General features: G+C 44.9%; 46 protein-coding genes and 1 pseudogene (2 of these 47 cut by a window edge). 32 read left to right on the top strand and 15 right to left on the bottom strand.

The features are described 5' to 3' along the window. On the bottom strand, positions 1 to 1843 hold the 5' portion of the coding sequence (gene pta, locus BCU34_RS08825) for a phosphate acetyltransferase (RefSeq protein ID WP_048659731.1). 323 nt of this gene lie to the left of the window's left edge; only the first 1843 of its 2166 coding nucleotides appear in the window; the start codon lies at positions 1841 to 1843; its stop codon lies off the left edge, out of view. A gap of 147 nt (positions 1844 to 1990) precedes the next feature. Continuing rightward, positions 1991 to 3187 carry an acetate kinase gene (locus BCU34_RS08820; RefSeq protein WP_017107306.1) on the bottom strand — a complete coding sequence of 399 codons (1197 nt, stop codon included), beginning with the start codon at positions 3185 to 3187 and terminating at the stop codon, positions 1991 to 1993. Positions 3188 to 3530: 343 nt separating this feature from the next. On the opposite strand from BCU34_RS08820, the gene yfbV reads away from it, so the two are divergent. The 3 genes and pseudogenes from yfbV to BCU34_RS08805 all read left to right on the top strand — a co-directional run bounded on the left by yfbV (position 3531) and on the right by BCU34_RS08805 (position 6985). After that, complete coding sequence (yfbV, locus tag BCU34_RS08815; RefSeq protein ID WP_017062168.1) at positions 3531 to 3983, top strand: terminus macrodomain insulation protein YfbV; 453 nt, start codon at positions 3531 to 3533, stop codon at positions 3981 to 3983. A gap of 317 nt (positions 3984 to 4300) precedes the next feature. Beyond that, positions 4301 to 5266 (top strand): ABC transporter substrate binding protein, encoded by a 966-nt coding sequence (locus BCU34_RS08810; RefSeq protein WP_102479578.1) that lies wholly within the window; start codon positions 4301 to 4303, stop codon positions 5264 to 5266. Between the two features lie 253 nt (positions 5267 to 5519). After that, positions 5520 to 6985: pseudogene (locus BCU34_RS08805) on the top strand (GGDEF domain-containing protein). Positions 6986 to 7015: 30 nt separating this feature from the next. Here the strand turns inward: BCU34_RS08805 and dusC are convergent. Beyond that, a complete protein-coding gene (gene dusC / locus BCU34_RS08800; RefSeq protein ID WP_048662073.1) occupies positions 7016 to 7972 on the bottom strand; it encodes a tRNA dihydrouridine(16) synthase DusC in 957 nt (318 codons plus the stop codon). A 178-nt stretch (positions 7973 to 8150) separates the two neighbouring features. Between dusC and BCU34_RS08795 the strand changes: the two genes are divergently transcribed. Further along, on the top strand, positions 8151 to 8771 hold the full coding sequence (locus BCU34_RS08795; RefSeq protein WP_048659727.1) for a YecA family protein: 621 nt from the start codon (positions 8151 to 8153) through the stop codon (positions 8769 to 8771). A gap of 107 nt (positions 8772 to 8878) precedes the next feature. On the opposite strand, the gene dsbB is transcribed toward BCU34_RS08795, so the two are convergent. Together dsbB and nhaB are read right to left on the bottom strand one after the other, a co-directional pair. Beyond that, positions 8879 to 9403, bottom strand: a complete 525-nt coding sequence (gene dsbB, locus BCU34_RS08790; RefSeq protein ID WP_230682264.1) for a disulfide bond formation protein DsbB — start codon at positions 9401 to 9403, stop codon at positions 8879 to 8881. Positions 9404 to 9535: 132 nt separating this feature from the next. Next, a complete protein-coding gene (gene nhaB, locus BCU34_RS08785; RefSeq protein ID WP_048659726.1) occupies positions 9536 to 11128 on the bottom strand; it encodes a Na(+)/H(+) antiporter NhaB in 1593 nt (530 codons plus the stop codon). Between the two features lie 640 nt (positions 11129 to 11768). Here nhaB and fadR point away from each other — a divergent pair. Then, positions 11769 to 12608 (top strand): fatty acid metabolism transcriptional regulator FadR, encoded by an 840-nt coding sequence (gene fadR, locus BCU34_RS08780; RefSeq protein WP_017062161.1) that lies wholly within the window; start codon positions 11769 to 11771, stop codon positions 12606 to 12608. Positions 12609 to 12795: 187 nt separating this feature from the next. Here fadR and BCU34_RS08775 read toward each other — a convergent pair whose 3' ends face one another. Both BCU34_RS08775 and metG read right to left on the bottom strand, forming a co-directional pair. Continuing rightward, the gene (locus BCU34_RS08775) at positions 12796 to 13275 is read right to left on the bottom strand and encodes a DUF1456 family protein (RefSeq protein WP_010437231.1); all 480 of its coding nucleotides are present in this window, start codon (positions 13273 to 13275) and stop codon (positions 12796 to 12798) included. Positions 13276 to 13495: 220 nt separating this feature from the next. Then, positions 13496 to 15556: a methionine--tRNA ligase gene (metG, locus tag BCU34_RS08770; protein ID WP_060982307.1), complete on the bottom strand. Its 2061-nt coding sequence runs from the start codon at positions 15554 to 15556 to the stop codon at positions 13496 to 13498. 158 nt (positions 15557 to 15714) lie between these two features. On the opposite strand from metG, the gene apbC reads away from it, so the two are divergent. From apbC to BCU34_RS08755, 3 genes are all read left to right on the top strand, one after another. Next, on the top strand, positions 15715 to 16791 hold the full coding sequence (apbC, locus tag BCU34_RS08765) for an iron-sulfur cluster carrier protein ApbC (RefSeq protein ID WP_048659724.1): 1077 nt from the start codon (positions 15715 to 15717) through the stop codon (positions 16789 to 16791). 257 nt (positions 16792 to 17048) lie between these two features. Beyond that, positions 17049 to 17690 carry a uridine kinase gene (gene udk / locus BCU34_RS08760; RefSeq protein WP_004734002.1) on the top strand — a complete coding sequence of 214 codons (642 nt, stop codon included), beginning with the start codon at positions 17049 to 17051 and terminating at the stop codon, positions 17688 to 17690. Positions 17691 to 17796: 106 nt separating this feature from the next. Next, positions 17797 to 19923 (top strand): AsmA family protein, encoded by a 2127-nt coding sequence (locus BCU34_RS08755; RefSeq protein WP_102479579.1) that lies wholly within the window; start codon positions 17797 to 17799, stop codon positions 19921 to 19923. 221 nt (positions 19924 to 20144) lie between these two features. Here the strand turns inward: BCU34_RS08755 and cobO are convergent, their stop codons facing one another. Then, positions 20145 to 20750 (bottom strand): cob(I)yrinic acid a,c-diamide adenosyltransferase, encoded by a 606-nt coding sequence (gene cobO / locus BCU34_RS08750; RefSeq protein WP_048659722.1) that lies wholly within the window; start codon positions 20748 to 20750, stop codon positions 20145 to 20147. A gap of 84 nt (positions 20751 to 20834) precedes the next feature. On the opposite strand from cobO, the gene BCU34_RS08745 reads away from it, so the two are divergent. Next, positions 20835 to 21284: a low molecular weight protein-tyrosine-phosphatase gene (locus tag BCU34_RS08745; protein WP_102432558.1), complete on the top strand. Its 450-nt coding sequence runs from the start codon at positions 20835 to 20837 to the stop codon at positions 21282 to 21284. A gap of 114 nt (positions 21285 to 21398) precedes the next feature. Here BCU34_RS08745 and BCU34_RS08740 read toward each other — a convergent pair whose 3' ends face one another. Both BCU34_RS08740 and rne read right to left on the bottom strand, forming a co-directional pair. Continuing rightward, the gene (locus tag BCU34_RS08740) at positions 21399 to 22946 is read right to left on the bottom strand and encodes a SulP family inorganic anion transporter (protein WP_060982310.1); all 1548 of its coding nucleotides are present in this window, start codon (positions 22944 to 22946) and stop codon (positions 21399 to 21401) included. A 258-nt stretch (positions 22947 to 23204) separates the two neighbouring features. After that, positions 23205 to 26321 (bottom strand): ribonuclease E, encoded by a 3117-nt coding sequence (rne, locus tag BCU34_RS08735; protein WP_102479580.1) that lies wholly within the window; start codon positions 26319 to 26321, stop codon positions 23205 to 23207. A gap of 618 nt (positions 26322 to 26939) precedes the next feature. Here rne and rluC point away from each other — a divergent pair. The 3 genes from rluC to ltrA (BCU34_RS08720) all read left to right on the top strand — a co-directional run bounded on the left by rluC (position 26940) and on the right by ltrA (BCU34_RS08720) (position 31738). Beyond that, positions 26940 to 27884: a 23S rRNA pseudouridine(955/2504/2580) synthase RluC gene (gene rluC, locus BCU34_RS08730; protein WP_102432556.1), complete on the top strand. Its 945-nt coding sequence runs from the start codon at positions 26940 to 26942 to the stop codon at positions 27882 to 27884. 671 nt (positions 27885 to 28555) lie between these two features. After that, positions 28556 to 29848, top strand: coding sequence for a group II intron reverse transcriptase/maturase (gene ltrA, locus BCU34_RS08725; protein ID WP_170962452.1), 1293 nt, complete (start codon positions 28556 to 28558; stop codon positions 29846 to 29848). 597 nt (positions 29849 to 30445) lie between these two features. After that, on the top strand, positions 30446 to 31738 hold the full coding sequence (gene ltrA, locus BCU34_RS08720; protein ID WP_170962452.1) for a group II intron reverse transcriptase/maturase: 1293 nt from the start codon (positions 30446 to 30448) through the stop codon (positions 31736 to 31738). 204 nt (positions 31739 to 31942) lie between these two features. On the opposite strand, the gene BCU34_RS08715 is transcribed toward ltrA (BCU34_RS08720), so the two are convergent. Next, on the bottom strand, positions 31943 to 32524 hold the full coding sequence (locus tag BCU34_RS08715) for a Maf family protein (RefSeq protein ID WP_102432555.1): 582 nt from the start codon (positions 32522 to 32524) through the stop codon (positions 31943 to 31945). Positions 32525 to 32673: 149 nt separating this feature from the next. Between BCU34_RS08715 and yceD the strand changes: the two genes are divergently transcribed. From yceD to BCU34_RS08635, 16 genes are all read left to right on the top strand, one after another. Then, positions 32674 to 33201: a 23S rRNA accumulation protein YceD gene (gene yceD / locus BCU34_RS08710; protein WP_046222705.1), complete on the top strand. Its 528-nt coding sequence runs from the start codon at positions 32674 to 32676 to the stop codon at positions 33199 to 33201. A gap of 35 nt (positions 33202 to 33236) precedes the next feature. Continuing rightward, complete coding sequence (rpmF, locus tag BCU34_RS08705; protein WP_004737376.1) at positions 33237 to 33407, top strand: 50S ribosomal protein L32; 171 nt, start codon at positions 33237 to 33239, stop codon at positions 33405 to 33407. Positions 33408 to 33416: 9 nt separating this feature from the next. Next, positions 33417 to 34442 carry a phosphate acyltransferase PlsX gene (gene plsX / locus BCU34_RS08700; RefSeq protein WP_017062152.1) on the top strand — a complete coding sequence of 342 codons (1026 nt, stop codon included), beginning with the start codon at positions 33417 to 33419 and terminating at the stop codon, positions 34440 to 34442. Positions 34443 to 34447: 5 nt separating this feature from the next. Beyond that, positions 34448 to 35398: a beta-ketoacyl-ACP synthase III gene (locus BCU34_RS08695; protein ID WP_010437276.1), complete on the top strand. Its 951-nt coding sequence runs from the start codon at positions 34448 to 34450 to the stop codon at positions 35396 to 35398. 80 nt (positions 35399 to 35478) lie between these two features. After that, the gene (gene fabD, locus BCU34_RS08690; protein WP_102478249.1) at positions 35479 to 36402 is read left to right on the top strand and encodes an ACP S-malonyltransferase; all 924 of its coding nucleotides are present in this window, start codon (positions 35479 to 35481) and stop codon (positions 36400 to 36402) included. A gap of 24 nt (positions 36403 to 36426) precedes the next feature. Then, complete coding sequence (gene fabG / locus BCU34_RS08685; RefSeq protein WP_029235138.1) at positions 36427 to 37161, top strand: 3-oxoacyl-ACP reductase FabG; 735 nt, start codon at positions 36427 to 36429, stop codon at positions 37159 to 37161. A 166-nt stretch (positions 37162 to 37327) separates the two neighbouring features. Next, positions 37328 to 37561 (top strand): acyl carrier protein, encoded by a 234-nt coding sequence (gene acpP / locus BCU34_RS08680; protein WP_004737381.1) that lies wholly within the window; start codon positions 37328 to 37330, stop codon positions 37559 to 37561. Positions 37562 to 37654: 93 nt separating this feature from the next. Then, positions 37655 to 38899 (top strand): beta-ketoacyl-ACP synthase II, encoded by a 1245-nt coding sequence (gene fabF, locus BCU34_RS08675; protein ID WP_019821243.1) that lies wholly within the window; start codon positions 37655 to 37657, stop codon positions 38897 to 38899. 104 nt (positions 38900 to 39003) lie between these two features. Next, complete coding sequence (gene pabC / locus BCU34_RS08670) at positions 39004 to 39882, top strand: aminodeoxychorismate lyase (protein ID WP_102478250.1); 879 nt, start codon at positions 39004 to 39006, stop codon at positions 39880 to 39882. Beyond that, positions 39879 to 40895 carry an endolytic transglycosylase MltG gene (gene mltG / locus BCU34_RS08665; RefSeq protein ID WP_102478251.1) on the top strand — a complete coding sequence of 339 codons (1017 nt, stop codon included), beginning with the start codon at positions 39879 to 39881 and terminating at the stop codon, positions 40893 to 40895. The genes pabC and mltG overlap by 4 nt, the downstream gene beginning before the upstream one ends. A gap of 10 nt (positions 40896 to 40905) precedes the next feature. Continuing rightward, positions 40906 to 41538 (top strand): dTMP kinase, encoded by a 633-nt coding sequence (gene tmk, locus BCU34_RS08660; protein ID WP_048659711.1) that lies wholly within the window; start codon positions 40906 to 40908, stop codon positions 41536 to 41538. 6 nt (positions 41539 to 41544) lie between these two features. Beyond that, positions 41545 to 42510, top strand: a complete 966-nt coding sequence (locus BCU34_RS08655; protein WP_048617894.1) for a DNA polymerase III subunit delta' — start codon at positions 41545 to 41547, stop codon at positions 42508 to 42510. After that, positions 42501 to 43268: a TatD family hydrolase gene (locus BCU34_RS08650; protein ID WP_102478252.1), complete on the top strand. Its 768-nt coding sequence runs from the start codon at positions 42501 to 42503 to the stop codon at positions 43266 to 43268. The genes BCU34_RS08655 and BCU34_RS08650 overlap by 10 nt, the downstream gene beginning before the upstream one ends. A 445-nt stretch (positions 43269 to 43713) precedes the next feature. Continuing rightward, positions 43714 to 45144: a PTS glucose transporter subunit IIBC gene (gene ptsG, locus BCU34_RS08645; RefSeq protein WP_048610590.1), complete on the top strand. Its 1431-nt coding sequence runs from the start codon at positions 43714 to 43716 to the stop codon at positions 45142 to 45144. Between the two features lie 611 nt (positions 45145 to 45755). Then, on the top strand, positions 45756 to 47048 hold the full coding sequence (ltrA, locus tag BCU34_RS08640; RefSeq protein ID WP_170962452.1) for a group II intron reverse transcriptase/maturase: 1293 nt from the start codon (positions 45756 to 45758) through the stop codon (positions 47046 to 47048). A 213-nt stretch (positions 47049 to 47261) separates the two neighbouring features. Then, complete coding sequence (locus tag BCU34_RS08635; protein ID WP_017070535.1) at positions 47262 to 47666, top strand: hypothetical protein; 405 nt, start codon at positions 47262 to 47264, stop codon at positions 47664 to 47666. 93 nt (positions 47667 to 47759) lie between these two features. Here BCU34_RS08635 and BCU34_RS08630 read toward each other — a convergent pair whose 3' ends face one another. Next, positions 47760 to 48353, bottom strand: a complete 594-nt coding sequence (locus BCU34_RS08630; RefSeq protein WP_029405328.1) for an outer membrane beta-barrel protein — start codon at positions 48351 to 48353, stop codon at positions 47760 to 47762. Between the two features lie 145 nt (positions 48354 to 48498). On the opposite strand from BCU34_RS08630, the gene BCU34_RS08625 reads away from it, so the two are divergent. Together BCU34_RS08625 and BCU34_RS08620 are read left to right on the top strand one after the other, a co-directional pair. Further along, positions 48499 to 48588: a YnhF family membrane protein gene (locus tag BCU34_RS08625; RefSeq protein WP_100214626.1), complete on the top strand. Its 90-nt coding sequence runs from the start codon at positions 48499 to 48501 to the stop codon at positions 48586 to 48588. Positions 48589 to 48629: 41 nt separating this feature from the next. Continuing rightward, a complete protein-coding gene (locus BCU34_RS08620; protein ID WP_102478315.1) occupies positions 48630 to 49844 on the top strand; it encodes a patatin family protein in 1215 nt (404 codons plus the stop codon). A 160-nt stretch (positions 49845 to 50004) separates the two neighbouring features. Here the strand turns inward: BCU34_RS08620 and pyk are convergent, their stop codons facing one another. After that, positions 50005 to 51450 carry a pyruvate kinase gene (gene pyk / locus BCU34_RS08615; protein ID WP_102478314.1) on the bottom strand — a complete coding sequence of 482 codons (1446 nt, stop codon included), beginning with the start codon at positions 51448 to 51450 and terminating at the stop codon, positions 50005 to 50007. 319 nt (positions 51451 to 51769) lie between these two features. Here pyk and BCU34_RS08610 point away from each other — a divergent pair, with 319 nt between their 5' ends. Together BCU34_RS08610 and BCU34_RS08605 are read left to right on the top strand one after the other, a co-directional pair. Then, a complete protein-coding gene (locus BCU34_RS08610) occupies positions 51770 to 52987 on the top strand; it encodes an ROK family protein (RefSeq protein ID WP_102478313.1) in 1218 nt (405 codons plus the stop codon). Between the two features lie 167 nt (positions 52988 to 53154). Continuing rightward, positions 53155 to 54096: a chemotaxis protein CheV gene (locus BCU34_RS08605; RefSeq protein WP_076656977.1), complete on the top strand. Its 942-nt coding sequence runs from the start codon at positions 53155 to 53157 to the stop codon at positions 54094 to 54096. Positions 54097 to 54406: 310 nt separating this feature from the next. Here BCU34_RS08605 and BCU34_RS08600 read toward each other — a convergent pair whose 3' ends face one another. Continuing rightward, positions 54407 to 57499, bottom strand: coding sequence for an error-prone DNA polymerase (locus BCU34_RS08600; protein ID WP_102478312.1), 3093 nt, complete (start codon positions 57497 to 57499; stop codon positions 54407 to 54409). A gap of 94 nt (positions 57500 to 57593) precedes the next feature. Further along, positions 57594 to 57671: the end of a Y-family DNA polymerase gene (locus BCU34_RS08595; RefSeq protein WP_102478311.1), read on the bottom strand. Its footprint extends 1392 nt past the window's final position; only the last 78 of its 1470 coding nucleotides appear in the window; the start codon falls outside the window, past its right edge; the stop codon is at positions 57594 to 57596.

Below are 57671 nucleotides of genomic sequence, written 5' to 3'. Positions count from 1 at the left end.
GTTTCTCTTGAGCAAGTTTGGTTGCTTCACGTACTTTATCTACGTCTGCACCCTTACCAGATTCACCAGTAGAGTAAGAGATCATAGCAACACGTGGGTCGATACCGAATGCCGCAGCAGAATCTGCAGATTGGATAGCGATTTCAGCAAGCTGTTCAGCTGTTGGATCTGGGTTGATCGCACAGTCACCGTATACAAGAACTTGATCAGGCAGAAGCATGAAGAAGATTGAAGATACGATAGAAGCATCAGGAGCAGTCTTGATGATCTGGAACGGAGGAACGATAGTGTTCGCCGTTGTGTGAACAGCACCAGAAACTAGGCCGTCAACCTCACCAGCTTCAAGCATCATAGTACCTAGGAATACTGAATCTTCTAGCTTCTCACGAGCTACAACTTCAGTCATACCTTTAGCGCCACGAAGTTCTACTAGACGAGCTACGTAGTTTTCGCGAACTGATGCAGAATCGATGATTTCAACGCCAGCGCCAAGCTCAACACCTTGCTGTGCAGCAACACGACGAATTTCTTCTGGGTTACCTAGAAGTACACAAGTCGCGATACCGCGCTCAGCACAGATAGCCGCAGCTTTAACTGTACGTGGCTCGTCACCTTCAGGAAGAACGATACGCTTAGCCGCTTTACGCGCAAATTCAGTTAGCTGGTAACGGAATGCTGGTGGACTTAGACGACGAATACCTTGAGTACCTTCAGATAGAGAATCAATCCAAGGGCCATCGATGTGGCTTGCAACGTGATCGTTAACGAACTCGATACGCTCTTTATCGTCTGCAGGAACTTCTAGGTTGAAGCTCTGTAGGTTTAGAGACGTCTGCCAAGTGTTACCTTGAGCTTTGAAGATTGGTAGACCTGAAGCGAATGCCGGTGCACAAAGGTTAGCAATGCTTTCTGGAATGTCGTAACCGCCAGTAAGTAGGATTGCGCCAATCTCAACACCGTTTTTCGCAGCAAGAGCCGCAGCAACGATAACGTCAGGACGGTCTGCAGAAGTTACTAGCAGTGAACCTGGCTTAAAGTGCTCAATCATGTGCGGTAGAGAACGTGCACAGAAAGTGATGCTCTTAATACGACGAGTCGCGATTTCACCTTCGTTGATGATTTCAGCGTTAAGGTGCTTAGCCATATCAACCGCACGAGTTGCGATTAGGTCGATGCTCCATGGCACGCAGCCAAGAACACGGATAGGGCTAGAGTTGAAGATTTGCATTACTTCAAGGTTCGCTTGCTGAGCGCTGTCTGCATCATCAAAGATTTCAGATAGGTCAGGGCGAGTACGGCCAGCTTCATCAACAGGAGCGTTAAGCTTGTTGATGATTACGCCTTTGATGTTCTTGTTCTTAGTACCGCCGAAGTTAGAACATGCTACTTCGATACGCTCTTTAAGTTGCGTAGGGTTGTCAGTACCAGGAGTCGCAACGAATACGATCTCCGCGCCAAGTGTTTTCGCGATTTCCGCGTTCACTTGGTTAGCAAATGGGTGCTTACGAGTAGGTACTAGACCTTCGATTAGCGTTACTTCTGCGTCTTTGTTGATCTTGTTGTATTGCTCAACAACAGACTCAAGAAGCTCGTCCATTTTTTCGCTACCGATCAAAGCTTCAGCTTTAGTCATTGCGATTGGCTCACCAATCTTAATGTCGCTGTTTGCGCTGATGATAGTAGACGTTAGATCTGGCTGGTTACCACCGCTGCGAGGCTGAGCGATTGGCTTGTAGAAAGAAACACTTACGCCCTTACGCTCCATAGCGCGAAGAACACCCATGCTAACACTAGTAAGACCAACACCAGCGCTTGTAGGGATAAGCATAATAGTACGTGACATTGACGAACACCTTTGACTATTGGAAATAAAAAAAGCTCAACTGCTATTCCCACCGATATTTAAATTGGGGTAGGAATAGAAGTTGAGCCCCATTTTCTTGATATGAAAAACTGACTAGCTTCGAGTGAAGCTAGTCAGGAAAATCAATTAAAGACCTGCTAGTTTCGCAGTGTCTTCAGCAATTACTAGCTCTTCGTTAGTAGAGATAACCATTGCAGGGATACGGCTGTTAGCTGTAGTGATAGTACCTTCGCCGCCGAAACGAGCTTTAAGGTTAGCTTCACCGTCAACTTCGATGCCGAAGATGCCTAGGCGGTTAAGAACCATTTCACGGATTGGGCCAGAGTTCTCGCCGATGCCGCCAGTGAAAGTGATTGCGTCTAGACGACCTTCTAGAGTTGCAGTGTAACCAGCAACGTACTTAGCTAGACGGTGACAGAACACGTCCATTGCACGAGTTGCTTCTTCTTTCTCACCGTAGTTGTCTTCAACGAAACGACAGTCAGAAGTCACTTCAGTTAGACCAGCAAGACCAGACTCTTTAGTTAGCATGTTGTTGATTTCTTCAACAGAGTAACCAAGAGCGTCGTGTAGGTGGAAGATGATCGCAGGATCTAGGTCACCACAACGAGTACCCATTACAAGACCTTCAAGAGGAGTAAGACCCATAGAAGTATCTACAGATTGACCGTTCTTGATAGCACATACAGAAGCGCCGTTACCTAGGTGACAGTTGATGATGTTAACTTCTTCAACTGGCTTGTTTAGTAGGCCTGCAACTTCACGAGTGATGAATAGGTGAGAAGTACCGTGCATGCCGTAACGACGGATGCCGTGCTCTTTGTACAGGTTGTACGGTAGAGCGTATAGGTAAGACTCAGAAGGCATTGTTTGGTGGAACGCAGTGTCAAATACAGCAACGTTTTGTAGACCAGGGAAGTTCTGTTGAGCCGCTTCGATACCGATAAGGTGAGCTGGGTTGTGAAGAGGTGCGAAAGTCGCAGCGTCTTGAATACCCTTAAGTACTTCATCAGTGATAAGTGCAGAAGAAGTGAACTGCTCGCCGCCGTGTACGATACGGTGACCGATAGCGCCAAGGTTAGCTTTAAGCTCAGGCTTAGAAGCAAGAATAGTTTCTACCATGAAAGATAGTGCTTCTACGTGAGCTGCGCCCGCGCCTAGTTGTGCTTCATGCTTGCCATCAAGTTTCCACTTCATACGAGCTTCTGGAAGACCCAGACACTCAGCAAGACCAGTTAGGTGCTCAGCACCTGTTTCTGCATCAACCACAGCGAATTTAAGAGAAGAACTACCACAGTTTAAAACTAAAACTAGCTTAGACATTAATGACTACCTGTTAATTTTTCTGATCGAAATCAGTTAAGGATGAAAATTAATCTCAAGAATAGACGAAGCACGGTAGCTTGCGTACTAACCTTGGTCAAAAAAACGTTAATTTCCGTATAAAGTGAAAGCGCACTTTTTCAAAAAAAGAGGCTTGTGCATTCCTTGCAGAAGTCTTCTCAAAGTTGCTTAAATTGTAAATAAGGGCAACAATGAGATTGAGGTCTGCAAATAATAGCGATATTGTGCAAATATAACAAAAAAATTTGAAAGAATATTATTTTTCGTCAAATTTTTGTGTTTTTAGTTGATGATTTCAACTTTTTTTTAATGGGAGACTCATATGAGCAATAGAGTTGGTTTAGCTAGCAGTTTAAAAGATGGCCAAAAGTACATGGATCTCTGGCCTGTTCGAAAAGAGTTAAACGCTATTTTCCCTGAGCAACGCATCATTAAAGCGACGCGCTTTGGTGTTAAGGTGATGCCCGCGATAGCTGCTATCAGCGTTCTTACGCAAATGGTCTTTAATAATTACCAAGCGATGCCACAAGCTGTGGTTATGGCTTTGTTTGCTATTAGTTTGCCGCTTCAAGGCATGTGGTGGTTAGGTAACCGCTCAAATACACAACTTCCGCCAGCGTTAGTATCCTGGTACCGCGAACTGCACGAGAAGATCACTGAAACGGGTTTTGCGTTAGAGCCAATGAAGCCACGCCCTCGTTATAAGGAATTGGCGATCATTCTGAATCGAGCATTCCGTCAGTTAGACAAATCTTCAATGGAACGCTGGTTCTAAGAAAATCTCACTTCTCCCTATCTTCTGAGAACAGCTGTACATTGTGATGGCATGTTCTCAGATTCGTTCCTCGTGACACTTTTTGTTCATTTTACCCTTTATTGAGCGTTTCATTGTCCTCTTGTTATTCACTTCGTTTCTTACCTACGGATTCAACCTCAACAGCCTTTTGACGCATAATTCGAGCTTTGTTGTGTTTTTGTTAAATATCACTTCAAGTTATTAAAGGTTACTGGTAATAATATCAATAGTGAATTTGATGTTGTGTTCTCTCTAGATCGAGCAATAACAACGAGCGCTTGATGAAGGGAGTATTGATGGGGTCTGTAAGAAAAGTATTAACGGCAGCGTTGAGCAGTTGCTTGTTGCTATGGGCTAGTGGTGTGGCAGCAAATATTGCCAAGGTATCGGTGTCACAAGTCGTAGATCATCCAGATTTGAATGCAACACGCTTAGGGCTTCTCGAAGGATTAAGAGCTAAAGGCTATGAACCCGGAAAGAACTTAGAGTTTTCCTATGAAATGGCGGATGGGAATCCAGCGCAAGCTGCCAAAATTGCCAGAGAGCTTGTCAGTGAAAATCCTCATGTATTGGTTGGTATTGCAACACCGACTTCACAAGCCCTAGTTTCGGCGACTCGCTCTATTCCTATCGTGTTTACTGCGGTTACCGATCCTATCGGCGCTAGGCTAGTCAAACAACTGGAAAAGCCGGGGCGCAATGTTACGGGACTTTCTGATTTATCTCCGATCACTCAACATGTGTCATTAATCAAAGAACTGCTTCCTGAAGCTAATTCAATTGGTGTGGTGTACAACCCTGCAGAGGCAAATGCAGTTGCCTTGGTTGGGCTGTTAAAGAAAGCGACGCGAGACTTTGGTTTTACTCTTTACACAGAAAGAGCACTCACCGTTGATGATGTGGAATCAAAAGCAGAATCAGTGGCAAAGAAATCGGATGTTATCTACGCCTTAACGGACAATACTGTTGCGAGCGGCATGGAGGGTCTTATCAACGCGGCTAACCAAGCGGATACACCCGTCGTCGCAGGTGCCACATCTTATGTCGGAAAGGGCGCGATTGCAGGTTTAGGCTTAGATTACTATGACGTTGGTGTACAAACCGCAGACTATGTGGCTGCCATTCTGAACGGACAGAAGCCCGGGAAGCTAAGTGTCAAAACTGCGCAGAGTTCTCAGTTGGTGGTGAATTTAGAAGCTGCTCGTGAGCTTGGCGTGACAGTGCCTCAGTCTGTGATTGATCGTGCAATCGTTAGCCGGTGAATTGAGTTTGGTGTTAGGTGAACTAATAGGTCATAAGTCATATTATTAACAGCATAGGAATGGGCTCAGATAAACAGGACTAACCTGCTCTATATGTTCGCGCTTCTCTATTTTATTCATTTGTAAGCGGTTATTTGACCGTTAGGTGTGTCGTTAATATCAATTTACATTATTTTACGTCGAGCGAATTGCCGATTAATGTAATAATATTAATGGGACAAATGAAAATAGCTGAACGCTAAGAGCACACTATATGAAAGTAAATAGGCACTTTAGCCTTACCTTTGTCTTCGGGTTTCCCGCAGTGATCGCCGCGATGTTACTTGGCCTAATAGGAAAGAATCATTTTGACGCGGTAGAAAAAGATATCAGTAGTGAGTTTCATCGTATTGAAGATGTGTTCAAAAGAACCACAAAAGTGGTGACTGCCCTAGACTACAGCTTCTCCAACTACTACAAATCTGGAAACCCTCTCTTTCTCGATCACAACAAACAAGTTGTGGATGGGCTTTGCCAAATCTGGCCTATTGATGTGTTACTCCTCGCAGATGGTAAAACTTCAGACATTCCTTCTGTCGATATCGACTATATGCTAATCGGTCAAGAGTCTCTTTGTTCTGAAAGCAGTGATAGTTATAAGAGCGCGTCAGAAAAATAGCGTTAGCTCCTATTCTTTCATTTTTATCCCAGCTTGATGAATACCATGACGGCGTGCACTTTATTGATACGAGCGGCTATGTGATCTCTTCACCAGAAGATTTTGCCAAAGGGCTGAGCAAAGAGCTGCTCTCGACTATAAAGAGTCGTCCTTACTGGCAGAAAACAGCCAACAACCCTGACCAACTCACCCTTTCAGGCCCTGGTTATCGTTTTGATTCCCTTGACCGTATAATTAGTATGACGATCCCTGTATTCCATAAAGGCGTTCACCAAGGGATGCTGTCGGTGGATATTAATGTTGGCAGGCTGCTTGCTAATTCGAACCAACATCTAGCAGGTCGGATCGATATTATTGACACCACTTTAGCTACCCCGATAGATTCTGCAGCTTTTTACCATGAGATCAAACTAGATGGTGTCGCGTCTCACCATGCGATGTATTACGAGTTAGACATCGAGAAAGAGGTTGAGCACTTTTTCGTTTATGAGAAAGACAGTCTTATTGTTGCCATCATTGTCTATCTGTTCTCTGTAACTATCTTTTTCTACGTCAATTCCAATATTGAACGTGGTTACTTCAAAGATCTCGCGGCCAAAGACCCAATGACAGGTTTATTGAATCGTCGCGGCTTAGAAGCATTCTGGCGCAGCGTAGAGCACGATCAATTGTTTGCCTTAACTGTATTTGATATCGATGATTTTAAGTCAATTAACGACACCTACGGCCACGACAAGGGTGATGATGTGATTCGTTATATGTCACGTCAGATAGGTAACAGTGTACGAAGCAGTGACGTAGCAGCACGATTTGGCGGTGAAGAGTTTGTCGTTTATATGAGAGGCGAAGATCGTGAAACTTTGATGAGAACTTTAGAGCGGGTGAAGAATGCGATTTGTTCCACTTCAGCCGACATTATTCCAAATGGATTTACGGTATCTGGCGGTGTCTGCATTGTTGAAACTGAGCAAAGTAAGCTTAACTTCGATGAGATATTTAAGTACGCCGATGAAAAGCTGTACGTGGCTAAGACGACGGGTAAAGATCGTCTCGAATTTTAGCCACGTTGTTAAATCATTAAGTGCTTCGTCTTAAACAGGTTGACGGCGTTCTTCTTGATAACGTTGAAGACGTTCTACAATCGGCGGCGCCTTCTTGAAAGTGCGAATTTCTTTAAATAGTTCGTTCGCTTCAGGGTAGCCTTTACTTAAATAAACAAACCACTGCTTCACTCTATTGGGGTAGTACATACCTTTGTCCCCTTTAATTTGAAACTCTGAATAGCGCAGCAAAAGTTCAATGACTTTATCCCACGGCATTTTCTGGTGGTTGTGCTTAACGACGTTACCAAGGTTTGGAATATTGAAAGCACCACGGCAGACCATCAATGAATCGACGCCTGTTGCTTCTATGCAATCTTGACCATCTTGATAGTTCCAGATTTCCCCGTTAGCAATCAATGGCAGAGATGTTTTCTCTCTTATTTTATTGATGTAATCCCATTTAATTTCGCTGGCTTTATAACCGCCAACTTTGGTTCTTGCGTGCACGGTGAGTTCGTCAGCTTTAGCTTGTTCGATGGCGTCGACAATTTCAAAGCACTCTTCCGGATGCTCCCAACCTAATCGGATCTTTGCGGATACAGGAATGTGTGCAGGTACCGCTTCTCGACAAGATTTCACCACTTGATAGATGAGTTCTGGTTCTTTTAGCAATGAAGCGCCACCATTACTTTTGTTTACCGCCTTTGCTGGGCAACCAAAATTAAGATCGATGCCTTTAGCGCCTAAGCTAGCAGCTTGAAAAGCATTCTCGGCCATCCAATTTGGGTGTTGGCCTAGAAGTTGAAGATGGATTGGCACACCAGCCATGGTCTGAGAACCTTGGTGCAGCTCTGGGCAAATACGGTGGAACACATGCGGAGGAAGAAGTTGATCCACGACGCGCACAAACTCTGTCACACAGAGATCGTAATCATTTATCTCTGTGAGAATTTCACGCATTAGGTGGTCTAGAACGCCCTCCATAGGGCCAAGTATTACGCGCATGTTGCTTTACCTAAACTGAGTGAACCGAAAAAATCGAGGCGTGATTGTACGGTTTGCTTACAGGATTGTCACTATGAGTGTGGTGTGTCTACCTTAATGATGGTTTCGTCTCTTAATAGCGACATCTTGGAGAGTATGGCGTTATAATATCGAAAATGCCCAAATATCCAGAGCTTTCATGACATACCAATTATTAAGCCTACCAGAATCTATTTCAGACATTACGCCGCAGTTTATTGAAGGTGCAATCCTTGCGTCTAACTTAGCGACCAAGCCACTCGATCCTGAAGAATGGATTGCTATCGTAGCACCTGAAGCAGGCAAAGAGCTTGTAACATTAGTGACGGAACAGATTAACCGCCAGCACAATCTGATTCAGCGTAGTGAATACTTACTGACTGATGTGTTTGCAGAAGGCGACTTCAATGAGCAGTTCGCAGATTTTGCGGAAGGTTTTATGATGGTTTGGCCGACAGTGGAAGAGCAGTGGCAAAGCATTACGGTTGCGGACGGCACTCTGCGCATGCTGCAAGCTCTGCTGACTACATTAATGCTCGCGATTGATGAAGAGCAAACTCAACAACAAATGGTTGCGGCTGGGCTTCAAAACCCACCATCGCTTGCTGATTTAGTGGGCCAGGTCGATCTGATGATCTCAGAAGTGGCAATGGCAGCGGATGAAGCTATGTTGGGCAATAAGTCCCAGAGCGTGAACCCGTTTAAAGATATTGGTCGAAACGACCTTTGTCCTTGTGAAAGCGGCAAGAAGTTTAAACAATGCTGTGGTAAAAACAGCTAATCACGGCTTGTTGAGTAACAGACTTTCTTTAAGTGATAAAAAGTTTAAGTAATAAAAAGTCGACCTTTGGGTCGACTTTTTTGTTTCTGAAGATGATGAGCTAATTGTTAGTCATTTTTTGATTTAACGAATTGAGAAAGCGCTACAAAACCGAAAGCAACTAAGTTACCCGCAAAGATAATCACAAGCCATTGTGGCATCGAAAGTTCTAAGAACTGCCACACAACCTTGCTACAGTCGCCGTAAGCTTCAAACATCCACGGAGCCCATTGGTTTAAAGGTGCCCAACTTGGGAAGGTCACGAACAGGTCACAAGTAGCAAAAGGAGACGGATTAAACTGGTAGTCAACGTGCTCTAAAGCCAGCGTCAAACCTTTGTATGCGCCAAATCCCCAGCCAGCAAGGCCTAACCAACGTGATATTGGGTTATTCGGGGAAATAGCACCAATCATGGCTGCAACACCGATAGCAAGCATCGCAACGCGCTCATAGATGCACATTACGCAAGGGCCAAGCATCATCACGTGTTGAAAGAAGAGAGCACATGCCTCAAAAAAGACAATAAAAGCCAGCAGTAAAAGCCAAGATAAACGTCCCTTAGAGAAGTCTTTGATCATTGCTAAAAAGTTCACGAATTTAATCCCGTCTATAAAATAAAAAAGCCCTGATTACTCAGAGCTTTTTATCTTGGATAAGTTTCCTAATCAACTAATATTTTTGATTAGTTAGTTATAGTTATTTTGGTTTGCGACACAGTGTTTAGCTTAGTGACCACCAGAGATAACTGGAGCAACGACTTCACCAGTGCGTTGAATGATCCAACCTGCGTCGTAGAACCATGCTGTCATTGGCTCTACGAAGAACACGATACCTGCAAGGCCAACCAGTGCTAATACGATGGTGTATGGCAGTGCCATGATAACCATGCGGCCGTAAGACAGTCGAATTAACGGAGCAAGTGCTGATGTTAATAGGAATAGGAATGCAGCCTGGCCGTTTGGCGTAGCAACAGAAGGTAGGTTAGTACCTGTGTTGATAGCAACAGCAAGTAGGTCGAACTGGTCACGAGTGATGATGCCTTCTACTAATGCAGTTTTCACTTCGTTGATGTAAACCGTACCGACGAATACGTTATCTGAAACCATCGATAGAATACCGTTGGCAACATAGAAGAGAGCGAGTTGTGCACCTTTATCTTCAACGTGAAGTACTGCATCGATTACTGGCTTAAATAAAGCTTGGTCGATGATTACAGCAACAACCGCGAAGAAAACGGCAAGAAGTGCAGTAAATGGCAGAGCTTCTTCAAAGGCTTTACCCATAGAGTGCTCTTCTATAACACCAGTAAATGCAGTTGCTAAGATGATTACAGAAAGACCAATTAAACCTACTTCAGCAACGTGAAGTGCAAGGCCAACAATCAGCCAAACTGCGATTGCACTTTGAACCCATAGCTTTGCTACGTCTTGCTTTGTACGGTTTGCACGTTCTTTGTTGTCAAATTCAACCAAGATTTGGCGAACATTCGTTGGTAGCTCTGCGCCGTAACCAAACACTTTGAATTTCTCTACAAGTGCACAAGTTAGAATGCCGCAGAAGAAAACAGGCAGTGTTACTGGCAGCATACGGATGATAAATTCACCGAACTCCCAACCCGCTTGCTTAGCAATTACCAAGTTTTGTGGTTCACCTACCATGGTCATTACACCACCCAGTGCAGTACCAACACCGGCATGCATAAGCAGTGAACGTAGGAAAGCACGGTAGTTTTCTAGGTCATCACGAGTTAGCTCAGAGATCTCTTCATCATGAGTATGATCGTGTGCAGACGTCGTGCCCTTGCCCGATGCAACCTTGTGGTAGATAGAGTAGAAGCCTACCGCAACGCTAATAACTACAGCGATTACTGTCAGCGCATCTAGGAAGGCAGACAAAAACGCTGCAGCGACACAGAAAGCGACAGAGAGTAAGATTTTTGATTGGATGCCGAGCAGGATCTTCGTGAAAATGAACAGAAGTAGTTCTTTCATGAAGTAGATACCAGCAACCATGAATACAAGTAAGAGTAATACTGGAAGGTTTGCTTGTAGCTCGTGATAAACCATTTCTGGTTTGGTCATGCCAATGGCGACGGCTTGAATTGCCAATAAGCCACCCGGTTGAAGAGGGTAGCACTTTAGAGCCATAGCTAGAGTGAAAATAAACTCAACCACCAACAGCCAGCCCGCAACAAATGGGTCAACTAGGAAGAAAACAAACGGGTTGATGATTAAAAAGGAAATGATGGCAAGTTTATACCAATCAGGAGCTTTACCAAGGAAGTTCTTGATAAAAGCGTTTCCGAGAGACATCGGCATGTTAATACTCTTTTATGTTGATTATGAATAGACAAGCAATACAACATTTTGAGAATCGAGCTATAGAAATTGTTAAAAACTATAACTAACAGTGACTTAGAAAAACTACATTCCATGTAATGTTCTGTGGTCTTGCCAAGTCACTCCCTTAGAAACTCAAGCACTGCTTATTTTTGAGCGCAACTCTACTCTTCGATAACATTTAGTCAACAGGAAAAGCCCTGTAGCACTAAAAATACCTCTTTTTTGTTGAGAAACGCGATCAAAGTAGCGCAAGCATACCACTTAAAATGTGATAAAAACCGACTAGAATCAATATTTCAGCGAAATGATTGAAATTTACAGAATAACGACGGTTTATATATGATTATTACAACTTAATATTGCAAATTAATAACTTTGAAAATATGACTAATCTCATTGATTTAAAAGAACATTTATTGTGTTAATGGTTTGTTGAAATGGTGATTTATAGTCGCTTGCTTTCCAAACCTAGGGTGCAAACGTGTGCTGAACTTTAGAGTTTTAACTCTACTGCTATTTTGAGTGAGTAAAATTTTTGCGGGTGTTTCCGCTAGGTGTGAACTAGTGGTATGATGAGTAAATTAGAACAGAATAATTAAATTGGATTGAAGTGTAGATGGTCATTAAGGCGAAGAGCCCGGCAGGATTTGCAGAAAAGTATATCATTGAAAGTATTTGGAATGGCCGTTTCCCTCCAGGTTCTATCTTGCCCGCAGAGCGTGAGCTTTCTGAGCTGATTGGTGTTACACGTACTACGCTTCGTGAAGTACTACAACGTCTTGCTCGTGATGGTTGGTTGACAATCCAGCACGGCAAACCCACTAAAGTTAACCAGTTTATGGAAACCTCAGGTCTTCATATCCTTGATACGCTAATGACGTTGGACGTTGATAACGCAAGCAAAATGGTAGAAGACCTACTTGCTGCCCGTACTAATATCAGCCCGATCTTTATGCGTTATGCATTTAAAGCAAACAAAGAAGCTTCAGAGCGTACTATCAGCAACGTGATTGAATCTTGTGAAGCGCTACTTGCGGCACCGACTTGGGATGAGTTCTTAGAATCGTCGCCATACGCTGACAAGATCAAGCAAGCGGTAAAAGAAGATTCAGAAAAAGATGAAGCGAAACGTCAGACGATCTTAATCGCGAAGACTTTCAACTTCTATGATTATATGCTTTTCCAACGTTTGGCATTCCACTCAGGCAACCAGATTTACGGCCTAATCTTTAACGGTGTGCGTAAACTGTATGACCGTATCGGTAGCTACTACTTCTCTAACCCAGAAGCACGACGTTTAGCGATGGACTTTTATAAAGAGTTGTTCATTATCTGTGAAAGTGGTGAGCGCGAAACTTTGCCATTAGTGATTCGTAACTACGGTATTGCAAGTGCACAAGTTTGGAATGAAATGAAAACGACATTGCCAACGAACTTCACTGAAGACGACAGCTAAGCTATAGGTTTACTATTGTTGCTCCTGTTTAGTCAGTGACGTAAAGAAAACGAAAAAGCGGCGAGATAATTCAATTATCTCGCCGCTTTTTATTTATCTGTCGTTGCTAGAAAATTACCCGTGGGGCATTAATTTACCTACGAGTAGTTACTTACCTATGACGAGTAATTTATCTATGAGTAGCGACTTAACCCGCAAACTCTTCTGAGTCTGGACGGTTGGTAAATTGCACACCGTTTAGAAAATCGCAAAGTAGTTGGTCTTCGCACACTTTGTAGTTTTTGTTTTCTGGCTTGCGGAAGTAAGCGCCGATTTCGTACTTGCTCAAGCTAATGCCAACCACTTCTAGTACATCCAAAACATCTTCTGCTTTCATGTTTAATGCGATACGAAGCTTCATGAAGATCATGTTGTTCGTCAGTGCAACTTCAGGTTTAGGTTGCTCGCCCTCTTTTTTGCCACGCTTAAGGTTGATGAAACCATTTAGGAATACCGCTAACTCTTTGTCTTTCATCTTAGAGCATGACTTGTCGTTGTCGTCTTTTAGCCAGTTAATCACTTGGTCATGAGCAACGGTCACATCAGCTTGTTCGATAGCTTTGATGATTTGTGCATTTTTAAGGTTTAGTGCGTGTTGAATACGACGCAAGATTTCGTTGTTAGTCACTGGGGATTCCTAAAAAGGGTTTTAGAGTAAAGAGGTGTTGGTTAGTCCATTATCGTCGACAAACCAATTTCTACTCTACATAGCATAGTTGACGGCGACTCTAACAGAGAACGTAAATTTTCGGTAGATATAAAAAATCCCCAATACTTATTAACTCTTTCAAGTTATAAGTGCATTAGGGATTTAGCGATGAGTGCTTGTTATCTGACTGAAATCAGAATTACATTACACGCATACCAGGTTGTGCACCTTCGTGTGGCTCAAGGATCCATAGGTCGCTGCCGCCAGGGCCCGCGGCTAGGATCATGCCTTCAGACATACCAAACTTCATCTTACGAGGTTTTAGGTTTGCTACCATTACAGTTAGCTTACCTTCTAGCTCTTCAGGTTTGTATGCTGATTTGATACCAGAGAATACTTGGCGAGTCTCACCACCGATGTCCAGTTGGAACTTCAGTAGTTTGTTCGCTTTTGGTACTTCTTCACAAGAGATGATACGAGCAATACGCATGTCTACTGCAGCAAAGGCATCGAACTCAATCTCGTCTGCGATTGGCTCTTTGTCTAACTCAGTTTGGCTTGCTTGCTCTTTTTCAGCTTCTGCTTTTTCTTTCGCTGCTGCTTCAGCGGCTGCATCTTCTTTAGAAGACTCAACCATTGCTTCCACTTTCTTAGGATCAATACGGCTGAATAGCGCTTTGAACTTAGTGATCTCGTGATCAGTTAGCGGAGTAGCAATCGCTTCCCACGTTAGCTCTTCGTTTAGGAAAGCTTCAGTGCGAGCCGCAAGCTCAGGCATCACAGGTTTCAGGTAAGCCATTAGTACGCGGAATAGGTTGATACCAACAGAAGAAACTTCTTGAAGCTCTTTCTCTTTACCTTCTTCTTTTGCAAGAACCCAAGGTGCTTTCTCATCGATGTACTGGTTAGCTTTGTCTGCTAGTGCAGTAATTTCACGGATAGCGCGGCTGAACTCTCGAGTTTCGTATAGCTCACCGATACGCTCAGCAGCAGCAACGAATTCGTTGTAAAGTTCTGGTTCGGCAAATTCAGCAGAAAGCTTGCCTTCAAAACGCTTAGTGATGAAGCCAGCGTTACGCGAAGCTAGGTTAACAATCTTGTTTACTACGTCAGCGTTTACACGTTGAGTGAAGTCTTCAAGGTTAAGGTCTAAATCATCGATACGGCTGTTTAGCTTAGCTGCGTAGTAGTAACGTAGACACTCTGGGTCTAGGTGGTTTAGGTACGTGCTTGCTTTGATGAATGTACCTTTTGACTTAGACATTTTCGCGCCGTTTACAGTCACGTAACCGTGCACGAATACGTTGTTTGGCTTGCGGAAACCTGCGCCGTCTAGCATTGCTGGCCAGAATAGGCTGTGGAAGTAAACGATGTCTTTACCGATGAAGTGGTAAAGCTCAGTTGTGCTGTCTTTCTTCCAGTATTCGTCGAAGTTTAGATCGTCACGCTTGTCACATAGGTTCTTGAAAGAAGCCATGTAGCCAACAGGTGCGTCTAGCCATACGTAGAAGAACTTGTCTTTTTCGCCTGGGATTTCAAAGCCAAAGTAAGGTGCATCACGTGAGATATCCCACTGTTGCAGGCCAGACTCAAACCATTCCTGCATTTTGTTTGCAGTTTCATTCTGTAGAGAGCCAGAACGAGTCCACTCTTTCAGCATGCTTTCGAACTGAGGTAGGTCGAAGAAGAAGTGCTCAGAGTCTTTCATTACTGGAGTTGCGCCAGAAACCGCCGATTTAGGGTTAATCAGTTCAGTTGGGCTGTATGTCTCACCACAGTTATCACAGTTATCACCATACTGGTCTTCTGACTTACACTTAGGGCAAGTACCTTTTACGAAGCGGTCTGGTAGGAACATCTCTTTCTCAGGGTCGAAAAGCTGAGAAATAGTACGGCTAGAAATGAAGCCGTTCTTTTTAAGTTCTAGGTAGATGTGAGAAGCCAGTTCACGGTTCTCTTCGCTGTGTGTGCTGTGGTAGTTATCAAAGCTGATATCAAAGCCAGCGAAGTCTTTTTGGTGCTCTTCACTAACAGCAGCGATCATCTCTTCTGGTGTGATACCCATCTGTTGAGCTTTAAGCATAATTGGCGTGCCGTGAGCATCGTCAGCACAGATGAAGTTTACAGTGTTGCCACGTAGACGCTGGTATCGAACCCAGATATCAGCTTGGATATGCTCAAGCATATGGCCAAGGTGAATAGAGCCGTTAGCGTACGGAAGCGCACAAGTTACCAAAAGTTGTCTTGGATCAGTTGCCATACTTAATAATTCGCTTTTTTGATAGGTATAAATTTTGAGAGGTAATACTACTTTATAACGTGTGATACGCCAAGGTATCAGACAAAGGATTCCCCTAGTTTTTTAGGGGTTCAGTCTTCATCTCGTGGGTGATAGCATAAATAAAAAAAGGAGCCTCAATGCGTAACTTTACTTCTAAGCAAGATTTCTGTTCATGGTTGAATGAGTTCGAGTCACCAATCCTCATACCAGAGTGGGCGCTACACCAAAATATTGTATCGGTTGATCCGCGTGGATCATTTGTTATTACCTTGCCTTTTGCTGCCAATCAGCTTGCTGTTGATCTTGAAGATTGGATTAATGCCCAGATTGAGCAAAAGCTTGTGAGTGCTTTCCAATTTGAAGTGAAGGTGAAGCCATCTGCGTTAGAAACAACCGTCGCGACACCTTTGAAGGGCGTTAAGAACATTATCGCCGTGACGTCGGCAAAGGGTGGGGTAGGTAAATCCACAACCTCTGTAAACCTTGCGCTTGCTTTATCTAAGTCTGGTTCAAAAGTGGGCTTATTGGATGCAGATATCTATGGTCCATCAGTGCCTATGATGCTCGGCCAATTAGACGCAAAACCAGAAGTACAGAACAATAAATGGATGATGCCAATCGAGGCTCATGGCATTTTCACTCACTCTATTGGCTATCTTGTGTCGAAAGACGATGCGGCAATCTGGCGTGGCCCTATGGCAGCGAAGGCTTTGGGGCAGCTAGTTAATGAAACTGTATGGCCAGAGTTGGATTACCTTGTTATCGACATGCCACCGGGCACCGGTGATATTCAGCTGACGTTGTCGCAACAGATCCCAGTGACGGGCGCAGTAGTGGTGACCACCCCTCAAGATTTGGCATTAGCGGATGCGCGTAAAGGCGTAGCGATGTTTGATAAGGTGAGTGTGCCAGTCGCAGGCTTAGTTGAAAACATGAGCTATCATATTTGTAGTCACTGTGGTGAGAAAGAGCATATCTTTGGTGCTGGTGGTGCAGAAGCGATGTCAGAAGAGTTTTACCTCGATATCTTGGCCCAAATCCCTCTTCATATTGACGTGCGAGAAGATATCGATGCTGGTTGCCCGACGGTGATTCGTCGTCCTGATAGTGAACATACACGTCACTACCTAGAGCTCGCAGAAAATGTGGCTGCGAAAATGTTCTGGACAGGGAAAGCAAGGCCAGAAGCGATTAACTTCTCTATGGTTGAATAGCGCAAGTTAATTACTGGGTCGTTTAAATACAGTTTGGATTAGATAAACAACGGTTGGATTGGGCAGATAGCCATTGGGCTTGTGCAAATAGTTGTAGGCAAGTTATTTGAAAGCAAACGATTGTTTTAAGTAAATGTATTGAGATCATCAATTTGACTGCAATTAGCTAAAATCGCGACTAGAATCTATGTGCTTTAGCCCCTATAATCAGGCGGTTTATCTCTTCCCACCACCAAACCATATCGGGTGCAAAATTAATGTCTGATAATAATCAATGTGTCATCGTAGGTATCGCTGGCGCTTCAGCTTCAGGAAAAAGTCTGATTGCTAGTACAATTTATAATGAATTGCGCGAAAAAGTAGGCGACCATCAAATTGGTGTTATCACGGAAGATTGCTATTACAGCGACCAAAGCCACTTGAGTATGGAAGAGCGTGTTAAAACTAACTACGATCACCCAAATGCACTAGATCATGATCTTTTATGTGAACATCTACAGCAGCTAATGAGTGGCAACGCCGTAGAAGTTCCTGAATACAGCTACACAGAGCACACACGTACTTCTGAAACGACTACACTTACTCCAAAGAAAGTGATCATTTTAGAGGGTATTCTGCTTCTAACAGACCCGCGTCTTCGTAAACTAATGCACGCAAGTGTGTTTATGGATACACCATTAGACATCTGTCTACTACGTCGTGTTAAGCGTGATGTAGAAGAGCGTGGTCGTACAATGGACACTGTACTTAAGCAATACCAAGAAACAGTACGTCCAATGTTCATGCAGTTTATCGAGCCTTCAAAACAACATGCAGACATCATCGTTCCTCGTGGTGGTAAAAACCGTATTGCGATTGATGTACTAAAAGCGCACATTGCGAAGTTGTTGAAGTCTTAATCGAATAAAATTTTGCCTAAGTGACTCACTTAGCTTTATTTTTTACCGAATCAGTGGCACTTTTATAGTGCCACTTTCTTTTGGAATCTAAGCAAGGAATATGCGGATGAAGAAACTACTCATTTTCATAGCTGTACCAGTGTTTGTTGTCGTTGCAGCAATTCTGGCACTAGTGCTGTTAGTGAATCCCAATCAATTTAAGCCATTAATTGTCGAACAAGCTCAAAAACACACAGGCCTAGAGCTTGTGATTGAAGGGGATATCAGCTGGCAATTCTTCCCATCTATTGGCTTCGAACTTGGTCAAACTGAATTACGTAACCCTGAAGGGTTCACCCAACCAAACCTATTTAAGGTTGATACCGTTGGCGTTGATGTTTCGGTTACTCCGCTATTTAGCAACCAACTAGAGATAGGCAACATTACTCTAGATGGTGCAGAATTTTACTTAGAAACGCTTAAAGATGGTCGTAAGAACATTGATGCGCTAACGCAAGCGTCAGCGCCTCAAGAGTCTGAGCCTGTCGCTGGCGCAAGTTCTGAATCAACACCTGCACCTCAAGAGCAAAGTGCTACAGACGCATCTGCTTGGACGATCAACCTTGCAGGTGTAACTGTCTCAAACGCATTGTTTGAAATGGACGACAAGCAAGCGGGTTCATTCACTAAGCTATACGATGTGTCTTTGAACCTTTCTGAGTTTGCCGTTGATACATGGACAACCGCGACATTTGCGGCTTCTGGTGAAAACAACCAACAGAAGTTCTTAGCGGAGGGCAGTGCCGAATTCAAATTAGCTGAAGGCTTTGCAAGTTACGCACTTCGTAACATTGATTTAAACGCTAAGTTCAATGATCCAGCGACGTCGATTGAGTCAGCAAAAATTGGCTTGAATACGTTTGAGTTCGATAAGGTCAACCAACTGACTTACGCTGTAATCGGTAATGCAGCGGGTCTTGACCTTGATCTTAAAGGTGGCGGTGAACTTACGGTTGATAGCGCGATCTCAAAAGTAACGTTGAACAAATTGACGTTAGACTCAACATTCAAAGGCGACACGCTTCCTCAGTCTCCAATGAAAGTCGACATGCTGTCTGACTTAAGCTTTGATCTTAACAAGAGCCACCTGAGCTTTGTGTTAGAGAAGCTACAAGCTAACGCTATTGCATTAGACGGTAAAGCAGACGTAACCCTATCTGAAATACCAAAGGTGCGTTTCTCTCTTCATAGTCCGAACATCGACCTTGATGAGTTCTTAGGCTTAGGTAATACAACAGAAACGGCGAGCACGGCTCCCTCTGAGTCTGCTGGTGGTTCAACGTCAAACTCAGGCAGCTCTGCACCTGCGAAAGAAGTAGAACCTGATCTGTCGGCACTGAAAACATTAGATGTGAAAGGTGACATCACGATTGATAAGTTTAAGGCGAACAATGCGAAAATGCAGAATGTTAAAACAGCATTCTCGGTTAACCGTGGTATCGCAGAGCTTACCTCATTCACATCGAACCTTTACCAAGGCTCTATTTCTGCGACAGCTAAGTTAGACGCACGTAAAACACCAGCGACTTACACAGCTAAGAAGAAAATCAAAGGTGTGAAAGTTCAGCCGTTACTGGTTGATGTTGCAGATAACGATATGCTGGAAGGTACCGGTAATATCGATGTCAACGTGAAAGGTAAGAGTCTGACTCCGACGGGTATCAAGAAAAACCTAGTCGGTACTATCGCGATTAACTTTGAAGATGGTGCAGTTAACGGCATCAACGTAGCTCAACTGATTCGTGAGAATTACGCGAAGATCAAAGGCGAAAAAGTTGAAAGCACAAATGAAGCTCAAAAAACGGACTTCAGTGCAATGAAAGCGACGCTGAAGGTCAACAAAGGTTGGGTTTCAACAAACGACTTATCAGCACAGTCGCCACTGTTACGCGTGACAGGTCAAGGTAAAGCAAACTTCATCAATGAGACGGTCGACTTCCTTGTACGTACATCAATTGTGGGTTCACTTGAAGGTCAGGGCGGTAAGAGCATTGACGACCTGAAAGATGTGACCATCCCAATTAAGGTAACTGGCCAGTGGGCTGACCCGAAATTCGCACTTGTTTTTGATGATGTGTTGAAACAGAAAGCACAGAAAGAAATTGACCGTGGTGTGAACAAGCTAACGGACAAGATCAAAGACGAGAAAACTAAAGAAGCAGTCGATGGTTTATTGAAAGGTTTCTTTAACTAAACGTTTCTAACTCGTATATAAAAGAAGCGCCATTCCTGTTGTAGGAATGGCGCTTTTTTTTGGATGCTTATAATACTTTCGAGAGATTCCCTATGACACTCGGCCCTCGTTCTAGGGAATGACGACAGGTACTCGTCCTTTGTTTAAGGGCGTGCCAGTCTAGTGGTCGTCATCCTCGAGAGGGAAGAGTGGCCGAGTCGGGGATCTCTGGTTGCATGTGATTACCAGTCAACGCCTTGAAGCGCTTTAACACCAGATTCGAATGCGTGCTTCACATTACGAACTTCAGACACGGTATCGGCCATGTCCGTTAAAGTGCGGTGCGCTCCACGGCCAGTAATGATTACTGATTGCATTTTCGGACGGTTGTTTAGAGCTTGTACCACTTCATCCAGTTCAATGTAGCCATAACTCACCATGTAAGTCAGCTCATCAAACAGAATTACATCAATCGACTCATCGGCTAGCATGCGCTGACACTCTTTCCACACGCGCTGTGCGGCTTCGATATCTTGAGCCTTGTTTTGAGTTTCCCAAGTAAAGCCGGTACCCATCACTTGGAACTCTACGTCGAGCTTTTGGAGAACGTTCTTTTCGCCGTTATCCCAAGTGCCTTTAACAAACTGAGCGACGGCACACTTTTTACCATGACCGACTGCACGTGTAATCGTACCAAAACCGGATGTTGATTTACCTTTACCGTTACCCGTGATGACCAACAATAGGCCTTTGACTTCTTGGGCAGCAGCCACACGTGCATCGACTTGTTCTTTTACTTTCTGTTGTCTTGCTTTGTGGCGTTGTTCTTTGTTGTCTTCAGTCGACATAACAAATCCTTTTAAGTTGTGATTGCGCCTATCATAGCCTAACTTAACGATAGCAAAAACCATCGGAAGAACAGGTGATTAGGGATGAAAAAGATACTCGTAGTTTGTATGGGGAATATTTGCCGTTCGCCAACAGGTGAAGCGGTGCTAAGGAAGAAAGCGCAACAGCTGGATATTGACGTTGTGGTTGACTCTGCAGGGACGATTGGTTTTCATCAAGGCAACCCGCCAGACTCGCGTTCGAAATCTGCAGGAGAGAAGCGAGGCTACAGCTTTAAGGGGATTACTTCTCGTAAAGTGGTTGGTCATGACTTCGAAGAATTTGACCTGATACTTGCGGCAGATAGGGACAATTTAGACGACTTAATGAGCCAGTGCCCCGCCCACCTCCAATACAAGCTAGCGTTATTTTTAAGCTTTGGAGAGTCACAATATCAAGAGATCCCCGATCCATATTATGGTGAGGGAAATGGTTTTGAATTGGTGTTGGACTTAATCGAAGAGTCTAGCGAAGCGATATTACGTTCAGTGTAGTGTGGAAACAATGTACGTCGTTGGGTTATAAGTCTAAGGGCTGAGCGACAGGTATAAAAAAGGCCGACATTGAATGTCGGCCTTTCTAAATCTAACTTAAAGCTACAGCTAAGATTACTTAGACATTACTTTGTAGATTGGGTCTTCTGCAACGTTCGCTTCAACTAAGCTACCTGCTTTGTGCAGCATAGCAACACAGTCTTGGCTTAGGTGGCGAAGGTGAAGTGTTTTACCTAATGCCGCGTAACGTTCAGCAATCGTATCGATCGCTTCAATTGCAGAGTGGTCGGTAACGCGTGAGTTTGCGAAATCAACGACCACATCTTGTGGATCGTTGTATGCGTCAAACAACTCTAGGAAGTTAGCCGTTGAACCAAAGAAGATTGGACCGTTAACTTTGTACTCTTTAGAGCCTTCAGCGTTTACAGACGTGTCGGCGTAGATGTGTTTAGCATGTTGCCACGCAAACATCAGCGCTGAAGCTACAACACCAACGCCCACTGCTACAGCAAGGTCAGTCAGTACTGTTACTACGGTAACAAGAACGATAACGAAGAAGTCTTGCTTAGGAACGCGACGTGCAAGCTTGAAGGTTGCCCACTCAAATGTACCGATAACAACCATGAACATTACGCCCACAAGTGCTGCTAGAGGAATCATTTCAATCAGTGCAGAACCGAACAGGATGAACATCAGTAGTGCAACTGCCGCTACAATACCTGAAAGGCGACCACGACCGCCTGAGTTTACGTTGATCATCGATTGACCGATCATCGCACAACCACCCATCGCGCCAAATACTGAACACGTTACGTTAGCCATACCTTGACCAACACATTCACGGTTAGATTGACCACGAGTGTTTGTCATTTCATCTAGTACTGTCAGTGTCAGTAGAGACTCGATCAGGCCGATAGCCGCAAGGATAATTGCGTACGGTAGGATGATCTGTAGTGTCTCAAAAGAAAACGGAACAGCAGGAATAGAGAACGTTGGTAGAGAACCCGCTAGCGTTGCAGCTTCGTCACCAGACATTGTACGTAGGAAGTCGACAACAGTTCGAGTTTCAAGGTCAAGACCGACAACCAAAGCCGTTACTGTAACAATAGCAACCAGTGAAGATGGTACCGCTGTTGTTAGCTTAGGTAGGAAGTGGATGATAGCCATTGTAAGGGCTACTAAACCCAGCATGAGTGTCATTTGACCGCTTGGTAGCCAAGTTAATGCACCTGTTACGTCTGGCGCTTTAAACTGACCAAGCTGAGCTAGGAAGATAACAATTGCCAAACCGTTCACGAAACCAATCATTACTGGGTGTGGAACGATACGGATAAATTTACCCAACTTGAATACACCCGCCGCAATTTGCAGAAGGCCCGCGAGCATGACTGCTGCGAATAGGTATTGAACGCCATGGGTTGCTACTAGGCTAACCATTACAACGGCCATTGCACCGGTAGCACCAGAAATCATACCTGGACGACCGCCGAAGACAGAAGTGATTAAACCTACGATGAATGCTGCGTAAAGACCAACCATTGGGTCAACGCCAGCAACAAAGGCGAATGCTACGGCTTCAGGTACCAGAGCTAGGGCTACTGTAAGACCTGAAAGCACGTCATTCTTTACAGAGTGCTTTGAAAATTGTGGGAATTCGAACATGTTTGCTCAGCTATGCTTAAGATGGATTTACCGACACGGGTGTATTGCGTAGCCAAACAGTGATGGAAAAGAGCGGCAATAGCGAAGTGTCGAAAAGATAAGTGCGCGAATGCTACCCAAAAATGTGATTAAGTTCAAGGTTGAACCTAACTTTGAGTAATATATCTGTTAATTTTTATTCGATTAGTAGATATGAAAAAGGCTGCTTTAATAAGCAGCCTTTGATTCTATTTACTTGCGATTATCTATCAGTAATCACTAGTAGTTTGGCTTAGTCATCGCCGCGCCAGCCTTGTTCGACGCTGCCTGACTGCCTGCACCTTTCGATACAAAACGTTCAGTGCGGAACGGAGCTGCAATCACTTCAATCTCTTTGATCTCTTGAGGACCAGGAGCTTTAGTCATTGGTGAACTGGCTTGCTTCTTAGCAACTGCTGCCTTTGGTGCCGCTTTAGGAGCTTCTGCTTTTACGACAGGTGCTTCTTCAACTTTTGCACTTTCAGCTTTAGGAGCTTCAACTGCTTTTGTTGGTTCAACCACAGCAGTTTCAACAACTGGTGCTTCAACTACGACTTCTTCTGCTTTCACAGTTTCAACCGGAGCTTCAACTTTTTGTGCTTCAACAACTGGTGCTTCTGCAACTACAGCAGGAGTCTCAGTTACTTGAGCTTCAACAGCAGCATCTTCACGGCGGATGATAACTTTACCCATTGCAAGTTCAGGACATGCGAAACCACCTGCCATTACTACTGTGCTTTGTGGTGCCGTCTCGAGAGCAACATTCTGATCTTGAACAGATGTTTGAGCTTCAGCTGCTACTTGAACTTCAGTCACTTCAGGTTTTGCCTGCTTGTGGTGAGGTTTTGGAATGAAGCGAGGCATCACTTTACCCATAGCCATCTCAGGAGAAGCTACACCACCTTTACGTAGGCGGAATGGGTTAGGGCGACGATCACGACCGCGACGACGACGCTGACCACTTGCACGTAGGTGACGTGGAGAACGACGGTTACGACGTTGTTTCGGCTCTTCCTGTTCAGTTTGCTCTGCATTCGCTTGAGTTGCTTCTACTTGTTCCGCAACTTTTTGCTCTTGAGCTACTGACTGTTCTTTTGAAACAGATAGTTCTTTAGCAACAACTTGCTCTTTTGAAGCGTTATCTTCAGCTTGAGCTTGTTGGTCTTTAACGCGAACTTGCTTGTTCAGTTTACGACGCTGACGACGCTCTTTAATCTTAGCTGCTTTCGCTTCAGGCTTAGCCTTAGGCACTTCCGGTTTTCCAGCTTGTGCTTCTGCCGCTAGCTGTAGACCTTCTTCTGCTAATTTAGATGGAGCTTGCTCTTCGCGTTGCTTCTGCTCATCACGTGGCTTGTTGCGACGGTCTTGCTTTGGCTTACGAGGCTGACGAGTTTGCTGTGGAGCTGTTTCTTTTTGCTCTTCAGGCTTCTCATCACGAGCTGGCTTACGACGGCGTTTGTTGTCGCGGTTTTCGTTACGATTATCACCACGTTCGCCACGTTGGTTACGACGACGGTTATCGTTACGATCACGGCGTTGACGGTTGCCGTTGTTGCGATTGTTCTTAGGTTTTTCTTCTTCTTTCTGCTCTTCTTCTTTCTTCTCTTCTTGAGTTGAAGAGCCGAATAAGAAGCTACCGATAGCTTTGAAGAAACGACCAATTAGACCTGGTTCTTGAGTCGCTGCTGACTCAGCTTTCTTCTCTTCTGCAGCTTTAGGTGCTGGAGCAGGAGTTGGTGCTGATTGAGCAGGGGCTGCGAAGCCTTTCAGAGCTGGCTCTTCGATCTTCTTAGGACGAATAGTCTGTTCTGCTTGTTCTTTGCTTTCTGCTTCTTTTAGAGCTTCTAGCTTGTTAGGCAGCAAGTAAGACAGTAGATCGAACTCTTCGCCTTCACGAACACGGATAACCTCAAAGTGTGGTGTTTCCATGTCTGAGTTAGGAACAACAGTGATCTTAACTTCTTGGTTCTTCTCGATGTGGTTTACTGAGCGACGTTTTTCGTTCAGAAGGTAAGAAGCGATTGGCACAGGCACAACTGCAAGTACTTGCGCTGTGTTGTCTTTCAGAGCTTCTTCTTCGATCAAACGTAGAACAGACAGTGCTAGAGATTCGTTATCACGAACAACACCAGTACCTGTACAACGAGGACAAATGTGGTGGCTTGCTTCTGCTAGTGATGGGCTCAAACGTTGACGAGACATCTCTAGAAGACCAAAGCGAGAAATACGACCAATCTGAACACGTGCGCGATCTAAACGAACGGCATCACGTAGACGACTTTCTACTTCACGTTGGTGGCGAACCGGAGTCATATCGATGAAGTCGATTACAACAAGACCACCTAGGTCACGTAGACGTAATTGACGTGCAATTTCATCGGCAGCTTCTAGGTTAGTGTTAAGTGCTGTTTCTTCAATATCGCCGCCCTTTGTTGCACGAGCAGAGTTGATATCGATAGAAGTCAGTGCTTCTGTTGGGTCGATTACGATAGAACCACCAGATGGAAGGCGAACTTCACGTTGGAAAGCAGATTCGATCTGGCTTTCAATCTGGTAATGGCTGAATAGTGGTACTTCACCATCGTATTTCTTAACGCGATTCATGAAATCTGGGCGTATTAATTGAATGTGCGCTTGTGCACGTTCAAAAATAGTATTGCTGTCGATTAGAATCTCGCCAATATCACGACGTAGGTAGTCACGAATCGCACGAACGATAACGTTACTCTCTTGGTGAATTAGGAAAGGAGCCGCATTTGAATCAGAAGCTTGCTTGATAGCGCCCCAGTGATTCAATAGAACATTCAGGTCCCACTCTAGCTCTTCTGCACTTTTACCAACACCCGCTGTACGCACGATTAGGCCCATACCTTGAGGAAGCTCAAGAGTGCTTAATGCTGCTTTCAGTTGAGTGCGTTCATCACCTTCGATACGACGAGAAATACCGCCAGCACGAGGGTTATTAGGCATAAGAACTAAGTAACTACCAGCCAAAGAGATGAAAGTTGTCAGTGCAGCACCTTTGCTACCACGTTCTTCTTTCTCTACTTGCACGATTACTTCTTGGCCTTCTTTTAGCACTTCTTTAATGCTAGGACGGCCTTGGTATGTATAACCTTCAGGGAAGTATTCGCGGGCAATTTCTTTAAGAGGGAGGAAACCGTGACGTTCTGCTCCGTAATCAACGAATGCCGCTTCTAGGCTTGGTTCAATACGGGTAATACGTCCTTTGTAGATATTCGCTTTCTTTGACTCGTGACCTGGACTTTCGATATCTAGATCGAACAGTCGCTGGCCATCAACCAAAGCGACACGCAACTCTTCTTTTTGAGTTGCGTTAATTAACATTCTTTTCATTTAGAAATTCTCATTGTCTTTTCTTATTTTCATCATTGTTCTTATCGCTTTATTTCGTTTCTCATGGTGCCAGATCCCATGGCTTTATCGGTGCAGCCTCCCGGCTGGAGAGGGATGCTCTGGGGCACGTCAGTCATCATAGGGAGTTAGCCTATGATCCGCGATGTGGCGGTGAATACTCAACATGAGCGTACGTGAGTAGAGCGATAAGGAACTCAGTTGACCGTGTCTTACGCCGATTGCAGCACTGTCTAATCTGAGTTATCTACTCATTTACTTGCTTATGAATGGTTAGCTGTTTAAATAATAGTCAAACCACTGATAGCAGCTGTGAACTATAGCAGCGGTCGGTAAACACAGCAATCTGCTTTGTCGGAATGCTGTAAAAAAAACAGTTTTTGTTTGGGTTTTGATAGCTCTAACTCACTGTCTATAAATAATTTATCAATTGATATTTTAATTTGCAGGAATCTTGGTGCTTTTTTGTTCGAAGAATCAAAGAAATATAGAACTTCATTGAGCATTTGAGGATAGATCGGCAGGGATTATGAATAAATAAGTTCGGAATAGAGCTAAGAAAATCTCAATTATCAAAAGTGACAGTGATACAATAGCCCAATGAGCGAAATTAGAACCCAAGTCCAATTCGTCGACATTGACGAAGATATGGCTGGTCAGCGTATTGATAACTTCTTACGCAACCAATTAAAAAACATCCCGAAAAGCATGATTTACCGAATCGTGCGTAAAGGCGAAGTCCGCGTTAACAAAAAACGTATCAAGGCTGAGTACAAACTAAAAGCTGGCGATTTAGTTCGTATCCCTCCGGTTACTATTGAAGAGAAAACAGAAGAGAACGTGCCAAGCACGAAACTCAACAAGGTCTCAGAATTAGAACAGTGCATCATTTATGAAGATGATCACATGCTGATTCTAAACAAACCTTCGGGTACTGCCGTTCATGGTGGCAGTGGGCTGAAGTTTGGCGCAATCGAAGCATTGCGTGCACTTCGTCCTGATGCTCGTTTTCTAGAGTTAGTGCATCGTATCGATAGAGATACATCTGGTATTCTGCTTGTTGCTAAGAAGCGCTCGGCGCTAAGACACCTTCAAGCACAGTTCCGTGAAAAAACGGTTCAAAAATATTACTTCGCTCTAGTCATGGGCGAATGGAAGAACAGCTGTAAGGTTGTTAACGCTCCATTATTGAAAAATGAAGTGAACAGTATTGTTCGCGTGAACCCGAACGGTAAAGCCTCTGAGACGCGTTTTCGAGTTTTAGAAAAATTCAAAGATGCGACGTTAGTTCAAGCAAGTCCAATTACGGGGCGTACACACCAAATCCGTGTACATACTCAATATACTGGCCACCCAATTGCTTGGGATGATCGCTACGGTGATCGTCGTTTTGATGCTTACACGGGTAAGGTTGGTCTGGATCGTTTGTTCCTACACGCAGCAAACATTAAGTTCACGCACCCAGGTAGTGAAGAGAAGATGGATATCTCGGCGCCAATGGAAAGAAGGCTAGAGAAAGCCCTAACTGGTTTACGTAAGCTTTAAGAAGATACGAGATACGAGATACGAGATACGAAGGCATAGAGTGCCTCTAAATTTGTTCTTCAGTATCCATAAATGAGAAAGGTTGACGAATATCGTCAACCTTTTTTGTTGTGCGCCGAGCATGGCGTTGATCTAGGAGGTGAAAGTCCTCTACGGGCTCAGTCGAGCGAGAACCGTTAGCCTATGCAAGGGTGTTCACCGTGAGGTGAAATCTGAAGGAAGCAAATGGCAAAACTTGGTTGTGACGAACAGAAATCTGATAGTAGGTCATTACAACTTGGGCAACCTAGCAATAGATAGAATAGCCCGATGCCTCGACGGGAAGTGTGTAGTGATAAATCAGGCACGGCCAAGGGAAAGAGCAACGTCTTACCTCGGGAGATCTTATTACTTGTCTCGATAGAGACTAATACAGCAGCGATGCGGTATGACGAGCAATAAGAAGTCAGCAGAAGGCATAGTACCTTAAGGAAGTACAACTTAAGGGAAGGCCCGAACTGAATATATCAAGAAGCAGTCACTAGACACTCAATCATGTGGGGTCATAGCAAGATGAAAACCATCTCTACGTCCCAATGGGCGATACAGCAAGTAAAGCTCATGGTGATGAAGAATGACAAGCATGATTGGCGTAAACAGGAGGACGAGTCTTGGTGATCTCAACGTCGTTGATGGAGCAAATCTGCTCTTCAACCAACTTGAATCAAGCTCTACGAAGAGTGAAGAAGAACAAAGGATGTGCAGGTGTCGACAAACTCGACATAGATGCGACTATCTCAACACTTCGACAGGCTTCAAATGGGCAAGCGCTTCGCCAGAGTCTTCTGGAAGGAAGCTACCAACCTCAACCGGTACTTGGTGTAGAAATCCCTAAACCTAGTGGTGGCGTAAGGCAACTAGGTATCCCAACCGTGCTTGATAGAGTTGTCCAACAGGCAATGACCTCAGTACTGTCAGATATCTATGACCCCAAGTTCTCCAATAGCAGTTACGGATTTAGACCAAACCGCAGTGCGCACCATGCATTAACGGCAGCCAGTCATTACATCCGAGAAGGTCGAGGTTATGTTGTAGATATCGACCTAGCGAAATACTTCGACACAGTGAATCACGATAGACTGATGTACAGACTGTCACAGGACATCAGTGATAAACGAGTGTTGAAGCTCATCAGGTCATATCTACAGGCAGGCATAATGCGAAACGGGATGGTTGAACAGAGACAAAGAGGGACACCACAGGGTGGACCATTATCCCCGTTGCTATCCAATATCGTATTAGATGAACTGGATAAAGAGTTAGAGCGCAGAGGGCATAAGTTCTGTCGATATGCAGACGACTGCCAAATCTACGTTCATAGTGAAGAAGCCGCTTATCGAGTTAAAGAGTCGATAACGGAGTTCTTGGAGCAAAAGCTGAAGCTCACGGTAAATCGAGAGAAAAGTGGTGCGACAAGAGTGACAGAGCGGACTTACTTAAGCCACCGCTTCGGGATAGATGGAACAATCCATCTATCGAAGGCAGCACAAACTCAAATGAAGAAGCGAGTGCGGCAGATAACGAAGCGAAACCGAGGGCGAGAGTTGCAAGCAGTCATAGCGGAATTAACTCAATACCTAAGAGGTTGGCAACACTACTTCAAACTCGCCATACGGAAAAGCAGCTTGCAGCGCTTAGACGAATGGATACGGCGACGGCTACGATGTTACCGCTTAAAACAACGCAAACGCAGATACGGCATAGCGACATGGTTACAACAACAAGGTGTAACGGAGCGCAACGCGTGGAAGGTAGCGATGTCAGATAAAGGGTGGTGGCACTTGGCCTTAACGCCGCAGTTAAATCACGCCATGCCAATAAAATGGTTCGAGGAGTTGGGCCTGTACTCATTGCGAGATGGGTATGAGTCACTGAAAATATATTCGGAACCGCCGTATGCGACCCACGCTTGTACGGTGGTGTGAGAGGACGGAGGCCGTGAGGCCTCCTCCTACTCGATTGTGCGCCGAGCATGGCGTTGATCTAGGAGGTGAAAGTCCTCTACGGGCTCAGTCGAGCGAGAACCGTTAGCCTATGCAAGGGTGTTCACCGTGAGGTGAAATCTGAAGGAAGCAAATGGCAAAACTTGGTTGTGACGAACAGAAATCTGATAGTAGGTCATTACAACTTGGGCAACCTAGCAATAGATAGAATAGCCCGATGCCTCGACGGGAAGTGTGTAGTGATAAATCAGGCACGGCCAAGGGAAAGAGCAACGTCTTACCTCGGGAGATCTTATTACTTGTCTCGATAGAGACTAATACAGCAGCGATGCGGTATGACGAGCAATAAGAAGTCAGCAGAAGGCATAGTACCTTAAGGAAGTACAACTTAAGGGAAGGCCCGAACTGAATATATCAAGAAGCAGTCACTAGACACTCAATCATGTGGGGTCATAGCAAGATGAAAACCATCTCTACGTCCCAATGGGCGATACAGCAAGTAAAGCTCATGGTGATGAAGAATGACAAGCATGATTGGCGTAAACAGGAGGACGAGTCTTGGTGATCTCAACGTCGTTGATGGAGCAAATCTGCTCTTCAACCAACTTGAATCAAGCTCTACGAAGAGTGAAGAAGAACAAAGGATGTGCAGGTGTCGACAAACTCGACATAGATGCGACTATCTCAACACTTCGACAGGCTTCAAATGGGCAAGCGCTTCGCCAGAGTCTTCTGGAAGGAAGCTACCAACCTCAACCGGTACTTGGTGTAGAAATCCCTAAACCTAGTGGTGGCGTAAGGCAACTAGGTATCCCAACCGTGCTTGATAGAGTTGTCCAACAGGCAATGACCTCAGTACTGTCAGATATCTATGACCCCAAGTTCTCCAATAGCAGTTACGGATTTAGACCAAACCGCAGTGCGCACCATGCATTAACGGCAGCCAGTCATTACATCCGAGAAGGTCGAGGTTATGTTGTAGATATCGACCTAGCGAAATACTTCGACACAGTGAATCACGATAGACTGATGTACAGACTGTCACAGGACATCAGTGATAAACGAGTGTTGAAGCTCATCAGGTCATATCTACAGGCAGGCATAATGCGAAACGGGATGGTTGAACAGAGACAAAGAGGGACACCACAGGGTGGACCATTATCCCCGTTGCTATCCAATATCGTATTAGATGAACTGGATAAAGAGTTAGAGCGCAGAGGGCATAAGTTCTGTCGATATGCAGACGACTGCCAAATCTACGTTCATAGTGAAGAAGCCGCTTATCGAGTTAAAGAGTCGATAACGGAGTTCTTGGAGCAAAAGCTGAAGCTCACGGTAAATCGAGAGAAAAGTGGTGCGACAAGAGTGACAGAGCGGACTTACTTAAGCCACCGCTTCGGGATAGATGGAACAATCCATCTATCGAAGGCAGCACAAACTCAAATGAAGAAGCGAGTGCGGCAGATAACGAAGCGAAACCGAGGGCGAGAGTTGCAAGCAGTCATAGCGGAATTAACTCAATACCTAAGAGGTTGGCAACACTACTTCAAACTCGCCATACGGAAAAGCAGCTTGCAGCGCTTAGACGAATGGATACGGCGACGGCTACGATGTTACCGCTTAAAACAACGCAAACGCAGATACGGCATAGCGACATGGTTACAACAACAAGGTGTAACGGAGCGCAACGCGTGGAAGGTAGCGATGTCAGATAAAGGGTGGTGGCACTTGGCCTTAACGCCGCAGTTAAATCACGCCATGCCAATAAAATGGTTCGAGGAGTTGGGCCTGTACTCATTGCGAGATGGGTATGAGTCACTGAAAATATATTCGGAACCGCCGTATGCGACCCACGCTTGTACGGTGGTGTGAGAGGACGGAGGCCGTGAGGCCTCCTCCTACTCGATTCATCTGTTGTTGAAGATCCCCAAGTCGCTCGTTCCTCGCTCTTGAGGATGACGACTTTTTAAAATCAAGTTCTATATCATTAGCTGGTTAGATAAAATTGCGTGTTCCGTCATTCCCTAGACTGACGAAGGAAGGAGTAGGGAATCTCTAACAAAGAGAGCGTATCCGTTACAGCACATTCATTCCTTGCGCTTCTAACATATCGACCAGATCGATCAGCGGTAAGCCGATCAAAGTATTCGGGTCTTTTCCTTCCATCTGTTTAAACAACGCGATACCTAATCCTTCACACATAAAACTGCCCGCGCAGTAATAAGGTTGTTCCTTCTCAACATAAGAGATGATCTGCTGTTCGGTTAAATCACGGAAATGCACAATGAAGGTGTCGAGACGCGTGTCAGCTTTGTTGGTCTCGCTGTTCCAAACAGAAAGGCCAGTATAGAAAGTGATGCTCTTACCGCTTTGGCGCGATAACTGCTCAATTGCTTTTTCTCGAGTATGAGGCTTACCTATGATCTCTCCATCAATAACACAAACCTGATCAGAACCAATGACCAAGCTTGGTTGTTGTACCATGCACGACTTAGCTTTGGCCTCGGCAAGGCGCATCACTAACTGTTGAGGTGTCTCTTCTGGAAGCGGCGTTTCATCGCAGTCTGGCTTGGCTGTAATGAAGCTTAACTGTAGTTTTTTGAGGATCTCTTGCCTAAATGGTGATGTAGAGGCTAAAACTAGTTGGTAATTTCTCATTTTAATTTACAATTCAAGGAAGCATTTATCTCAGGATAACGTAACTTGTCCTGCTATTCATAATGCTCTGAATAGGAAAGGCAGGAAAGTACATTTTTTTTGCCATTTCCTTTGACTAAACATGATTTGGAAGATAAGATTCGCGCCCTATGCAAAAGGAAAAAATACCGCGTACAGTTGATCCGGCAAGAACGGCTCAAAAACGACTCGATGTGAATGGTATCATTCAGGTCAGTCTTTTAAAGCGTTTAACCGAAGCAACTGAAGGCGTAAAACGTGACGCGCAAGTCTCAATGTCATTTGGGCTTGATGAACAACGATTAGTCGTTATCTCTGGTAAAGCTAACGTCGAAGTCGATTTAGAGTGTCAACGTTGTAATGAGGTTTTCGCACATGAGTGCGATGTCCAATTTACTTATACTCCTGTTTACAGTGAGAAAAGTGAAGAGGAAGCACCGGAAGAGTACGATTTGGTAGATCTGAACGAGTACGGTGAGTTAGACCTGATTCAATTAGTTGAAGACGAGTTCATCCTTGGATTGCCACAAATAGCAATGCACGACGATGCGGACTGTAGCGTTAACTCAAATAATTTGGTATTTGGTGAACTTCCTGAAGAAATTGAGGAAGATAAAAAGCCGAATCCATTTGATGTTTTAAAAAGCTTAAAGAAGTAATTGCTTCTTTAAGAATTTACATAGGAGTAGGGTCAATGGCCGTACAAAAGAGCAAGAAATCACGTTCAATGCGTGGCATGCGTCGTTCACACGATGCACTAACTACAGCTGCACTTTCTGTAGACGCAACTTCAGGTGAAACTCACCTACGTCACAACGTGACTGCCGAAGGTTTCTACCGCGGCAAAAAGGTTATCAACAAGTAAGGTTGACCTTTGCAAAATCTAACCGTTGCGCTTGATGCAATGGGCGGGGACTTCGGTCCTCGTGTAACAGTGCCTGCCGCCGTGCAGGCACTGTCGTATTTCCCAGAGCTAAAAGTCATTCTCATAGGTGATCGAAACGCGATCACATCTCAATTATCTTCATTAGGTCGAATGCCTGATTCTCGTTTGAGTATCCAGCATTGTGATCGAGTTATTTCCAATTCTGAAAAACCTTCACTAGCCTTACGTAACAGTCAGGGTAGCTCTATGCGTGCCGCTATCGATCTAGTTGCCGAATCACAGGCTGATGCTTGTGTGAGTGGTGGTAACACTGGCGCACTGATGGCTTTATCCCGTTTCCGACTTAAACTCCTTCCTGGTATTGATAGGCCTGCATTGGTTTCAGCTTTGCCTACAGCATCAGGGAATCGCACATGGATGCTTGATTTAGGGGCAAACGTTTCTAGTGACGCGGATTCACTCTTTCAGTTTGCTGTCATGGGCAGTGCATTAGCGGAACAACATTTAGGTCGCGCTCCACGTGTCGCTATCTTGAATATAGGTGCAGAAGAAATCAAAGGTAATGACCTTGTAAAACGATGCGCTGAAATGTTGTCGAACACTCAGTCTGTGAACTTCATAGGCTATATTGAAGGTAATCAATTACTTCAAGATGCTGCTGATGTCGTCGTATGTGATGGTTTTGTGGGCAATGTCTGCTTAAAAACGTGCGAAGGTACAGCTCAGCTCTTTATTGATAAGCTAAAAACGCGCATGATGGCTTCAACAATAAAGGGTTGGATAGCCAGAATGTTGTTTTCTGAGCTATTTACTGAATTAAAAACCTTGAACCCCGACCAGTATAACGGCGCAAGTTTGTTAGGATTGCGCGGCATTGTCATTAAAAGTCATGGAAGTGCTGATGTGTCTGCAGTCGTCAACGCGATTGGTGAAGCAGTACACGAGGTCAAACGACAAGTCCCCAGCCGCATTAGCGATCGTTTGGAAGCGGTTTTACTCGAGAGGCATTATTAGTCTTCATGTATAGCAAAATTTTAGGTACTGGCAGCTACTTGCCATCTCAGGTGCGTACGAACGCAGACTTAGAGAAAATGGTAGAGACTAGCGATGAGTGGATCGTTGCTAGAACTGGTATTAAAGAGCGTCGTATTTCAGCGGAAAACGAAACCGTTGCTGATATGGCGTTTTACGCTGCTGAAAATGCCATTGAAATGGCAGGTATCGACAAAGAAGATATTGATTTAATCATCGTTGCGACAACCAGCAGTAGCCACACATTCCCGTCTTCGGCATGTCAGGTACAAGGTAAGCTTGGTATTAAAGGCTGCCCTGCGTTTGATTTGGCTGCAGCGTGTTCTGGTTTTGTTTACGCACTGTCTGTTGCTGATCAACACATCAAGACTGGCATGTGTAAGAACGTTTTGGTAATTGGTGCGGATGCACTGTCAAAAACCTGTGATCCGACTGACCGCTCTACTATCATCCTATTTGGTGATGCAGCAGGCGCGGTGGTTGTAGGCGCAAGCGAAGAGCCAGGTATTTTGTCTACTCACATTTACTCTGACGGTAAATACGGTGAGCTTCTAAGCCTAGAAGTACCAGAGCGCGGCGGTGATGCAGACAAATGGCTGCACATGGCGGGCAACGAAGTATTTAAAGTGGCGGTAACTCAGCTTTCTAAGCTAGTTAAAGACACATTAGCTGCGAATAATATGGATAAGTCAGAGCTTGATTGGTTAGTTCCACACCAAGCGAACTACCGTATTATCTCGGCAACGGCTAAAAAGCTGACGATGTCGCTTGATCAAGTAGTTATTACCCTTGATAAGCACGGCAACACTTCAGCAGCTACCGTACCAACGGCCCTTGATGAGGCTGTTCGCGACGGGCGAATTAAGCGTGGTCAAACGCTTCTTCTTGAAGCCTTTGGTGGCGGCTTCACTTGGGGTTCTGCGTTAGTTAAATTCTAACCTCAAGCGATAATCAACAAACAAGGCACATAACTTATGTGCCTTATTCAATTTTTTGCTTTGCTTAAAGGATAATTACAATGAGCAAGTTTGCTATCGTATTCCCAGGCCAAGGCTCTCAAGCTATCGGTATGCTTGCTGACCTAGGCGAACAGTATGATGTTGTTAAACAAACATTTGCTGAAGCTTCAGAAGCACTTGGTTACGATCTATGGGCATTGGTTCAAGATGGTCCAGTAGAAAATCTAAATGAAACTTTTCGTACTCAACCGGCTCTATTAACAGCGTCTGTTGCAATTTGGCGTGTATGGCAAGAGCTTGGTCTAGAGCAACCTGTAAACTTAGCAGGTCACAGCCTAGGCGAATACTCTGCACTCGTATGTGCGGGCGTTATCGACTTTAAAGAAGCGATCAAGCTGGTTGAACTACGTGGCCAACTGATGCAAGAAGCGGTTCCTGCTGGTGTTGGTGCAATGTACGCAATCATTGGTCTAGACGATGAAGCGATTGCTAAAGCGTGTGAAGAAGCTGCGCAAGACGAAGTTGTGTCTCCAGTTAACTTTAACTCTCCTGGCCAAGTTGTTATCGCGGGTAACAAAGCAGCAGTAGAGCGTGCTGGTGCGCTTTGTAAAGAAGCGGGCGCTAAGCGTGCACTTCCGTTACCTGTTTCTGTGCCGTCTCACTGTGCACTGATGAAGCCAGCAGCAGACAAGCTAGCAGTGGCTCTAGAAGCTCTAGAGTTCAACACGCCAGCACTGCCTGTTATCAATAACGTTGATGTTATTGCTGAAACAAACCCTGAAAAAATTAAAGACGCACTTGTTCGTCAGCTATACAGTCCAGTTCGTTGGACTGAAGGTGTACAAGCGATGAATGAACAAGGTGTCGAGAAGCTACTTGAATTAGGCCCTGGTAAAGTTCTTACTGGCCTAACAAAACGAATCGTAAAAACTATGACAGCTGCTGCAGTTAATGACACTGCATCACTAGAAGCTGCTAAGTAATAACCACTTAATAGAGAAGTTATGATGAATTTAGAAGGCAAAGTTGCACTAGTTACAGGCGCAAGCCGTGGCATCGGTCGTGCAATCGCTGAACTTTTAGTTGAGCGTGGTGCTAAAGTTATCGGTACTGCTACATCTGAAGGCGGCGCTGCTGCAATCAGCGAGTACCTTGGTGAGAACGGTAAAGGTCTTGCTCTTAATGTAACGGATACTGACTCAATTGCTGCTACACTGAAAACCATCAACGATGAATTCGGTGCGATTGACATTCTAGTTAACAACGCAGGTATCACTCGTGATAACCTACTTATGCGTATGAAAGACGACGAATGGAATGACATCATCGACACTAACCTAACGCCTATCTTCCGCATGTCTAAAGCTGTATTGCGTGGCATGATGAAGAAGCGTCAAGGTCGTATCGTAAACGTTGGTTCTGTAGTCGGTACTATGGGTAACGCTGGTCAAGCTAACTACGCAGCTGCAAAAGCTGGCGTAATTGGTTTTACTAAATCAATGGCTCGTGAAGTTGCGTCTCGTGGCGTTACAGTGAACACTGTAGCTCCTGGTTTCATCGAAACTGACATGACTAAAGCGCTAAATGATGACCAACGTGCAGCAACTTTGGCGAATGTACCAGCAGGTCGACTAGGTGACCCTCGCGAAATCGCTGAAGCTGTGGTATTTTTGGCGTCACCTGCGGCAGCTTATATCACAGGTGAAACACTTCACGTCAATGGCGGTATGTACATGGTGTAAATTATGTGCAACATTTGTGCATGATTTAAGTCAAGATCATACGTAATTTCGGTTAAAATCGTGAAAATTGTGGTTTGACCAGAAAAGTTGACCTTGCAACTTTCAATAGATTGAATAAACTACGGAAAACATCGCATAAAGCGAACTCTGTAAAGGAAAAGAAAAAATGAGCAACCTCGAAGAACGCGTAAAGAAAATCATTGTTGAACAGCTAGGTGTAGACGAAGCTGAAGTTAAAAACGAAGCTTCTTTCGTTGATGACCTAGGTGCAGATTCTCTAGACACAGTTGAGCTAGTAATGGCTCTAGAAGAAGAATTCGACACTGAAATCCCAGATGAAGAAGCTGAGAAAATTACTACTGTTCAAGCAGCTATCGATTACGTAACTAGCGCTCAGTAATAATCTCTCCCAGGCGGTCACCTCGACCGCCTGTGTTTTATCTAACTCATCTATCCTCATCTTAAATCACCTCAATCCCCGGAGTGTAAAATCGTGTCCAAGCGTCGTGTAGTTGTCACTGGCATGGGTATGTTGTCACCGGTAGGCAACACTGTAGAATCTTCTTGGAAAGCCCTGCTAGCTGGTCAAAGTGGTATCGTTAATATCGAGCACTTTGATGCAACCAATTTCTCAACTCGTTTTGCAGGTCTAGTTAAAGACTTTAACTGCGAAGAGTATATGACTAAAAAAGATGCTCGTAAGATGGACTTGTTCATCCAGTACGGCGTCGCAGCAGGTATTCAAGCTTTAGATGATTCAGCCCTAACTATTACTGAAGAAAACGCTCCACGTGTGGGTGTTGCTATCGGTTCTGGTATTGGTGGTCTTGGTTTGATCGAAGCCGGTCACCAAGCTCTAACTGAAAAAGGCCCTCGTAAGATCAGCCCGTTCTTCGTACCGTCGACGATCGTGAATATGATTGCTGGTCACATGTCTATCATGCGTGGCCTACGCGGTCCAAACATCGCGATTTCTACTGCATGTACGACTGGCCTACATAACATTGGTCACGCGGCTCGTATGATTGCATACGGCGATGCAGACGCAATGCTAGCGGGTGGTGCTGAAAAAGCATCTACACCACTAGGTATGGGCGGTTTTGGTGCGGCTAAAGCACTGTCTACTCGTAACGATGAGCCTCAAAAAGCTTCTCGTCCATGGGACAAAGGCCGTGATGGTTTCGTTCTTGGTGACGGTGCCGGCATGATGGTTCTTGAAGAGTACGAACATGCAAAAGCGCGTGGCGCTAAGATTTACTGTGAGCTAGTTGGCTTCGGTATGTCGGGTGATGCTTACCACATGACATCTCCAAGTGAAGATGGCTCTGGTGGCGCACTAGCGATGGAAGCGGCTATGCGTGATGCTGGCATTACTGGTGAACAAATCGGTTATGTTAACGCACACGGTACGTCGACTCCTGCGGGTGACGTAGCGGAAGTTAAGGGCATTAAGCGTGCTCTTGGCGAAGCAGGCAGCAAGCAAGTATTGGTTTCTTCTACGAAATCAATGACTGGTCACCTTCTAGGTGCTGCAGGTTCTGCTGAAGCTATCATCACGGCTATGTCTCTGGTTGACCAAATTGTTCCACCAACAATCAACCTAGATGATCCTGAAGAAGGCTTAGATATTGACTTAGTACCTCACACTGCGCGTGAAGTTAGCAACATGGAATATGCTGCATGTAACTCATTCGGTTTCGGTGGTACAAACGGCTGTTTGATCTTCAAAAAGATTTAATCATCTTATTAAAGACATAAACACTCGTAGATAGTCACAATTAGACTTGTTTTTAAACGGCTTGATGCTTTAGCATTGAGCCGTTTCTTTTTATGGGGAAAAACATGTTTTGGGTTGATGGAGAAAGCCAGCAAACTGTCGATATATTGGATCGCTCATTTCAGTACGGAGACGGCTGTTTTACAACCATGCTTGTAAAAGGTGGCCAGATTCAACATTTTCACGATCATCAGCATCGTGTAGATGAATGCCTGAAAGCGCTACGCATTTCTGCTCTTGATTGGGATGTTGTTAGTCCTTGGCTCGATACTGCGCTTCAACACATCCAACATAACGCTCTTCATGGCACAAAGAACCTTTCTGGCTCAAAGAAGTTCCATAACGCAAACAAACCTCATAATGAAAAAGCAGGGATTAAGCTGCACGTTAGCCGTGGAGCGGGTGGGCGTGGCTACAGCACCAAGAATATCGCTAAACCTACGGTCACCATCAGTACTTTTGATTTCCCAAGCCATTATTCAGCGTTGCAAGATTCTGGTGTTGAACTCGGTGTTTGCCATCAAGCGCTAGGTTTGAGCCCACTACTTGCTGGCCATAAGCATAATAATCGTCTTGAGCAGATTTTGATGAAAGACGAAATGGACCAAACCAATGAAGTGGATGGTGTGGTTCTTGATATTTCAGGCAATGTGATTGAAACCACAATGGCCAACCTGTTTTGGCGCAAAGGTCAGGCGATATACACACCTCAACTCACTCAAAGTGGTGTAGCAGGGGTTATGCGTAAGCAAGTGTTAACCGCGCTGAATCAAGCTGAACTTTCCGTTACAATTAGTGACTACTGCTTATCTCAACTCATGCAAGCTGATGAGGTTTTCATGACCAACTCCATTTTAGGGGTTGCCCCAGTTACCCGTATTAGTGATACCCAATTTAACGTTGGAACCGTTACTCGTAGCCTTCAAGGACAACTAAACTCGTGATCAAAAAGTTATTTATTTTTATTATCTTGTGCTTAATCGCAGCTGGTGCTGCTGGTTTTTATGTTTACAACCAAGCACAAGATAACCTGAAACAAGTTATTCAATTAGAAAAACCACAAGTCGTGACTGTTGCTTCAGGTAGCAGCTTTAACCGCGTTCTAGCCCAGTTGATTAACGAGGGGCTTTTTGAGGCTTCTCCTTACGAGAAGTTAATTCGTAAATTACACCCTGAGCTTGTAGACGTAAAAGCGGGGACTTTCCTGCTTGAACCGGGTTTAACATTAGAGCAGGCACTACAAGTGCTTGTTGAGGGCAAAGAGCACCAATTCACTATTACCTTCGTTGAAGGCAGTCGCTTTGATGAATGGCTTGTCCAGCTAAAAGACAACGAATTCATTCAACAGACGTTGGACGGCGTTTCTGAAAAAGAGATCGCTGAAAAGTTGGGTATTGAAAACGAGAAGCTAGAAGGTCTTTTCTTAGCAGAAACGTATCATTACACCTACGGCACCACTGATTTAGATTTGTTGAAGCGCGCGCATCGCGACCTAGTGAGCGTGGTGAATGAAGAGTGGGAAAATCGAGCGGATAAGCTTCCTCTTAAATCGCCATACGAAGCGTTAATTCTTGCGTCTATCATTGAGAAAGAGACCGCTGTTGCGTCAGAACGTGAGCGTGTCTCTTCTGTATTTGTTAACCGTCTGAACAAGCGTATGCGATTGCAAACTGACCCAACGGTTATCTACGGCATGGGTGACAGCTACGATGGCAATATCCGTAAAAAAGACTTACGCACGCCAACGCCATACAACACCTATACAATGAGTGGCTTGCCACCAACGCCGATTGCCATGGCAGGTCGAGCGTCAATTAATGCGGCTCTGAATCCAGAAAAGAGCAACTATCTCTATTTTGTCGCGAGTGGAACAGGTGGGCACGTATTTTCAAAGAGTTTGGCTGAGCACAACCGTGCAGTACGAGCTTACTTAAAACAATTAAGAAAAAACAGATAAAGAAATAATTATGAATCAGTCGAAATTTATCGTGGTTGAAGGCCTTGAAGGCGCAGGCAAAAGTACAGCGATCAATGCCATCGTTGAGACATTAAAAGCATCGGGTGTTGAGGATATTGTTAATACTCGCGAGCCGGGTGGTACTGTCTTAGCTGAAAAGATGCGTTCATTGGTTAAAGAAGAGCACGCAGGCGAGAAGCTTCAAGACATGACTGAGTTGCTGCTGATGTACGCAGCACGTGTTCAATTAGTAGAAAACGTTATCAAGCCTGCACTAGACAGTGGTCAATGGGTATTGGGTGATCGTCATGATATGTCTTCACAGGCATACCAAGGTGGTGGTCGCCAGATCGCACGCACTACTATGGAATCACTGAAAGCAACCACGCTAGGCGGCTTTAAACCCGATCTAACGCTATATTTGGACCTAGACCCTAGAGTAGGGCTAGAACGTGCTAGAGGCCGTGGTGAGCTTGATAGAATTGAAAAGATGGACATCTCATTTTTCGACCGCACGCGTGAGCGCTATCTAGAAATTGCAGAACAAGATGATTCTGTACTTGTGATTAACGCGCAGCAAGAAATTGAGCAAGTAGCCGCTGATATTAAAGTCGCGCTAACTGCTTGGCTCGACAAACAGTAGGTAGTCATGGCTGAAGTGTATTCTTGGCTCACACCGGTATGGAGTGAGTGGAAAAAAAGTCTCGATGCGGAGCGTTTTCCTAACTCTGTGATTGTTAATGCACCGGAAGGGCTCGGCGTTGATGCGTTGATTAGCCAACTTACCGACGCATTGATGTGCACGAACTATGAAAGCGAGTCGTGCGGGTTTTGCCACAGCTGTGAGTTAATGAAGTCGGGCAGTCATCCTGACTTTCATGTGATCTCACCAGAGAAAGAAGGTAAGTCGATCACGGTTGATCAAGTGCGTGCCAGTAACCGCTGGGCTCAAGAGTCTTCTCAGTTAGGTGGTTTGCGCGTTATCTTGCTCAACCCTGCTGAAGCAATGAACGAATCGGCTTCCAACGCATTACTGAAAACTCTGGAAGAGCCATCAAGCAAGTGCATCTTCATTCTGTCTACTCGCAACAGCAATCGCTTAATGCCGACGATTATTAGCCGTTGTCAGCAATTCAATGTGGTTAGCCCGCAGTTGGAGACAGCATCTGCGTGGTTAGATGGAGAAGTGGGCAAAGCAGTACCGCAGTACATTTTAGCACTCAATGACAACGCGCCTTTAAAAGCAAAAGCGATGTTTGAGCAAGGTGGCGTGGAAGCTTCAACAAAAGCGCTCGATGGCTTTGTAAATGTGATAAAAGGCACTCAACCTGACATGCTAAAGTTCTCTACAGAGCTTAGCAAAGACCCTTTAATTCAACTTGGTTGGCTTTGGCATCTATTGTCAGATGTACAGAAGCTGCATTTTGGTTTGGCGAATCAGGCTTTCACTCCGAGTGCGAAAGCACTGTGTGAGGTGATGTCTTATCAAAGTGCTTATGCAGCATCGAATAAACTGCTGATATTGATTGAGCAGTTAAAGCAACACCCTGGGCTCAATACGGAGCTACTCATAATGAATTGGCTGATAGCCACTTGCGAGGAAACATGTTCGTAGATTCCCACTGTCATTTAGACAAACTGGATTACCAAGATTTACACACCAGCGTAGAAGATGTGGTTAACAAGGCGAAGGCTGCTAACGTAAACCAATTGCTTTCTGTCGGTGTGACACTAGATTCGTTTGAAAACATGCTCGAGATGATCTCGCCGTTTGATAACGTTAAAGCCTCTTGTGGCGTTCACCCTCTCGATGTGGAAAGTGATTTCAGCCTAGAGACAATGCGTGAATACGCGAGCAACCCCAAGGTTGTGGCGATTGGTGAGACAGGTTTAGATTATCACTACCAACCAGAGACGGCAGAGCTGCAACAGTTACGATTTAAGCAGCACGTTGAGTTGGCCGTTGAACTGAATAAACCTTTGATCATTCACACTCGTAACGCACGTGAAGACACATTAGCTATTTTACGTGATGGCGGAGCTGAGAAGTGTGGTGGTGTGATTCACTGCTTTACCGAAGATCAAGCGTTCGCAGAAGCAACAATGGAACTAGGTTTCTATATCTCAATTTCAGGCATTGTGACCTTTAAGCAGGCTACAGAACTTAAAGAAGTTGTTAAAAACCTACCGCTAGACAGGTTGCTGATCGAGACGGATTCTCCATACTTGGCACCTATTCCATATCGTGGAAAGCAGAATCAGCCTGCATATGTCGTTGAAGTTGCGGCCTACATTGCGCAATTAAAAGGTGTGTCGATGAAAGAGGTTGCCGAACAAACGACCAAAAATTACCAAAAACTTTTTTTGCGATAAAAATCTAAGTAAACAAATAAAAGGGAGCGAAAGCTCCCTTTTTGTGTTTTTGATCACCAAAAATACGTTTTTTTTTAATGTTTACGAATTATGTTGAACTTGAGAGCGCTAATTATAACATTTGTAATTTTGTTACTAAAAATAACATTCGCTCCTATTTTATTTACCCAGTAAAATAATAGGACTCTTGAAAAATACTTATATATTTCAATCAATTAAATGCTTGTAAAGGATTGCATTTCTAGATTTGACATGTGATCCAAGACGTGTTTTGAAACTAAATTTCGTAAGTGACTAGAAAGTTAGTTCCCCATCAATATATATTTAGCGGCAGAAAATATAATGCAATACATGGTTACATTTTCGCAGGGTGCTAACATATAGGCTACGGGGGTGTGCCGTTAGAACCCATTATAATTATTTTATCTTTATCAGGAGCATAAACATGTTTAAGAACCTTTTTGCTAGCCTGCAGAAAGTTGGTAAGTCTCTGATGCTTCCAGTATCAGTTTTACCAGTTGCGGGTATTTTGCTAGGTGTCGGTGCAGCAGATCTTCCTTTCATTCCAGAAATCGTTTCAAACTTAATGGAACAAGCTGGTGGTTCAGTATTCGGTCAAATGGCACTACTGTTCGCAGTAGGTGTTGCACTTGGCTTTACTAACAACGATGGTGTAGCGGGTCTAGCTGCTATCGTTGGTTACGGCATCATGACTGCTACACTTGGCGTAATGGCTGGTGTAATGGGCGTTGATAAAATCGATACTGGTGTACTAGGTGGTATCCTAGTCGGTGGTGTTGCTGCTTGGGCATTCAACCGTTTCTTCCGTATTCAACTACCAGAGTACCTTGGCTTCTTCGCTGGTAAGCGTGCTGTGCCAATCATCACAGGTTTCTCTGCGATTGGTCTAGCAATCCTACTATCTGTAGTATGGCCACCAGTTGGCGGCGCTATCTCTGCGTTCTCTGATTGGGCTGCTCACCAAAACCCACAAGTGGCGTTTGGTATCTACGGTATCGTTGAGCGTTCTCTAATTCCATTTGGTCTTCACCACGTTTGGAACGTACCTTTCTTCTTTGAAGCTGGTACTTGTGTAAACGCTGCTGGCGAAACTCAAAACGGTGTTCTTACTTGTTACCTAGTTGCTGATGACGCATCTCGTGCAGCGGGCAATGGCTTCGGTCAGCTAGCTGGTGGTTACATGTTCAAGATGTTCGGTCTACCTGCTGCTGCAATCGCGATTGCACACTCAGCTAAGCCTGAAAACCGCGCTAAAGTAATGGGCATCATGGCTTCTGCTGCGTTGACTTCATTCCTAACGGGTATCACTGAACCAATCGAATTCTCTTTCCTATTCGTTGCTCCAGTACTGTACGCAATCCACGCTCTACTAGCTGGTTCTGCATACGTTCTTGCGAACACTCTAGGTTTTGTACACGGTACATCTTTCTCACACGGTCTAATCGACTTCCTAGTTCTATCTGGCAACGCGTCTAAGATGGGCCTAATGGTTGTATGTGGTATTGCTTACGCTGCAATTTACTACATCGTATTCCGCACTGTGATTAAAGCTCTAGACCTTAAAACTCCAGGCCGTGAAGACGAGACTGAAGAAGAGTCAGTTGCGACTGGTTCTGAACTTGCTGGTGAGCTAGTTGCTGCATTCGGTGGCAAAGCGAACATCACTGGTCTTGACGCTTGTATTACTCGTCTACGTGTTGCAGTTGCTGATACAGCAGTTGTTGACCAAGACAAACTGAAGAAACTAGGCGCTGCAGGTGTTGTTGTAGTTGCTGGTGGCGTACAAGCTATCTTCGGTACTAAGTCTGACAACCTTAAGACAGACATGGATGAGTGGATCCGTAACAACGGTTAATTCTCTGATTCAATAAATTGAAAGGAGGCCGAAAGGCCTCCTTTTTTGTTGTGCGCCGAGCATGGCGTTGATCTAGGAGGTGAAAGTCCTCTACGGGCTCAGTCGAGCGAGAACCGTTAGCCTATGCAAGGGTGTTCACCGTGAGGTGAAATCTGAAGGAAGCAAATGGCAAAACTTGGTTGTGACGAACAGAAATCTGATAGTAGGTCATTACAACTTGGGCAACCTAGCAATAGATAGAATAGCCCGATGCCTCGACGGGAAGTGTGTAGTGATAAATCAGGCACGGCCAAGGGAAAGAGCAACGTCTTACCTCGGGAGATCTTATTACTTGTCTCGATAGAGACTAATACAGCAGCGATGCGGTATGACGAGCAATAAGAAGTCAGCAGAAGGCATAGTACCTTAAGGAAGTACAACTTAAGGGAAGGCCCGAACTGAATATATCAAGAAGCAGTCACTAGACACTCAATCATGTGGGGTCATAGCAAGATGAAAACCATCTCTACGTCCCAATGGGCGATACAGCAAGTAAAGCTCATGGTGATGAAGAATGACAAGCATGATTGGCGTAAACAGGAGGACGAGTCTTGGTGATCTCAACGTCGTTGATGGAGCAAATCTGCTCTTCAACCAACTTGAATCAAGCTCTACGAAGAGTGAAGAAGAACAAAGGATGTGCAGGTGTCGACAAACTCGACATAGATGCGACTATCTCAACACTTCGACAGGCTTCAAATGGGCAAGCGCTTCGCCAGAGTCTTCTGGAAGGAAGCTACCAACCTCAACCGGTACTTGGTGTAGAAATCCCTAAACCTAGTGGTGGCGTAAGGCAACTAGGTATCCCAACCGTGCTTGATAGAGTTGTCCAACAGGCAATGACCTCAGTACTGTCAGATATCTATGACCCCAAGTTCTCCAATAGCAGTTACGGATTTAGACCAAACCGCAGTGCGCACCATGCATTAACGGCAGCCAGTCATTACATCCGAGAAGGTCGAGGTTATGTTGTAGATATCGACCTAGCGAAATACTTCGACACAGTGAATCACGATAGACTGATGTACAGACTGTCACAGGACATCAGTGATAAACGAGTGTTGAAGCTCATCAGGTCATATCTACAGGCAGGCATAATGCGAAACGGGATGGTTGAACAGAGACAAAGAGGGACACCACAGGGTGGACCATTATCCCCGTTGCTATCCAATATCGTATTAGATGAACTGGATAAAGAGTTAGAGCGCAGAGGGCATAAGTTCTGTCGATATGCAGACGACTGCCAAATCTACGTTCATAGTGAAGAAGCCGCTTATCGAGTTAAAGAGTCGATAACGGAGTTCTTGGAGCAAAAGCTGAAGCTCACGGTAAATCGAGAGAAAAGTGGTGCGACAAGAGTGACAGAGCGGACTTACTTAAGCCACCGCTTCGGGATAGATGGAACAATCCATCTATCGAAGGCAGCACAAACTCAAATGAAGAAGCGAGTGCGGCAGATAACGAAGCGAAACCGAGGGCGAGAGTTGCAAGCAGTCATAGCGGAATTAACTCAATACCTAAGAGGTTGGCAACACTACTTCAAACTCGCCATACGGAAAAGCAGCTTGCAGCGCTTAGACGAATGGATACGGCGACGGCTACGATGTTACCGCTTAAAACAACGCAAACGCAGATACGGCATAGCGACATGGTTACAACAACAAGGTGTAACGGAGCGCAACGCGTGGAAGGTAGCGATGTCAGATAAAGGGTGGTGGCACTTGGCCTTAACGCCGCAGTTAAATCACGCCATGCCAATAAAATGGTTCGAGGAGTTGGGCCTGTACTCATTGCGAGATGGGTATGAGTCACTGAAAATATATTCGGAACCGCCGTATGCGACCCACGCTTGTACGGTGGTGTGAGAGGACGGAGGCCGTGAGGCCTCCTCCTACTCGATTTCTGCTCTATGAAAGATCTATTGTGCTTAATCTCCATTAACTCAGATACTTATCATTCAACTCGATCAGTTGATGGTTGCTCTTAAATTTTTCGTGTCTTTTATCTTTTACCCAGCGATGACACCTTTCGTTATTATTCCAGTAAACTACCGCTTTTAAACACAGTCTGAGAATATTATGAAACATCGTTACTTGATCGGCCTTATGTGCTGCAGCGGAGCCTCGTTTGCTCACGCTTCTGAAGCTCCAGCTTTGGAAGTTGGACTTGCCATTGACCAAGACCTAAGTGTCGTTGTGGAATTTGATCAGAAATACCGTGCTACGATTGGCAATGACGGCGCTGCCTTTGATTACATTTTGAAGCGTGGTCAGTTCGAGACTGAAGCTCCGTTGAGCTGGTACGTTGGTGCTGGTGCTTGGGCTGAATGGAATGACGACTTTGGCTTACGCTTGCCATTAGGCGTGAAAGTGAATTTCTACGAAGGTTGGAATGCTTACGCTCAAGTTCACCCTGAACTCGACATGTATAAAGGTGTTGAGTTGCAAGTGGGCGGCGCTTTAGGTGTTACCTATAAGTTCTAACCTGAACTAAAACCGTTTTAATAATGAAAAAAACCAGCATTTAGCTGGTTTTTTCGTTTGGGCCGATCTTATATTTTTGCTTCATTGAGCCGCTTAGAAAGTAAAACTCAGTCCGACATTGGCTTGGAATTGGTTCATCCAGTCGGTATCAAAGCGAATGATGCACTCCTGCCCGTTACTTGGGATGTTACAAACACCGGAGGTATCGTTGTCGACAACCGTGCCTAACCAACGTACTTGTGTGTTCAACGCTAATCGGTCGCTAAATTTGTACTCTAAGCCGCCAAAGATAGAAGTTGAGAATCCATACTTATCTTTTGCCCAGTCTACGTCGACGTAAGAAGCACCCAGGCCTAACCCTAGATAACCCGACAACACAGGCGAAGCAGGGTAGTAGATGCTGCTTTGAAGGTGTAGGTATTGGATGGAGGAGCTTAGGTTGAGCGTTTCTAATTCCGAGCTCTGATTGGAGTAGAAGAAGCCGATGCGTCCTTTTTCAAGTGGCGTTTCAATGGCGAAGGTGTAATTTTCAGAGCCTTTCATGTCATAGGTTTTACCGTCCTGGTCTTCGACACTGCCACCGCCGGTATAACCTACCATAGGTGTAATGATGATCTCCGGCGAAGCATACGCGCTTGAAACGGAGAGAAGCGTAATCAGTGCCATCATATTTGCTTTGTTATTCATGAGTATATCCTTATCCATACACATACTAATTGTGATGGTTACATCAATATTGTGCGACTAATTTCGACGATTCTTGAAGATACTTCACACACCTGATAGTACTTAAATAGAGACTCGACAAATTAATAATAAGCCAGAGGTGTCTATGGACCATAATCTGAAAAATGCCCTACAAATTACCGTGTTTATCTACATGATCATTCTTTCATTTGGCTTTATTGCGATTGGTAGTTAATACCATCTATTGCGAGGCTGAGTTTTGATACTCAGGGAATAATGAATAGTGGGATTATAACCAATATTGATACAGCAATAGACTTGGATTATTACGCTAAGTTTATTGCTGGAAAAACAGCACTGGTCGCTCAAGGTGGCGGACAGAGAAGTATTTTTACTTCTGGAGTGTTGGATGCCTTTCTTCTCTCAAATTTTGACCCCTTCGACGAGTTTTTTGGTACCTCAGCAGGTGCTCTAAACTTATGTGCTTATCTGTGCCGCGATAAAGGCCTTGGCCGTTCTTTTGTTCTCGACCTCACAACCTCACCAGAGTTCTTCAATCTCTTTTCCTATATACGACACAGAAAGAACCTAGGATTAGAGTGGGCGCTAGAACAAATTATGGCTTACCCATATAAGCTCGATCTGGATTTAGGGCGACAAACGCTAGGCGATCGCCACTTCTATGCGGCTGTAACGGATTCCAAAGATTTACGAGACCACTACTTCCCATTATTGGGCGAAGATTGGTACAAGGTGATGATTGCGACCTGCGCCATTCCTCGTTTGTACAATGATGAAGTCTTTATTGGTGACAGTGCTTATGTGGACGGTGGTGTATCGGCGTGTATCCCGGTTCAGGAAGCGTGGCGAAGACAAGCCCGTTCTATTGTGGTGATTCGTACTGAGCCAGTGGTGGAGGAAGGTAATACCCATTTGGTTGAAGCATCAATCAAGGGATCTTCAGTCAAAGCGCCTAAACCAATCTCTGCCGAAGAACTGGAGTGGTTCCGCGAATCTTTCGACAGTGTTCAAGGTCATTGGCAACAGAAAGTGGAACAGTGGAAAACCGACTGGACCTCTTTCTTCCAACAACAAATTATGCGCTCAAAAGAGCAGAAGCGTGATCGTGGGCATTTAGATCTGCTAAATGGTGGTCGCTGGCTATTTGGTGCTGATGATATTTATCGCTTAAGTCATTTAATCGGGGATAAGTTTGATTCAGGCTTGGCTGACATGCTGATGGTGCATTATCAGACCTACTCATTGACTCAGGATTTTTTGAATTCGCCACCAGACGACGCGTTTGTGGTTCAGATAGCGCCAAGTCAGCCGCTAAAATCGAGTTCATTAATGAGCGACAAAGAAGACCTGTTGCACGATTACGAAATGGGCTTAAAAGCCGGTTACCGATTTGTAGAAACCTACACTTCAACGGAGAACGCTCGCAATTCTTATATGCCACAGTTAGCCACCATTGCTGCGGGCAAGTAATTCTCGAAGTTGATGAGCTAGCATGCTGTGATCTCGTTATGCTGCTATAAGCAGGTTGCAGTGAGTCGTGTTCTGAAATGAAAAAGGGTTATTGAACTTGGTTCGATAACCCTTTTTGGCCTTTGAGGAAAGGCAAATCGTTTCGCCTTAAGGTCAAATATTAGGTGACAGGCAAGATTCTCATACAGTTGGTTGACCCTGCTACATCCATAATGTCGCCTTGAGTGACGATCACTAGGTCGCCAAACTTAAGGTGTCCTTTCTCTTTCAGGCAAGTGAGTGTAGATAGTGCAATGTCAAAGCTGTCTTCGGCTTCTGTCTCGAAGTAGATAGGTGTCACACCTCGGTACAAGGTACAGCGATTAAGCGTTCCTTCGTTTCGAGACAGCGCGTAGATAGGCATGTCAGCACTTAGGCGAGACATCATCAGTGCAGTGCGGCCTGACTCGGTGAGAGTGACAACGCCTTTAATGCCTTCCATATGGTTCGCAGAGTAGATGGTCGCCATCGAAACGGTTTCTTCAGCGGTAACAAAGGTGCGGTCAATACGGTAATTCGATTGGTTAACCCCCGCCATCTTCTCAGCTCCAATACACACTTCTGCCATCGATTTTACGGTTTCGACTGGGTAATCACCGGCAGCAGTTTCACCGGAAAGCATGACTGCGTCGGTGCCATCGAGTACTGCATTGGCAACGTCCATCACTTCGGCACGAGTGGGCATTGGCGCAGAAATCATTGATTCCATCATTTGAGTTGCGGTGATCACCGTTCGGTTAAGCGCTCTGGCACGGCGTATAAGCTGTTTTTGTACACCGACCAACTCAGGGTCACCAATTTCCACTCCGAGGTCACCACGAGCCACCATGACCACATCTGAGGCCATTATGATGTCATCCATGTTCTCAACAGTGGCGACTGTCTCTGCTCGCTCCACTTTTGCGACGAGGTGAGCTTCTAAGCCGGCTTCTCGTGCAAGCTGACGAGCGTAGTGCATGTCTTCACCATTACGAGGGAAAGACACCGCTAGGTAATCCACTTTGATTTGTGCGGCGGTGACGATGTCGCGTTTGTCTTTTTCTGTTAGCGCTTCTGCGGAAAGGCCGCCGCCTTTTTTGTTGATGCCTTTGTTATTTGAGAGTGGGCCGCCAATGATAACTTCGGTGTGAACACGGCAACCTTCGACCTTGGTTACTTTGAGTTGAACACGACCATCGTCAAGCAACAAGATATCGCCGGCGGATACGTCGTTAGGCAGTTCTTTGTAATCAAGGCCAACGGCTTCTTGATTGCCTTCGCCTAAACCTAGGCTGCTATCGAGAGTGAACAGGTCGCCTACGGCAAGTTGGATTTTGCCATCTTTGAATGTCGACACACGAATCTTGGGACCTTGTAAGTCTCCGAGAATGGCGATTTGAGTACCGTGTCTTTTTGCTATTGCTCTGACTTTTTCTGCGCGTTGTATATGGTCGTCGCTGGTGCCGTGAGAGAAGTTCATACGGACGATATTGGCACCTGCTTTGATGATTTCTTCAAGCACGTTACCTTTATCTGTTGAAGGGCCTAGCGTTGTGACGATTTTCGTTTTTCTTAATTCGGCTGTCATGAATACTCCTAGAGTGAGACCAAGTAATCTTTTACAAGACTGAATTAAGTATATGCATTAATTGATAATTTATTGGGAGCTAGGAAGATATTTCTGTATTTACTGATATTTATTGTATTTAGCACTCAAGCGCGATGTTTTTTTATGAAAATTAAGTCTCGATTTATCGATGTGGGTGTTAATTTTCCTCGAACAATTTGACTCGATACACAAAGATTCATGTATATACGTGATACTGGTCACGGCGATATACCAAGTGACTTCACAATTACTTCGCAAAGTAAAAAAATTACCTCGTTGATGATTTCTGGAGCGTAAAATGTACATGGCTCAACCGGGCCATATTGATCATATCAAACAGGTCAATGCTGGTCGTGTATATAAACTAATTGACCTTAAAGGTCCTATTTCTCGTATCGATCTGTCCAAGCAAAGTGAGTTGGCTCCGGCGAGTATTACTAAAATTACCCGTGAACTCATTGAAGCTCACCTTATTCACGAAACCACGGTTCAAGAAGCCACGACTCGTGGACGTCCTGCTGTCGGTCTACAAACCAATAACGAAGGTTGGCAATTTTTGTCGATGCGTCTTGGTCGCGGATACTTGACGATCGCGCTCCATGAATTGGGCGGCGACGTGCTTATCGATACCAAAATTGATATCCACGAACGTGATCAAGATGATGTGCTGGCGCGTCTTCTTCATGAAATCGATGAGTTCTTCCAAACCTATGCTGAGCAACTCGACAGGGTGACGAGTATCGCTATCACACTGCCAGGCCTTGTGAATTCAGAGCAGGGTATTGTGTTGCAAATGCCGCACTACAACGTTGAAAATTTAGCGTTAGGGCCGGAGATCTACAAAGAAACCGGTCTGCCAGTTTTTATTGCCAATGATACCCGAGCATGGGCATTAGCAGAGAAGCTGTTTGGTAACTCACAAGATAACGACAACTCTGTTCTTATCTCTATTCACCACGGTTTAGGTGCCGGGATCATTCTCGATGGTCGCGTTCTGCAAGGGCGTCACGGTAATATCGGTGAACTGGGTCATATCCAGATCGATAAAGAGGGTAAGCTTTGTCATTGTGGTAACCGAGGCTGTTTAGAAACGGTGGCGAGTTCTCAGGCAATCCGTGAGCAAGTCAAAGAGCGACTGGTAAATGGTGAAGAATCAACGCTAACTGTGTTTGAAGACGTCACTATTGAACAGATCTGCGCTGCCGCTGCTGATGGTGATCCATTGGCTGTCGAAGTGATTGAGCAGTTAGGCCGTTATCTAGGCTCTGCGATTGCGATTGTGATTAACCTATTCAACCCAGAGAAAATCTTGGTGGGTGGTGTTATCAATCAGGCGAAGAGCGTGTTATACCCAGCGATTCAAAAGTGCATCGAAGAGCAGAGCCTATCGGTTTACCATAAAGACTTAGAGCTGGTGGAATCTCGTTTTTATAAGCAGGCAACCATGCCAGGTGCTGCTCTCATCAAGCAGGCTTTATATGATGGTCAACTGCTAATGAAAGTTATTGAAGGCTAACTCTTTTTCTCTTCTTTAAGCCTTACCCCGAACCTTTCCATGTACTTAAGCTTTGTATAACATCATTTGTTGTACTTAGTTTAAGCATTCTGTGCATTAGCGCTTTGCTTTAACCTATTGAAGTAGGCTATTGTAGCCACAGTTATTATTTGTCACTAAGGTGTTGTATGTCTGGCGTTTTAAATTCGGTTGATCAGAGAACCAAGCTAGTCGGTGAAAACCGTCTGGAACTCTTATTATTCAGCTTAAATAGTCGTCAACTATTTGCGATTAACGTATTTAAAGTGAAAGAAGTCCTAAAAGTGCCAGTACTTACTCGCTTACCGGGCTCTCACCACCATATTACGGGGGTTGCTTCTCTACGTGGTGAATCGGTACCTGTGATTGATCTGCGAAGTGCCATTGGCTTTCCGCCATCTCGTGCGGAATCTCAAGAGAGTAACCTGATCATTACTGAATACAACCGAACCGTACAAGGTTTCTTGGTTGGGCAAGTTCGTAATATCGTCAATACGACATGGACAGAAATCCAACCGCCGCCAAAGACAACAGGCCGCGCAAACTACCTAACCGCTATCACGCATATTCAAGAAGAAGAGCAGCACAAGATCGTCGAGATCATCGATGTTGAGAAAGTGTTGGCTGAGATCATTGATTACGATGTATCGATCTCTGAAGGTGTGTTAGATCAGCAGTTAGCTCAGGAAATGATAGGACGTAACGTGCTTATCGTTGATGACTCTTCAACAGCGCGTAATCAAATCAAAGGCACCTTGTCGCAGCTTGGGTTGAATATTATTGAGTGTTGTGATGGCTTAGAAGCACTGACCTTACTTAAGGGCTGGTGTGATGAAGGCAAAGACATCAATCAAGAAATATTGTTGATGATCACCGATGCTGAAATGCCTGAAATGGACGGCTATAAACTGACACACGAAGTACGTACTGACCCTAGAATGCATGATCTGTTCATTACGCTAAATACTTCATTAAGTGGAAGTTTTAATGAGGCGATGGTGGAGAAAGTAGGGTGTAACCGCTTTATTTCTAAGTTCCAACCAGATTTGCTGGTTGAGGTAACTCAAGAGCGTATGCGTCAGATCCTGTAATTTATACCGACATGCAGTTTGTTTTGAGTGACCTTATAGAAAACGTTTGCTATTATTGATGCGGCATATTTATCGTAACAAAATATGCTCAATTACTCACGTAACTTTTCACACACAATCTAAGGTAGTTCCTTTTAATGATATGGTTAACGTCTAAAGTCGTTATGACTTTGAGCTTATTACTATATAGGGAATTTAAGAAAAGACGTACGGAAGCTGACGTTGAGGTGTAACTCAACAATTTGAAATGAAGGGAAGCAGATGCTTCCCTTTTTCGTTTCTAGCGTTTCTGGTAGGGCGATTTGAATCGTTAATGAAAATCTCGTGATTTGGTTTTCAAACCAACAATTTCATCGGTAATATCGATAAGTTTCCCCGCGATAACATGCACGACCTCTCCTTCTTTTTCTAATATCCCTTGTACTTTTAACGCCTTGGCTGTGAGGTAGGCTTGCTGTTGAGCGCGCGCGGTTGCTCCCCATACCACGACATTAATATTACCAGTGCTATCTTCTAGTGTGACAAAGGTGACACCTGCCGCGGTTCCGGGAGATTGTTTTCCTGTGACTAATCCGACAACGGTGACCATCGATTTGTGTCTTTGTTGTATTAAATCTTTCATGTGTGTGAATCGACCTAATCGTCCCGCTTCTGCGAGCAAAGTGATTGGATGCTTGTTCAGTGAAACTCCGACACTGGTGAAGTCTTCGAGTAGATCTTGCATTTCGTTGGGCTTGTGCAGTGTGTGTTCGCCATGCTCATCCTCAGTATCGTCATAGACCTGGCTAAACAGAGGTAGATCAGACGCGGAATCCATTATCGCCCAGCGAGTTTGGAAGCGGTCTCCAGAGACGTTATGTAGCGCATTGGCCGATGCCAGTAGCTCGATATCTTTCTTATTCATCGATAACTGTTTCACCTGGCTAGGGTGGCGATAACCGGATGGTGGACGATTGGCGATCACGCTTTGAATCCCATGCTCGCTGAACCCTTTGATTTGTCGCAGCCCTAAGCGAATCGCTAGACCATTCTGATGAGAGACAACCGTGTGGTCGTTTTGAGAAGCGTTCACACATACCGGAAGTATCACCACATTATGTCGCTGTGCATCTTGTACCAACTGTGATGGGCTATAAAAGCCCATGGGTTGGCTGTTCAACAAAGAAGCGTAGAAACATTCAGGGTAGTAGCATTTCAACCAAGCTGAGCAATACGCTAACACCGCAAACGAAGCCGAGTGGCTTTCCGGAAATCCGTACTCGCCGAAGCCGCATATCTGTTTAAAGATCTGTTCGGCAAACTCTGTCTCATAGCCGCGCTTTTGCATTCCCTCGATGAGTTTGTTTTTAAACTTAAAGACGTTGCCATTTTTCTTCCAAGCGGCCATTGCGCGTCTGAGTTGATCTGCTTCACCACCAGTGAACCCTGCAGCCACCATCGCGAGTTTAATCACTTGCTCTTGGAAGATAGGTACACCTAAGGTGCGCGACAGTACTGATTCCACGTCTTTAGATGGATAACTGATTGGCTCAATGCCATCTCGACGCTTGAGAAATGGATGCACCATATCGCCCTGAATAGGACCTGGGCGTACGATAGCGATTTGAATCACCAAGTCGTAATAAGTTCTCGGTTTAAGCCTTGGCAGCATGCTCATTTGCGCGCGAGACTCAATTTGGAATATCCCGACGGTATCTGCTCGCTGAATCATGCCGTAAACCTGAGGGTCGTCTTTAAGGCGAGTGATCTCAGCAATAGTCAGTGATCGCCCGTGAATGCGTTTGATCAGGTCGAAACATTTACGAATCGCAGACAGCATACCCAACGCGAGCACATCCACTTTTAGTAGCCCCAAGGTTTCAAGATCATCTTTATCCCATTGAATAATGGTGCGATCGTGCATAGCAGCGTTCTCGACAGGAACCAATTCATACAAGGGCCCAGAAGAGATCACAAAGCCGCCCACATGCTGAGACAGATGACGTGGGAAGCCGATGATCTCATTGACTAAGTGGATAAACTGTTGCCCTTTCAAAGAATCAGGTTGTAGCCCCAATTGAGTTAACTGAGCTTGCCAACCTAGGTTTTTGTCCCTGCGATTGGTATTCTTGATGAAGTAGTCGAGCTGAGTTTCTTGTAGTCCCAATGCTTTACCGACATCTCTGACCGCACTTTTGAAGCGATAAGAGATGACAGTTGCAGCAAGTGCAGCCCGTTCTCTGCCGTATTTCTGGTAGATGTATTGGATGACTTCTTCACGGCGTTCGTGTTCAAAATCGACATCAATATCAGGCGGCTCATCACGCTCTTTACTGATGAAGCGTTCTAACAGTACTGAGATCTGCCTTGGGTCAACAGAGGTGATTTCTAGGCAGTAACAGACTACAGAATTGGCCGCTGAACCTCGACCTTGATAAAGAATGCCTTGGCTTTTGGCAAACATGACGATGTCGTGAATGGTGAGAAAGAAGAAAGGGTAGTCAAGCTCACCAATCAGCCCGAGTTCTTTATCTATGATTTGTTGAATGTCATTAGGCACACCTTGTGGAAAGCGAGCCTGTTTCCCTTTCTCGACCAACATGCGCAGATAACTCATGGGTGTCTCACCCTGAGGAATCAGTTCACTTGGGTATTCGTAGCGTAGGCTACCTAAATCAAATTCACACAGCTCAGAAATTCGGTTGCTCTCTTCCAGCCACTCAGCTTTGAATATATGAGAGAGCTTATTGATGCTTCGTAAACAGCGCTCGGCATTCGCCAACAGATGGCTTCCCACTTCGGTTATTGGCTTTTGGTATTTAATCGCAGTGAGTGAGTGCTGTAAGGGCAGGCGGTTAGCATTGTGCATCAACACGCCACCGCAAGCTGTAATAGGCAGTTGGTGATGTTGTGACAGAACAACGCAGTAATCAATGTACTGTTGATCGGTCTGTTTCAGGTGTCGTTGTAAGCCAATCCATAACCGACCTGAGTGGTGCTGAGAAAGCCACTGCCCCCAATGTGCGTCTTCATTTTTCTGTTGAGGCAACCACAGGATGAAGCAGTGCTTAGCCGACATGATATCCCACTCAGAGAGCTGATAATGTCCCTTGCTGCTACGACGTCTAGCGTTGGTAATAATACGGCACAGTTCGGCATAGGCTTGTCTATTTGGACATAACAAGACAACTTGGCACTCTTCATTTAACCAAAACATGCTTCCGACAATCTGCTTGAGCGACAGTTTGTGTTGCTTGATTGCAGAGTGAACCTTAACGATACCCGCGACCGAGCACTCATCAGTGACTGCGAGTGCTTTGTAACGTAAAAAGTCGGCCTGTAAAACCAGCTCTTCCGCGTGTGAAGCTCCCTCAAGAAAGGAGTAATTACTTTGGCAGAAAAGCTCTGAGTACTGCTGAGACATAACGTAATCTCACTTAATCATTGTGAGTAAACATGATTGAAAAAGGGGCGTTTAAATGGGACAAGTGGCAAGAACGACTTACCAAACTGCCTTACTAACTGAACAAACCGTGCAAGAACCACTGTTTATCGGGTGTTCTGAATACCCATAGCCATCGACCGTTTTCACTGTG

The sequence above is a fragment of the Vibrio sp. 10N.286.45.E10 genome, assembly GCF_002874195.2.
Classification (GTDB): domain Bacteria; phylum Pseudomonadota; class Gammaproteobacteria; order Enterobacterales; family Vibrionaceae; genus Vibrio; species Vibrio crassostreae.
Note: the sequence above shows the minus strand (reverse complement) of the source record. Positions and strands in the feature narration are given on the sequence as shown.

Coding starts and splice junctions, on each gene's coding strand:
- BCU34_RS08820 (WP_017107306.1), bottom strand. CDS start 3,187: ATGTCTAAGCTAGTTTTAGTTTTAAACTGTGGTAGTTCTTCTCTTAAA.
- yfbV (WP_017062168.1), top strand. CDS start 3,531: ATGAGCAATAGAGTTGGTTTAGCTAGCAGTTTAAAAGATGGCCAAAAG.
- BCU34_RS08810 (WP_102479578.1), top strand. CDS start 4,301: ATGGGGTCTGTAAGAAAAGTATTAACGGCAGCGTTGAGCAGTTGCTTG.
- dusC (WP_048662073.1), bottom strand. CDS start 7,972: ATGCGCGTAATACTTGGCCCTATGGAGGGCGTTCTAGACCACCTAATG.
- BCU34_RS08795 (WP_048659727.1), top strand. CDS start 8,151: ATGACATACCAATTATTAAGCCTACCAGAATCTATTTCAGACATTACG.
- nhaB (WP_048659726.1), bottom strand. CDS start 11,128: ATGCCGATGTCTCTCGGAAACGCTTTTATCAAGAACTTCCTTGGTAAA.
- fadR (WP_017062161.1), top strand. CDS start 11,769: ATGGTCATTAAGGCGAAGAGCCCGGCAGGATTTGCAGAAAAGTATATC.
- metG (WP_060982307.1), bottom strand. CDS start 15,556: ATGGCAACTGATCCAAGACAACTTTTGGTAACTTGTGCGCTTCCGTAC.
- apbC (WP_048659724.1), top strand. CDS start 15,715: ATGCGTAACTTTACTTCTAAGCAAGATTTCTGTTCATGGTTGAATGAG.
- udk (WP_004734002.1), top strand. CDS start 17,049: ATGTCTGATAATAATCAATGTGTCATCGTAGGTATCGCTGGCGCTTCA.
- BCU34_RS08755 (WP_102479579.1), top strand. CDS start 17,797: ATGAAGAAACTACTCATTTTCATAGCTGTACCAGTGTTTGTTGTCGTT.
- cobO (WP_048659722.1), bottom strand. CDS start 20,750: ATGTCGACTGAAGACAACAAAGAACAACGCCACAAAGCAAGACAACAG.
- BCU34_RS08745 (WP_102432558.1), top strand. CDS start 20,835: ATGAAAAAGATACTCGTAGTTTGTATGGGGAATATTTGCCGTTCGCCA.
- BCU34_RS08740 (WP_060982310.1), bottom strand. CDS start 22,946: ATGTTCGAATTCCCACAATTTTCAAAGCACTCTGTAAAGAATGACGTG.
- rne (WP_102479580.1), bottom strand. CDS start 26,321: ATGAAAAGAATGTTAATTAACGCAACTCAAAAAGAAGAGTTGCGTGTC.
- rluC (WP_102432556.1), top strand. CDS start 26,940: ATGAGCGAAATTAGAACCCAAGTCCAATTCGTCGACATTGACGAAGAT.
- ltrA (WP_170962452.1), top strand. CDS start 28,556: ATGGAGCAAATCTGCTCTTCAACCAACTTGAATCAAGCTCTACGAAGA.
- ltrA (WP_170962452.1), top strand. CDS start 30,446: ATGGAGCAAATCTGCTCTTCAACCAACTTGAATCAAGCTCTACGAAGA.
- BCU34_RS08715 (WP_102432555.1), bottom strand. CDS start 32,524: ATGAGAAATTACCAACTAGTTTTAGCCTCTACATCACCATTTAGGCAA.
- yceD (WP_046222705.1), top strand. CDS start 32,674: ATGCAAAAGGAAAAAATACCGCGTACAGTTGATCCGGCAAGAACGGCT.
- rpmF (WP_004737376.1), top strand. CDS start 33,237: ATGGCCGTACAAAAGAGCAAGAAATCACGTTCAATGCGTGGCATGCGT.
- BCU34_RS08695 (WP_010437276.1), top strand. CDS start 34,448: ATGTATAGCAAAATTTTAGGTACTGGCAGCTACTTGCCATCTCAGGTG.
- fabD (WP_102478249.1), top strand. CDS start 35,479: ATGAGCAAGTTTGCTATCGTATTCCCAGGCCAAGGCTCTCAAGCTATC.
- fabG (WP_029235138.1), top strand. CDS start 36,427: ATGAATTTAGAAGGCAAAGTTGCACTAGTTACAGGCGCAAGCCGTGGC.
- acpP (WP_004737381.1), top strand. CDS start 37,328: ATGAGCAACCTCGAAGAACGCGTAAAGAAAATCATTGTTGAACAGCTA.
- pabC (WP_102478250.1), top strand. CDS start 39,004: ATGTTTTGGGTTGATGGAGAAAGCCAGCAAACTGTCGATATATTGGAT.
- tmk (WP_048659711.1), top strand. CDS start 40,906: ATGAATCAGTCGAAATTTATCGTGGTTGAAGGCCTTGAAGGCGCAGGC.
- BCU34_RS08655 (WP_048617894.1), top strand. CDS start 41,545: ATGGCTGAAGTGTATTCTTGGCTCACACCGGTATGGAGTGAGTGGAAA.
- BCU34_RS08650 (WP_102478252.1), top strand. CDS start 42,501: ATGTTCGTAGATTCCCACTGTCATTTAGACAAACTGGATTACCAAGAT.
- ptsG (WP_048610590.1), top strand. CDS start 43,714: ATGTTTAAGAACCTTTTTGCTAGCCTGCAGAAAGTTGGTAAGTCTCTG.
- ltrA (WP_170962452.1), top strand. CDS start 45,756: ATGGAGCAAATCTGCTCTTCAACCAACTTGAATCAAGCTCTACGAAGA.
- BCU34_RS08635 (WP_017070535.1), top strand. CDS start 47,262: ATGAAACATCGTTACTTGATCGGCCTTATGTGCTGCAGCGGAGCCTCG.
- BCU34_RS08630 (WP_029405328.1), bottom strand. CDS start 48,353: ATGAATAACAAAGCAAATATGATGGCACTGATTACGCTTCTCTCCGTT.
- BCU34_RS08625 (WP_100214626.1), top strand. CDS start 48,499: ATGGACCATAATCTGAAAAATGCCCTACAAATTACCGTGTTTATCTAC.
- BCU34_RS08620 (WP_102478315.1), top strand. CDS start 48,630: ATGAATAGTGGGATTATAACCAATATTGATACAGCAATAGACTTGGAT.
- pyk (WP_102478314.1), bottom strand. CDS start 51,450: ATGACAGCCGAATTAAGAAAAACGAAAATCGTCACAACGCTAGGCCCT.
- BCU34_RS08610 (WP_102478313.1), top strand. CDS start 51,770: ATGTACATGGCTCAACCGGGCCATATTGATCATATCAAACAGGTCAAT.
- BCU34_RS08605 (WP_076656977.1), top strand. CDS start 53,155: ATGTCTGGCGTTTTAAATTCGGTTGATCAGAGAACCAAGCTAGTCGGT.
- BCU34_RS08600 (WP_102478312.1), bottom strand. CDS start 57,499: ATGTCTCAGCAGTACTCAGAGCTTTTCTGCCAAAGTAATTACTCCTTT.